Source organism: Azospirillum cavernae (assembly GCF_003590795.1).
GTDB lineage: Bacteria > Pseudomonadota > Alphaproteobacteria > Azospirillales > Azospirillaceae > Azospirillum > Azospirillum cavernae.
Window position 1 is genome coordinate 2,501 of record NZ_QYUL01000001.1, and the last position, 55,313, is coordinate 57,813.

The following is a 55,313-nucleotide window of genomic DNA, read 5'->3' on the forward strand; positions in this document are numbered from 1 at the left end:
ACCATCTGTTCAATGAGAATCGTCGCCAGATGGGCTGGAAGCTGCTGGTGCGGCGGGATTATCCGGCGGTGTATGGGCAAATCATGACGGCGGCGGATTCGCCGGTCACGGATCTGGCGCAACTCGCCAACAAAGAGGTCGTGTTCCCCGGGAACGAGGCCTTCATCGCCTACAAAGTGACCTACGCCCATCTGCTGGAGCAGAAAATCCCGGTCAAGGTGGTGTTTGGCGGCAATCATGACGGCGCCTTCGCCCAACTCTTCAGCGGCAAGGCGCAAGCGGTCGGCGTCAACTCGCAACTCGTCGATGGCTACGCCCGGCGTGAAAACAAGAAATTCCGGGTTCTGTGGCGTTCCGGCCCCTTCAACGATCTGGCTTTGATGGCGTCTCCGTCGGTTCCGGCGGCGGACGTCAAGGCCGTGACCGACGCCTTCCTGGGCATGGCGAGCGATCCGGCGGGCGCGGCGATCATCAAGAAAGTCTCGGAAACCGTGAAGCTTGAGCCGTTTCAAAACTTCATTCCGGCCCTGGAGGAGGATTACACCTCCTACCTTGACTTCCACCGGACGTCACCGGATTTTCTGAAATAACCTGATTTCCGTTGGTCCGAGGGAGAGTGTTCTTGCAAGTGTTCCCGCAGTCGCTCGGCTCTCGCTTGTTTCTTTTGTACGCGTCCGTTCTTTTGATGGCGCTGGGCATCGGGCTGTTTCTGTTTTACCGCTATCACCTCTATCAGCGGTTGGACGACGTCCAGGTGACGGCGGCCGTGCTGACCGAGGTGATGGCGCGCACCATTCAGGAAAGCGTCATCATCGGCGATTACGACACGGTCAAGCGCATGCTGGAAACCGTCGTCTCGCAGACGCCCTTTGATCGCGCCGCCTTCATCGATTTGTCGGGCGCCACCATCGCCGTCGGGGTGGAAGGCCAGACCCGGGGCTATGTGCCTAGCTGGTTGACCGCGCTTCTCGCCGAACGCCTGTACGACGTCAACCGGGTCATCGCCGCTGGCGGGCAGGATTACGGGGTGCTGCGCCTGTCCTTCGACGTCGCGGCGGCGGCGGAAGAGCTGTGGGCCTTGACCAAAGCGGCGCTGGAGTTGGCCCTCGCCAGTCTGGTCGTCGGGTTGACGGTGGTGCGCGTGCTGCTGATGCGGTGGCTGACCAACCTCAGCGGCCTGAAATCCCTGGAAGAGCGGATCCGGGTGGGCGAGTTGGACGCTCAGGCCCAGTTGACGCAAGACGCGCCGCTGGAAATCCGTCAGGCCATCGAAATGGTCAACCGCACGGCGGCCAGCCTGCGCAACCAGTTCGGCCAGCGCATCGACGCCCTGATGGACGCCCTGGTCCAGCACAAGAACGCTCTGGATCAGACCGCCATCGTCAGCGAAATCGACGCGCAAGGGCGGATCAGCGTCGTCAATGATCTCTATTGCGACACCGTCGGCATCGAACGCGAGCGGGCGGTGGGCCATGCGCTGCCCAATGGGGACGCGCTGTTCGTTCCGTCGGACGAGATATGGCGCGGCGACATCCGCACCGCGCGCGGCGACGGCAGTCCGCTGTGGTTGAGCCGGACGGTGGTGCCGATCTACGACAGCGCCCGGACCATCGAGAAATGGATCTGCATCGACGTCGACATCAGCGCCCAGAAGCTGGCCGAGGAGGAGTTGCGCGCCACCTACCGCGAGTCGCAGGAACTGGCGCGGCGGCATTTGAAGGCCATTCTCGACGCGGTGGGCGAGGGGGTGGTGATCGCCGACCAGAGCGGAATTATTTTGGACGTCAACCGGGCCACCGTGGAGATCTTCGCGGCGGACCGTGACGCGCTGATCGGCGCCCCGTTGAGCGATCTGGTGATCAGCCGGGCCGTTGGCGCGGATCAACGTCCTCTTCTGACGACCACGGAGTCCGGCGCGTCTGGCCGCAGCCAGGAGGAGATCGGGAGACGCGGCGATGGCGACGAGTTCCCCATCGAGCTGGCCTTGGGCGATTTGAGTGTGGTCGGCGTTCCGCAGGTGATCGGCATCATCCGCGACATCAGCGACCGCAAGAAGTTCGAAGAGTATCTCCGCAACGCCAAGGAGATGGCGGAGGCGGGCAGTCGGGCCAAATCGGAATTCCTGACCACCATCAGCCACGAGATCCGCACGCCGATGAACGGGGTGCTGGGGATGCTGACGCTGCTGGAGTATGAGGAGCTGGCGCTGGAGCAGCGCGACAAGGTGTCGGTCGCCCGCCAGTCGGCGGAGGCGCTGCTGCGCATTCTCGACGACGTGCTCGATTTCTCGAAGCTGGAAGCCGGGCGCATTGAGGTCGGGGCGGAAAACTGCGACCCGGAAGCCATTTGCGAATCCGTCACCCAGGTTCTGCGGACCAAGGCGACGGAAAAGGGGCTGGCTCTGACCTGCCGGATGCTGCCGTCGGTTCCATCCAGCATCGTCACCGATCCGGCGCGGCTGCGGCAAATCCTGTTCAACCTCGTCGGCAACGCCATCAAATTCACCACCAGCGGCCATGTCGCCGTGCGGGCGCGGCGGGCGGCTGATCTGCCGGATGGGCGTTTCCTGATGGAGTTTGAGGTCGAGGACACGGGCATCGGCATCACGCCGGAGGCCGGGCGCACCCTGTTCCAACGCTTCACCCAGGCCGACAACAGCATCACCCGCCGTTTCGGCGGAACCGGGCTGGGCTTGGCCATCAGCAAGGATTTGTGCGAGTTGCTGGGCGGAACGATTCGGGTGGAAAGCGCGCCCGGACAGGGCGCCGTTTTCACCTTCACCATCGCCTGCCGTCCCGGCGAGTCGGTCGAGAGAGCCGCGCCGGTGGTGGAGGAGGCGGGGCCGTTGCCGCCGCTGCGCGTTTTGGTGGTGGACGACAACGAGGTGAACCGCAACGTCGCCGCCGCCATGCTGACGCGCGACGGGCACAGCGTGGCTTTCGCCACCAACGGGATCGAGGCGATCAACGAGGTGATGAAGCACCCCTTTGATCTGGTGCTGATGGACGTGCAGATGCCGGAGATGGACGGGCTGACGGCGACGCGCCACATCCGCGAACTGCCGCCGCCGCAGGGCGTTTTGCCGGTGGTCGCCTTCACCGCCCACGCCTCCACCTCCACCTGGGAAACCTGCGCCGAGGCGGGGATGGACGCGCTCGCCACCAAGCCGGTTCGGCCCAAGCTGCTGTTCGCGGCCATGGCGGCGGCGCTGAAAAAGGCGCGGGATCGGTCGTGAGGCCAAAACGCTTTTCCCGAAGTGCTGTCACCCTGCTGCCATCGCCTCCTCGCGCCATCGACAGGCTCGCCGTGGGCCCATCGGGTGCGCTATAGAACGGCGCTTCGAGGATGGGGTCCGGGTTCGGGACGGTCAGGGAGCGTTGGGCATGAAGGTCGGCATCGACATGGGGCGGACGAACACGGGAACCGCCGCGACGCTCGATCTGGAGGAGTTGCTGGCCACCCGTCTGCTGGTCCAGGGCAATTCCGGCTCCGGCAAATCGCATCTGCTGCGCCGCCTGATCGAACAGAGCGCCCCGTGGGTCCAGCAGGCGATCATCGACCCGGAGGGCGATTTCGTCACGCTGGCGGAGCGTTTCGGCCATGTGGTGGTCGAGGCCGACGAACACACCGAATCGGCGCTTCAGGCGGTGGCCGCGCGGGTGCGTCAGCACCGCGTCTCGGTCGTCCTCAATCTGGAGGGGCTGGATTCGGAAATGCAGATGCGCGCCGCCGCCGCCTTCCTCGGCGGGCTGTTCGACGCCGACCGCGATTTCTGGTACCCGATGCTCGTGGTGGTGGACGAGGCGCAGCTCTTCGCGCCGTCCGCCGCCGGCGAGGTCTCGGACGAGGCGCGCAAGGTGTCGCTGGGCGCGATGACCAACCTGATGTGCCGGGGCCGCAAGCGCGGGCTGGCCGGGGTGATCGCCACCCAGCGCTTGGCCAAGCTTGCCAAGAACGTCGCGGCGGAAGCGTCGAATTTTCTGATGGGCCGCACCTTTCTCGACATCGACATGGCGCGCGCGTCGGACCTTTTGGGGATGGAGCGGCGGCAGGCCGAGATGTTCCGCGATCTGGAGCGCGGGCATTTCATCGCTCTTGGCCCCGCTTTGTCGCGCCGACCGCTGCCGTTGCGCATCGGCGCGGTGGAAACCCAGGGGCGCACCGGCAGCCCGACCCTGTTGCCGCCGCCGACCACCCCGACCGAGGACGCCCGCGATCTGATTTTCACGGCGACGGAGGCCGAACCGCCGCGCTTCCCGGTTCGCCGCCCCTCGACCTCGGCCAGCGCCGATCTGATGGCGCAACTGGCCCGTGGCCGCGCCGCCGCGCCGCCGCCGACCTTGGCGGACGAGGAGGAGGGCGCGCTGCCGCTGCCCATTCCCGAACCGGAAGAAACGGCGGAGCAGATCGCGGAGCGCGAGGCGCTGTATGAGGAGATCCTGCGCGCCGTTCTGGCCGACCCGGAGGCCGCCTACCGCTCCATCGCCGTGCTCTATCAGGATTTCCTCGTCCGCTGCCGGGGGCAGGGGGTGGAGGGCGACCGGCTGGCGCTGCCCGCCTTCCGCCGCAAGCTGGCCGCCGCGCGGGCGGGGGCTGGAACCGGCGACGATCCGGCGTGGGAGCGGGCGACCGGCGTCGCCGCGACTCTGGCGGAGGACATCCAGCCGGTGTTCCTGCTGTTGGCCCGCGCCGCGCTGGATCACGCGCCTTGCCCGTCGGACGCCGACGTGGCGCGGGCCTGCGGCAGCCGCTCCAAGGGGCGCGGTCGGCGGTTTCTGACCTACATGGAGCAGCGTGGCTTCATCGTCGCGCGCAGCGGTTTGGGCAACACCCGCGCGATTAGCCTGCCAGCGCTGGGCTGGGAAACCGCGCTGGGCGATCCCAACGCCGATGATTGGGCCGAGGCGCCCGCCGAAGGCGATTTGTTCGCGGCGGGCTGACGGCGGTTTCGCGGATCCGCGCTCAGGCCGTTCCGCTCGACGCCGCGCGCCGCACCCAGGATCCCGCGTCGTCGACCGGCAGTGGGCGGGCGAAGAGATAGCCTTGAGCGTAGTCGCAGCCCAGCCCGGTCAGGATGGCCTGTTCCTCCGCCGTCTCCACCCCTTCGCCAACCACGTCCAGGCCCAGATCATGGGCGAGGTTGACGATGCCGCGCACCAGCCGCGCCCGGCCTGAGTCCGGGGCCAAATCGGAGACGAAGCTCTTGTCGATCTTCAGCACGTCGAAGGGAAAGCGCCCAAGGTAGGAGAGGGAGGAATAGCCCGTGCCGAAATCATCCATGCACAAGGGGATCCCCAGATCATGGAAGCGCCCCAGAATGGCGAGCGCGCGGTCGGGGTCGCTCATCGTCATGCTTTCCGTCACCTCGATCTTCAGCCCCTCGACCCCCGTTTCGGCCAGCCACGTCAGCATGTCCTCGACATAGGGGGCGTCCCACATCTGGCGGGCCGACAGGTTGACGTTGACGGTGATCGGCAGGCCGGATTGGGCGCGCCAGCGCTTCAGGCTGCGCACCGCCTCTTCCAGAACGAAGCGGCCAAGCGGCAGGATTTGGCCGGTTTCCTCGGCGATGGGGATGAAACGGTCGGGGCCGATCAAGCCCAATTCCGGGTGACGCCAGCGCACCAGCGCCTCAAAACCGATGAGGCCGCCGTCCGTCAGCCTGACGATGGGTTGGTAGAGCAGAAAGACCTCCCGCGCCTCGATGGCGCGGGTCAGGTCGGTTTGCAGGCGGTGGCGGATCAGGATGGCGTCGCGCAGGGCGGTGGTGAAGACCTCCGTCCGCGACCGGCCATGCTCCTTGGCGCGGTACAGCGCGATGTCGGCGTCGCGCAGCAGGCTGACCGGATCGGCGGCCAGCCCGTCGTCGATGGCGACGCCGATGCTGGCCGAGGTGCGCAATTCCATGTCGCCGATGCGGAAGGGGGTGGTCAACGCCTGTTCCAACCGCTCCGCGCCAGCCAGGGCGGCCTCCTCGCCGGTGGTGACGACGACGAACTCGTCGCCGCCCAGCCGGACGGCGAATTCATTCGGGCCAAGATGATCGGCGATGCGCTGGCCCACCGCGATCAACAGCCGATCGCCGATGGCGTGCCCCAGCGAATCGTTGATGAGCTTGAAGCCGTCGAGATCCAGGAACAGCAGGGCGACGCCGCGCCGCGCCTCGTCTCCGGTCCCCATCGCCACGCGCAGCCAGTCGATCAGATAGGCGCGGTTGGGCAGGCCGGTCAGGTAATCATGGGTCGCCTGATGAATCAGCGCCTGCTCGGCGGCCTTGCGCCGGGTGATGTCGGTGGCGGAGCCGACGATGCGGACGGCGTGCCCGTGGCCGTCGCGCCCCACCACGCCATGCACCAGCATCCAACCTTCGGCGCCGGAATTCAGGCGGGTGCGGAACTCCATCTCGAAGCTGTTGTGCCCGTCATCCACAATGGCCTTGCGCCAGAGGTTGCGGACCCGCGCCGCGTCGTCGGGGTGGACGAACTCCATGAAGCGCTCGAAGGAGCCGCCCAGCGCGCCGTCGGCCAGCCCCAGCATCTGGTGCAGGCGGGCGGAGGCGTAAACCTCGCCGCTGACCAGATCCCAATCCCACAGCCCATCGTTGGTGGCGGCGGCGGCCATGGCGTAGCGCTGTTCGCTGTCGATCAGCCGTTGCGTCTTTTCCTCAATGGCGGAAAACAGGGAGGCGAGCGCCGAGCGGCTGTCCTCCAGCGTGCGGCCAAGCTGGCCCAGCTCGTCCCGCCGGGTCCAGACAAAGGGTTGATCCAACTGCCGCAGGGCCAGCCGCCGCGATTCCTCGACCAGCCGGTTTAGCGGCGTCAGCACGCGGCGGTGGGTCAACCCGACCAGCAGGATGGCCAGCACGGCGAGCAGCGCCGCCGCCACGCTGCCGCCAATGGCCAGAATGGTTTGTTGACGGTCGATGACGGCGCGGTTGGTGGCGCCCAGCGCGGCGCGGTCACGGCTGATTTGTCCGTCTAGGAGGCGCAGCGCCTCCACCGTCGGACTGAAATCGACGGCGGTGTCGCGCAACAGAATATGCGTGAGTTGGTGGGCGGCTTGTCCGGCTTCGACCTCGGGCAGGCGGGCGGTGACGGCGTCGAGCGTTTCGGCGATGGCGGTGATCGCCCGCTCTTCCTCCGCCGTGGCGGTGGCGGTGTAGCGGTAGGTTTCCAGATTGGCGCGGGCCAGGGACACCGCCCGTTCAACCTCGGCCCGCGCGCCGCGTGGCCCCATCACCTGGAACTCGTGGAACAGATCGACCACCCCGCCCGCGCCAAGATAGGAGCGCAGTTCCGACAGCGCGTCGGATTTGGTGGCCGCCCCCAAATCATAGGCGTTCCAACTGTCCTCGACGTCGCGGATGCCGTTCAGCAGCAGACCGCCGATGAGCGCCATCACCGCCAGCACGATCACCAGCCCGCCAACCATCAGGTTGGCCAGCGTGCGCAACGTCATCGTCCGCCGCCGGTTGCGCTGCGGTCGGGCCTGCGTCATCGCCATGCTTGTCATCGCGCCGAATCTTTCCGTGCCGCGCCATGCCGTGGCGCGCGGGGGAGGCGTGGCGGGCCAACCCCTCAGGCCAGCGCCTTTCCCTCTTGCACGTTCCTGCCCCAGGCGGTCGCGCGCGTCAACGCTCCTGTCATCAACTCCCGGTGAGGGAGTCGCTGACCGGCTGGCCCGGCAGGCTCCAGCTTTCAACGAAGGGGCGAACGCCCGGCACGGCCACCATGTTGGCGTCCTTCACATACAGGATCTGCTTCGGTCCCAGACTGTAGGAGGTCAGCGTCACGCCCTTGGTCTGGCAGGCTTTGCGTTCGGCTGGGCTGATTGGGCGGTCGGAGGCGACGATGTCGGGATGGTCCAACCCGACCCCGGCGCAGAAGGCGCGGAAACCGGCGGTGGTTCCCCCGGCGGTCAGGCGGGGCTTGGCGTCGGGGCCGCCGTCGAATTTGGCCGCCGCGCTCTGGACCGCGCCGCGCAAGGCCGGGCTGCCGACGAGCCAGACGCCGCGCGCCTCGGGCGGCGGGCGCGTGGTGGTGGGGGCGATGGGGGTGGTGGTTGTCTTCGGGCGCGGCGGGCTGTTGTCGAAAGCGGGGAATTGGCAGGCGGACACCAGCAGCGCCGTCGCCAGCAGGGAGGCCGACATCCATCGGTTGGTCATGGTCGCGACGTCCAGCGGAAGAGGATCGGGAACCGCCACGGTAGCATGGGCGGCGGCGTTGGGAAGGACTCGCCATCCATGCGACGCCGCGATAGGCTGGTGGTCATCAATTTGTTTCAGGAATGCTTGGGCATGGCGACTCCCGATCTGGACATCGACGCCCTGCGCGCCTTCGTGACGGTGGCCGAGGCGGGGGGCTTCACGGCGGCGGCGGATCGGTTGGGCCGCACCCAATCGGCGATCAGCGTCAAGATCAAGAAGCTGGAGGACACGCTGGGCCGCCGGGTGTTCGCGCGCACGAGCCGCTCGCTGGCGCTCACCCACGACGGCGAACTGCTGCTGGGCTACGCCCGCCGCCTGTTGGCGTTGAACGACGAAACCGTGCGCCGGTTCCACGAACCGGCGGCGGAGGGGGAGTTGCGGCTGGGCGTGGCCGAATATTTCCTGTCCGATCACCTGCCGCGCGTGTTGACGCAATTCGCCAAGATCTACCCACGCCTGCGCATCGACCTGCGGGTGGGCCTGTGCAACGATCTGGTGACGGGGCTGGAGTCGGGCGATCTGGATCTGGTGATTTCCCGCCGCGACGCCGGGGAAACGCGCGGGCGGGTGATTTGGCGCGAGCCGATGCGCTGGGTCGCCGCCCCGACGCTGGAGATCGACCCCGCCGCGCCGCTGCCGCTCTGCGCCTTGCCCGCGCCCTGCGTGTTCCGCAATCGTGGGGTGTCGGCGCTGGGCGAGATCGGGCGGCCCTGGCGGATCGTCTACACCAGCGGCAGCGTCCTGGGGGTCCAGGCCGCCGTGCGGGCCGGGTTGGGGGTGGCGGTGCTCAGCGAATCCTCGGTCCCCGACGGCGCGCGGCGGCTGGGCGTTGAGGATGGGTTGCCTGAATTGGGCGAGGTCGATATGGCCATCTTCGGGGAAACCCCGCGCAACCGCCGTCTGGCCGAACCGCTGGTCGGCTTCATCCTGGACAGTCTGGCGGCGATGCGCCGGACCAACCGCCCGGCGCTGTCGCCTGTTTCGCTGTCGTCGGTTCCGCTGTCGCAGGACGCGGCTTAAAAGCCCTCCAGCACGATTTTGCCGCGCGCCTTGCCGGTTTCGATCAGGGCGTGCGCCCGCCGCAGGGTTTCGGCGTCGATCCGGCCCAGCGTTTCGGTCAGCGTCGTGCGCAAGGTTCCGTCATCGACCAGCCGCGACACTTCGGCCAACAGCGCGTGTTGGGCCGCCATGTCGGCGGTCTGGAACAGGGAGCGGGCGAACATCATCTCCCAATGCAGCGACACGGATTTCCGCTTCAGCAGGCGGACGTCGATCAGGCCGGGATCGTCGATCAGGCCGATGCGGCCCTGCGGGGCGACGATCTCGGCCAGCGCGGTGAAATGCTGGTCCGTGCCGGTGGTGACGAACACAGAATCCACACCGCTCAAGCCCAGCGCGCGGATTTGGTCGGGGATCGAGCCGGAATGGTCGATCACGTCGTGCGCGCCCATCTCCCGCGCCCAATCAGCCGTTTCGGGGCGGGAGGCGGTGGCGATGACGCGGATCCCGGTCAGCCGCCGGGCCAATTGCACGGCGATGGAGCCGACGCCGCCCGCCCCGCCGACGATCAGCAGCGACCGTCCAGCCTCCGCCGTCGCGCCACGGCTCAGCCCCAGCCGGTCGAACAGCATTTCCCAGGCGGTGATCGCGGTCAGCGGCAGGGCGGCGGCTTCGGCGGCGGTCAGGCTTTTGGGCTTGGGGCCGACGATGCGCTCGTCCACCACATGATGTTCGCTGTTGGCGCCGGGACGGTCGATGGCCCCGGCGTAGAACACCGCGTCGCCGGGACGGAACAGGGTGACGTCCGGCCCGACCGCTTCGACGGTTCCGGCGGCGTCGAAGCCCAGCACCCGCAAGGCGCCGTCGGCGGGCGCGGCGTTGGCGCGCAGCTTGACGTCCACGGGGTTGACCGACACGGCGTCGATCCGCACCAGCAGGTCGCGCCCGGTGGGAACCGGGGTGTCGAGGGTGACGTCGATCAGGGAGTCGGGGTTGCCGATGGGCAGGGACGCGCGGTAGCCGATGGCCTTCATGATGGGATCGCCTTTGGATCATGGGGGGATGGGGATGCCGCGCAGCTTGCCCCCGATAGGGCGATTTCAGAAATTCATAGTTTTTCTTTCATCCATCCGAATTTGCGATGAATGGATCTTTGTTTTTTGAATCCGTCGGCGGGGGGAATAATCGCGGACCCGACGTGTTTGCAGGGATGAGCGCCGCATTTTCCCGGCCCATTCATCAGGTTCACCGCCATGCGTCCTGTCCCAGCCCGCGCCGTTCTTCGCTTCGCCGCCCTGTCCGCCTTGCTGGTCACGCTGGCGGGCTGCGTCCACCATCAGGGCGGCTATTATTCGGAATATCCGGCCTACCGTCCGCCGGTCGTCGTCGCCCGGCCTTATTACCGGGCGCCGCCCGCCGTGGTCTATGAGCGCCCGCGCTACGGCTATGATCGTCGGTGGGAGCATCATCACCGGCCCGGTTGGGGGCGATCGGACGATCGGCGCCGCTGGTGAGCGCCGCGTGACGACAAAAAGAGGCCGGGCGCGATCAACGCCCGGCCTTCAGGTTAACCTCTCCCCAGGAGATTGCGAGAGGCTGGAGGACAACACCACGACGAGACGTTCATGAGCCGTCAAACTCATGGATGCGGTCCAGACCGACGCCGTCAGCCGAAGCTTGGGCGTCGCCCTGAACCGCTGCGACGACCGGCCCACGTCTCGAAACAGGCCGGTCGATCCTCAAACAACCTTCCGCTTAGAAGGCCAGGTTGGTGGTGAACAGAACCACGTTGCCCTTGTCCTTGTTGGCGGCGACGTCGGAGTTCAGCTTGAAGTAATTGTATTCGCCGCCGACCGAGAAGCCCGGAGCGATGACGTATTTGGCGCCGACGACATATTGCTGGAACGAGTTCTTGCCCGCGACCGTCAGGCTGCCCGCGTCCTGCGCGCCGAGGTAGCTGGCGCCCAGCGTGACGGCGCCGGTGGTGTATTGCCCGCCGACGGTCCAGACATTCTGACCTTCGCGGCTGATCGCCGTCGGGGTGTTGGACCGCTTGGCGTAGCCGCTCTTGCCCGACCAGGCGTAGCTGCCGCCGACCTTGAACCCGCCATAGCCGACCGACAGGCCGGCCATGGTCGAGGACAGGTTTTCGAAGGTCGCGGTCGAGGTGGAGGAGCTTTTCGCCGTGCCGCCCGAATAATACAGGCTGGCGCCCAGCGTCACGTCGCCGAAGGCCCCGGCGTAATTGCCGCCGACTTCGAAGATGTCGTTGTAGGCGCCGGTTTGCAGACCGTTGGGGGCGGCGGTCTTGCGGCGGTTGACGTCGGTGTTCTGGCTGTCGGAGTTGGGCTGATAGGTGGCGCCGAACTGGAAGCCGGAGAATTTCGGGGTCAGGTAGGTCAGGCGGCTGGCGTTGTTGCCGGAAATCAGCGTGCGCAGATTGCCGGCGGTGCCGGGCAGGTTGCCGCCGGTGCCGCCCAGGAAGGCCTGCATGTCGCCGTCGACGCCGCCGGTGCCCCAATCGGACGGGGCGATGATGGCGTATTCGTCGGACAGGCCGTTCTGCTGACCGGCGCTGACCGTGCCGAAGCTGCCGTTGGCGAAGATGTAAGCGCGGTCGCTGACGAGATTCCGGTTGGCGTCGGTGACGGTGCGGATGCGCCCGCCATACTCCAGACCATTGTCGGCCTTGGCGATCGGGGTGATGACCAGACGCAGACGGTTGCGGAACTCGCTCGAACGCAGGCCGCTGTCGCGGTCCTGTCCGGTGACGCCCGCCTCAAAATACGCGTCGCCGCCGATGGTGACGTCGAACTTGGATTTGGACTGGGCAAGCGCCGGAGCGGCGCCGGCGGCGAAAGCGACGGCGGCGACGCCGCTCAAAAGAACCAGACGAGACATACAGTGTTCCTCCATGGGTGAAGCGCAGGGCGTTCCCTGCCACAGCCGTGACGGGCTGTTCCGTACCCGCGCCTTGGTCGCTGGACCGGCGCGATGGTGTTTTTTGGTTGGGGTGGGGCCGGATGGCGGGCGTCACCCGCCGGGCCGGTCGTGGTCGTCGATCCAGGTCCGGCCGTCGCGTTCGATCAAGGCGATGGCGGCGGACGGTCCCCAGGTTCCAGCGGTGTAGGGGTGCGGGCGGCGCGGGTCGCGCGCCCAGGCGTTCAGGATCGGCTCGGCCCAGGACCACGCCGCCTCCACCTCGTCGCGGCGCATGAACAGGGTCGGGTTGCCGCGCACGACGTCCATCAACAGCCGCTCGTAAGCGTCGGGGAAGCGGCTCTTGAAGGTCTCGGCGAAGCTGAGATTCAGCGCCGCCTCGCGCAGCCGCATGCCGCCCGGTCCCGGCTCCTTGGTCATCAGATGCAGGCGGATGTGCTCGTCGGGTTGCAGCCGCACGACCAGCCGGTTCGGCGCGACCGCCCCGCCGCCGACGGGGAAGATGCTGTGGGGAATCGGCTTGAAGGCGATGACGATTTCCGAAACCTTGGCCCCCAGCCGCTTGCCGCTGCGCAGGTAGAAGGGCACGCCCGCCCACCGCCAATCGCGGATCTCGGTCTTCAGGGCGACGAAGGTTTCGGTGGCGCTGTCGGCGGCGACCAACGGTTCGGACAGATAGCCCGGCACCGGCTGACCGTCGATGGCGCCCGCCCGGTACTGGCCGCGCACGGTCAGAGTCTCGACGTCGGCGTTCTCGATGGGGGCGAGCGCGCGCAGGATCTTCAGCTTCTCGTCGCGCACCGCGTCGCGGTCCAGCGTGGCGGGCGGGGCCATGGCGACCAGGCAGAGAAGTTGCAACAGATGGTTCTGCACCATGTCGCGCAACGCGCCGGAGCCGTCGTAATAGCCGCCGCGATTTTCCACCCCGACGGTTTCGGCCACGGTGATTTGCACATGGTCGATCCAGGCGCTGGACCACAGCGGTTCGAACAGGGCGTTGGCGAAGCGCAGGGCCAGGAGATTCTGGACCGTTTCCTTGCCCAGATAATGGTCGATGCGGAAAATCTGGGATTCGGTGAAGACCCGCCCGACCTCGTCGTTGATGCGGCGGGCCGAGGCCAGATCATGGCCCAGCGGCTTTTCCAGCACGACGCGCGAACGCGGGGTGATGGCGCCCAGATCGTGCAGGCGCTGGCTGATCGGGCCGAACAGATCGGGCGCGGTCGCCAGGTAGAACACCCGCACATGGTCGGGGCGCTGGTCCAGCGTCGCGCCCAGCGCCTCCCATCCCTCGCCGCTGCGGGCGTCCATTCGGGCGTCCACCTGGGCGTAGGACAGGCGCCGGGCGAAGGCGGTCCAGGCGTCGTCGGTCAGGCGGTCGCCGACATGCCGGCTCAACGCCTCCCACACCAGGGCGCGGTAGGCGTCGTCGCTCATCGCGCCGCGCGCGGCGGCGATGACGCGCCCTTCGGGCGGCAACTGGCCGTCCAGTTCGCGGTGAAACAGCGCGGGCAGCAGCTTGCGCATGGCCAGATCGCCGGTTCCGCCGAACACGACATAATCGAAGGCCGAGATGTGGGAGGACGGTGAGGACATGAGCGGGGTCCAGCGGCGCCGGTCGGACCGGCGTCGTCAAAAGGGTGAAGGCAAGGAGGGGGCGTTCCCCGCGCCAGCGACGGGCGGCCAGCGACGGGCGGGTTGGGTCAACAGGATGGAGCGCGGGAGGGAGCGCCGGGGTTGCGGGTCAGGTCCGCTGGGATGGGTTCCTTCAGGCGGCCTTCAAATCGCGCAGGAAGGCCGCGACTTGCGCCTTCATGCGGTTGGTTTCGTCCGACAGGGCTTGCGAGGAGGACAGAACCCGCCCCGCCGCCGCGCCGTTTTCGGCGGACGCCGCGCTGACGCTGGCGATGCTGGCCGCCGCCTCCTGCGTGCCGAGCGCTGTGGTTTGGATGGTGCGCGCGATGTCCGACGTGGCGGCGGATTGCTGTTCGACCGCCGCCGCGATGGCCCCGGTGACATGGTTGATCTCGTCGATGCGCTGGACGACGCGGGCGATGACGGCCACCGATCCTTCGGTCGCGCCTTGCAGGGCGGCGATCTGCTGGATGATGTCGTCGGTCGCCTTGGCGGTCTGCTGGGCCAGGGTCTTCACCTCGGTGGCGACGACGGCGAAGCCCTTGCCGGCGTTTCCGGCGCGCGCCGCCTCGATGGTGGCGTTCAAGGCCAGCCGGTTGATCTGCGAGGTGATGCTGGTGATGACGCCGACCACCTCGCCGATGCAGACCGACCGTTCGACCACGCTGGAAATCGCCGCGCTGGCCTGCGTCACCTCGTCGATGGCGACGCGGGTGCTGCGGGTCGATTGGCCGATCTGACGGCCGATTTCGCTGATCGAGGCGCTCAACTGCTCGGCGGACGCCGCCACGGTCTGGACGCAGCCCGACACTTGGGCGGTGGCCGAGGTGACGGTCGCGGCCTTTTCCGTGCCGACCGCCACGCTGTGGGCCAGCGCGTGGGCGACCTCGGCCATCTGGGCGGCGGCGTCGGCCATGCCGTGCAGCTTGTCGGACACCGCCGCGTCAAAGGATTGGGCGAGCTGTTCGATGGTCCGGGCGCGGGCCTCGCGGGCCAGCCGCTCGCCCTCCCGCTCGGCGGCCAGGCGCCGGGCGGTCAGCGCCGTCCCCTGCAACACCGCCGAGGCGCGGGCGATGTCGCCCAGTTCGTCCTTGCGGGCGGCGCCGAACAGCGTGATGTCCAGCGTCCCGTCGGCCAGCCGCATCAGGTCGCCGCCGATGGCCCGCACCGGGTTGGTCAAGCCCAGCTTGGCGACGATCAGGCCGAACAGCGTGCTCAACAGGATGCCGCCCACCGCCACCGCCGCCATCGTGATCGTCAACAGGTGGCGCTGCTCCGCCGCCGCGTCGTTGATCTTGATGCCGTCGGTGTCGAGCGCGTCGGTGAAGCTCTTGATCTTGCGGTCCAGCTCGCTCACCAACTCGGTCGATTTCTGGACGGTGGCGACCAGCGTCGCGCGGTCCTCCTCCCGGCGGGAGTCCTTGGCCTTGCGGGCCTGCTGCATGGTTTGCAGGGCTTGGCCCATATAGGCGCGGTGGGCGGCGGTGATCGCGGCCAGCGCGTCCTCCGCCGCGACCATGCCGTTCAGCAGGGCGACCCGCTGGGCGAATTGGCGGCTGGCGTCCTGCAAGGCTTGCGCGGCTTCGGTGGCTTCCGCCGGGTTCATGCCCATCCGGTGCTCCGCCCGGTTCATCGCGACCAGATTGGTGCTGAGCCGCGCGCCGGTCTTGATGACGTCGCCGGACAGCGCGATGCGCTCCGCCGCCGATCCGATCTCCGTCATCCCAACCACGCCGATACCGCCGACGACGCCGCACAGCAGCGCCATCGCGGCGACGATGATGATGACTTTTCCTCTCATGCGAAGATTGGCCAGCATGGCGGAACCCTTCGGGTCATGGCCGCCCGTCGCCGCCGGAGACCAGAGGTCCGGCGGGGGAACGGCGCGTCGGTTGTGGGGGGAGTTTGGGAGGTTAGGGGGCGTCGTTCTCGTCGGCGGCCCGCCAAGCGCCCTCGACCCAGGTTCCCAGAACCTGAATCTCGGGGGTCAGCAGAACCAGATCGGCCTGATAACCCGGCGCGATGCGCCCCAGACGGTCGCCCAGGCCAAGGAACTCCGCCGGATGGCGGGACGCCATCGCCAGCGCGCTTTCCAACGGCAGGCCGAGCAGGTCGCGGCAGGCGCGCACGGCCCCGGCCATGTCGATGTCCGCCCCGGCCAGCGTGCCGTCTTCGGTTTCCAGCCGCCCGTTGCGGCGCAGGATGCGGCGGCCCTGAAGGACGAATTCATCGACGTCCGTGCCGGTCGCCATCATCGCGTCCGTCACCAGCATCATCCGGTTCAACGGCTTGGCGGCGAGCGCGAGACGCAAGGTGGCGGGATGAACGTGAATCCCATCGACGATCAGCCCGCACCAACTGTTGGGGTCGAGCAGCGCCGCCGCGATCAGCCCCGGCGCCCGCGCCGTCAGCGGCGGCATGGCGTTGAACAGATGGGTGAAGCCGCGCACGCCATGGGCCAACGCGTCGACCGTTTGCCGCCAATCCGCCGCCGAATGGCCCGCCGACAGCAGGATCCCGGCGGCGGCCAGACGGTCCAGCACCGCGCCGTCCAGCGTTTCCGGGGCCAGCGTCAGCAGCACGCGGCCAATCGCCGGATTCGCCGTCAGATCGGTCAGAAAATCCAAATCCTGAGGAGTCGGTGGACGGATGAAGCGCGGATCATGCACGCCGGGCCGCTGCGGGCTGATGAACGGCCCTTCGAAATGGACGCCCAGAACGCCGCTGCCGGGGGTTTTCCGGGCGGCGATCACCGCGTCGGCGGCTTGGCGGAAGCGGTCGGCTGTGTCGGTGATGATCGTCGGCAACAGGCCGGTCGTTCCGTAGCGGCGGTGGGCGGCGGCGATGGTCCGCACGCCGGTTTGCGTCGGCTCGTCGTTGAACAGAACGCCGCCGCCGCCGTTCACCTGCACGTCGATGAAGCCCGGCGCCAGCAGGCTGCCCGGCGGCAGAATCGTCAGGGCGGCGCCCGTGGCGTCCAGCCCTGGCCCGACGGCGGCGATTCGGCCCTGGTCGATCAGCAGGTCGCAGCCCTCGACGATGGCGTCGTCGAGCAGCAGCCGCGCGCCCCGCAGCAGGTCGGCCATCAGATCGTCTCCGTGACTTTGCGCAGGTTGGCGGGGGCGTCGGGATCCAGGCCGCGTTCGCGGGCGACGCGCCCGATGGCCATGTAGAAGCTTTGCAGGGCGGCCAGCGGCGCCGTCGCCGGGCCGACGTCGGGGACGGTCGGCAGGGTGACGCTGCCCGCGACGTCCGGCAGGGTGGTGAGAACCGGCCCGCCCAGCCCGACGATGCGTTCGACGATGTGCCGCGTCGTGTCCGCCGAGGCGTCGGGCTGGGACAGGGCCAGGACCGGGAAGCCCGGGCCGACCAGAGCGAGGGGGCCATGCAGCACCTCGGCGGCGCTGACCGCCTCGGCGTGCAGGCGGGAGGTTTCCTTGCACTTCAGCGCCATCTCGTTGGCGACGCCGAAGCCGGCGCCGCGCCCGACGATGTAGAGATCGTTGACGCGGGTCAGAGCTTGCAAGGGTGTGTGCCAATCCAACGTCGCGGCTTGGCGCAGCGTGTCGGGCAGGGCGGCGACCTCGGCCAGCAGCGCCGGGTTTTGGCTCCACTGCGCGGCCAGCAGCAGGAAGGACGCCATGGCGGCGAGGCAGGATTTGGTCGCGGCGACGCTCAACTCCGGCCCCGCCGACAGGGGCACGCACAGATCGCACAGGCCCGGCAGCGGCGAGTCCAGGTCGTTGACGAAGCCCAGGACGATGGCCCCCGCCGCCCGCGCCGAGCGGGTCAGGCTGAGCAGATCCGGGCTGCGCCCCGACTGCGACACGACGATGAACAGCGCGCCCTTGACGCGAAGCTGACGGTCGTAGATCGAGGCGATGGACGGGCCGACCGAGGCCACCGGAACGTCCAGATGGGTTTCGATCAAATATTTGCCGTAAAGGCTGGCGTGGTCGGAGCTGCCGCGCGCGCAGGTGACGACGACGGGGGGCGGCGAGGCCCGCAGGCGCTCGCCCAATGCGGCTAGGGCGGGGGTGGCGTGGGCGACCAGGCGGGTGATGGTGTCGGCGGACTCGGCGGCCTCGAAGGCCATGCGCGGGTCGGATCCGGAAAGGATGAAGGACGTCATGAACCGGCCTCGCTGTCGTGTCGGCTGGGTATGGGAGGGGCGGAGAGTTGCAGCTCCACGACGAAGTCGTAGGCGTCTCCCCGGTAGGAGGACCGCACCAGCTCCACCATGCCGCCGGTGGGCAGGAAGGTGCGGCGTTCGATGTGCAGCGCCGGGCTGCCGGGCTGGGTGTCCAGCAGCCGGGCCTGGTCTTCGGTCAAAGAGGTGGCGCTCAACCGCTGGAGCGCCCGGTGCGGGATGTGGCCGCGCGCCCGCAACACGTCGTAGAGCGACCCGCTGACCGCGCCGGGGTCGGGCAGAAAGCGGCTGGGCACCACGGAATTTTCAATTGCCATGGGAACGCCGTTGGCCAAGCGGATGCGGCGCAACCGGCTGACCCGTTCGCCCAGCGACAGGCCAAGGATCAACGCCTCGTCCGACGACGCCGTTCCGGTGGTGCGGTCGAGCCAGACCGACCCGGCGGTCAGGCCGCGCGACTGCATGTCCTCGGTGAAGCTGGTCAGCACCGACAACGGCTGTTCGACGCGCGGCGGAGCGCTGACGAAGGTTCCGGCCCCCTGGCGTTGCTGCAACAGTCCTTCGTCGGTCAGCGATTGCAACGCCTTGCGCACGGTGACGCGCGACACGCTGAAGCGTTCGGCCAGATCCCGTTCGGCGGGCAGGGCGTCCCGGTCGTTGATCGCGCCGCCGATGATGAGCTGACGCAGATGCTGGGCCAACTGCATGTAAAGCGGCAGCGCCCGCGCCGACGAGACGGCCTGATTGTCGAACAGCGGTTCGACGATGGCGGCAGGGGCGGCGGCAGGGGCGGCGTTCCGGGCAGGGCTACGCATGGCGGCGACTCCATAAGACCAAACAGGCGACGGGCGCCAAGCCGACGAAACGGGCGCTCAGAGAACGGAGGCTCAAAGAACGGACTCTCATCGGCGGTGCGCCTCGGCCAGGGCCGGGCCGAGAACGCCGCCCGACCGCGCGAGCGCCGCCTTGGCCTGTTCCAGACTCATGCCGCTGACCAGCAGGACGGCGTGCTTGGCGTCCCCGGCTTCCGCCAGGGCGGCTTCCGCCTGCGTGTCCTTGCAATCGGTTATTTGCTGAATGATGGCAATGGCCCGCTGACGTTCCTTGTCGTTTTCCGGGCGCAGATTGACCATCATGTTGCCGTGGACGGCCCCGCAACGGACCATCAGCGCCGTCGAAAACAGGTTCAACACCACCTTTTGCGCGGTTCCGGCCCCCAGCCGGGTGGAACCGGCGATCACCTCCTCGCCGGTGTCGGTGAGGAGCGGATGCTCCACCGATTGGATCAGCGGGCTGTGGGCGACGCTGGACAGGCCGATGGTCAGCGCGCCGCGCGCCCGGCCTTCCTGCACCGCGCTGGTGGTGAAGACGCTGGCCCCGCTGGCCGACACGCCGATCACCACGTCCTTGTCGTCGCAGCCGTAATCGAGCATCCGCAGACGTCCGGCGTCGGCATCGTCCTCATGCCCGCCCGGCATGCCGCGCGAGAAATCCAGGCCGCTCGCCAGCAGGATGACGGTGCGGGCCGAGGGGAAGCCGAAGGTCGCCCGCAGCTCGATCCCGTCCACCGCCGCCATCGCGCCCGCCGATCCGGCCCCGACATAGAACAGCCGCCCGCCGCGCTTCAGCCGCGTCGCCGCCGCCTCCACCGCCGCGACCAGCGTCGGCAAAACGGGCAGGCAGGCGGCCACCGCGTGGGATTGGCTGGCCCACAGAGCCTGGACGACCTCCTGCGGTTTCCACTGATCGAGCGTGGAATAACGTGGGGAGATCGCCTCGGTGCGCATAGGAGTGTCCCCTGCTGGGTCATTGGTATCTGATTGGTCTTATGTTTAGGACCAATTTTTCAGACTGTCAACAGGCTTGATTGTTGGTTATTTCGCTTGTTTCCAAGGCCGCGCAATTTTCTCTATAATCATGATTCACATGATTTTTATCTGTGAATCAAACCTGCGTCGTGGGGTGAAAATCGCCAGAATGGGCGTTTTCCGCCGCAAAAATTATTGATGGGCAAAAAAATGGTTTCCTTTTGGTATTGTTTTGGTATCGTCCTAGTGCAGCCGACGTGGCCGGGACGGCGTGTCGGCGGGCAGGCCGATGGGTCCTGAACAACCGGCTCAATCGAACAATTCAGACGGGAGGGTACGAACGATGAAGCGCGCTTTGACAATGTCGGCTGCGGTGGTGGCGGTGTGCGCAAGCTGGGCGCCGATGGCCCAGGCGGCGAGCAGCCTGGTGATCGAAAGCTGGCGCGCCGATGATCTGGCCATCTGGCAGGACAAGATCATCCCCGCCTTTGAAAAGACCCACCCCGACATCAAGGTGACGTTCGCGCCGACCGCGCCGAAGGAATACAACGCCGCCCTGAACGCCAAGCTGGAATCCGGCACCGCCGGCGACATCGTCACCTGCCGCCCGTTCGACGCCTCGCTGGAGCAGTTCACCAAGGGCCGCCTGGCCCCGCTGAACGATCTGCCGGGCATGAACAACTTCAGCGCCGCCGCCAAGCTGGCCTGGAGCACCGACGACGGCAAGACCGCCTTCTGCGTGCCGATGGCCTCCGTGCTGCATGGCTTCCTCTACAACAAGGAGGCCTTCGACAAGCTGGGCCTGAAGGAGCCGAAGACGGAAGACGAGCTGTTCGCCGCGCTGGACAAAATCAAGAAGGACGGGACCTACGTCCCGATGGCCATGGGCACCGCCGACCAGTGGGAAGCGGCCACCACCGGCTATCAGAACATCGGCCCGAATTATTGGAAGGGTGAAGAGGGCCGCAACGCCGTCATCCAGGGCACGCAAAAACTGTCGGAAGGCGGCTGGCTGGAAACCCTGCGCACGCTGGCCAAATGGGCGCCCTATCTGGGCGACGGCTACAAGGCGCAATCCTACGCCGACAGCCAGAACATCTTCACGCTGGGCCGCGCGGCGATCTATCCCGGCGGGTCGTGGGAAATCTCGGGCTTCAACGCTCAGGCCACCTTCAAGATGGGGGCCTTCCCGCCGCCGGTGCGCAAGGTCGGCGACACCTGCTACATCTCCGACCATCCCGACATCGCGATGGGCGTGAACACCAAGAGCAAGAATCAGGACGCCGCCAAGAAGTTCCTGACCTGGGTCACGACCCCGGACTTCGCCAAGATTTACGCCAACGCGCTGCCGGGCTTCTTCAGCCTGCAAACCGCGCCGGTGGCGGTGGACGATCCGTTGGCGCAGACCTTCGTCGGCTGGCGCAACGGCTGCAAGTCCACCATCCGCTCGACCTATCAGATCCTGTCGCGCGGCGCGAAGCCGAACCTGGAAGACGCCACCTGGGGCGCGTCGGCCAACGTCATCAACGGCAGCGAAACCCCGGAAAAGGCGGCGGAGCGTCTCCAGGCCGCTTTGGCCAACTGGTACAAGCCGCAGCAGAAGTAAGCCGTTCCCATCATTGACCGTCATCCGGGCCGCGTTCGCGCGGCCCGGACTCCTCCGATCGAAAGGGTATGCCGTGGCGACGTCGGCACAGCGCAAACCAATCCGCTGGCACATTGGGGTGTTGCTGGCGCCCGCGATTCTCATCTACACGGTCATCATGCTGCTGCCGGTCTTCGACAGCCTGCGCCTCTCGCTCTACGGCAAGGGACCGGACGGCGAGGCGGTGTTCGTCGGTCTGGCCAATTACACCACCCTGCTGACCGACAGCTATTGGCAGGGGCCGTTCTGGAACGCGTTGTGGAACAACACGCTGTTCTTCATCATCCACATGCTGGTCCAGAACCCCATCGGCATATTGCTGGCGGCGCTGTTGTCGCTGGGCAAGCTGCCGGGGCGCGAGTTCTACCGCACGGCGCTGTTTTTGCCGACCATGCTGTCCTTCGTCATCGTCGGCTTCGTCTGGAAATTGATCCTCAGCCCGGCCTGGGGCGTGTCGAAGACGCTGCTGGGATCGGTCGGCCTGGGATCCTGGTTCGGGCCGTGGCTGGGCCAACCCGACACCGCGCTTGTCACGCTGGCGCTGATTTCGGTCTGGCAGTTCATCGGCCTGCCGATGATGCTGATCTACGCCGCGATGATCGCCATCCCCGACGAGCTGCTGGAGGCGGCCTCCTGCGACGGGGTGACGGGGATCACCCAGTTTTTCAAAATCAAGCTGCCGCTGATCTGGCCGTCCATCGGCGTGGTCTCGATCCTGACCTTCGTCGGCAATTTCAACGCCTTTGACCTGATTTACGTGAGCCAAGGGGCGCTGGCCGGGCCGAATTTCTCCACCGACATTCTGGGAACGCTGCTCTACCGCACCTTCTTCGGCAACCAGTTGCAATCCGGCGACCCCTTCATGGGGGCGACCATCGCCGGGGCCATGTTCCTCATCATCCTCGGCGGCGTCTGCGTCTATCTTTATGGCGTGCAGCGTCGGCTTGCCTATTATCAAATGTAAGGACTCCGGCCATGACGCAGACGATTGCGCGCCGTTTCCAGATCTCCACCCTGGCCGCCCATCTGGTTCTCATCGGCTTCACCCTGCTGGCGCTGGCGCCGACGCTGCTGGTGGTGATGAACTCCTTCAAGCCGCGCAAGGAGATCTTCGGCGCGCCGCTGGCGTTGCCCTCCTTCGAGACGATCACGCTGATCGGCTACGACACGGTTCTGAAGCGCGGCGACATCCTGCATTATTTCCAGAACAGCCTGATCGTCACCGTCTGCGCGCTGTTCTTCATCATCCTGTTCGGCGCGATGGCGGCCTTCGCCCTGTCGGAATACCGCTTTCCCGGCAACCGGCTGATCGGCCTGTTCCTGGTGATGGGCATCATGGTGCCGATCCGGCTGGGCACGGTCGGCATTCTCAAGATGATGGTCTCGCTGGGGCTGGCCAACACGCTGTTCGCGCTGATCCTGGTCTACACGGCCCAAGGCCTGCCGATGGCGGTCTTCGTGATGTCGGAGTTCATGCGGCAGGTGTCCGACGATCTGAAGAACGCGGCGCGCGTCGATGGCTTGTCGGAATACACCATCCTGTTCCGGCTGGTTCTGCCGGTGGTGCGCCCGGCCATCGCCACCATCGCGGTGTTCACCATGGTGCCGATCTGGAACGATCTGTGGTTCCCGCTGGTGCTGGCGCCGGGCGAAAGCACGCGGACGATGACCTTGGGCGCGCAATCCTTCATCGGTCAGTTCATCACGGATTGGAACGCCGTTCTGGCGGCGCTGACCCTGGCCATCGTGCCGATGCTGATCCTGTATCTGATGTTTTCCCGCCAGTTGATCCGGGGCATCACCGCTGGCGCGGTGAAGTGAACGAACGCTCGACGCGGCACGGGACTTGAGAGGAAACCATGGGCAAACTCGTTCTCGAAGGCATTTCCAAGCGCTTCGGCGCCGTCGAGGTTCTGAAGACCGTCGATCTCGACGTCGCCGACGGCGAATTCATCGTCATCGTCGGCCCGTCGGGCTGCGGCAAATCCACCCTGCTGCGCATCATCGCGGGCCTGAGCGACCAATCCACCGGCACGGTGCTGATCGGCGGGCAGGACGTCAGCAGCCTGCCGCCGTCCAAGCGCGGCATCGCCATGGTGTTCCAGAGCTACGCCCTGTACCCGCATTTGACGGTGGAAGGCAACCTGACGCTGGGGCTGAAGCAGGCCCGCACCGCCGCGTCGCTGATCGCCGAGCGGGTGGCCGAGGCGGTGCGCATCCTGGCGCTGGAACCCTTCCTGAAGCGCCGCCCCGGCGAATTGTCGGGCGGGCAGCGTCAGCGCGTCGCCATTGGCCGCGCCATCGTCCGCCATCCCGAGGTGTTCCTGTTCGACGAGCCTTTGTCCAACCTGGACGCCGCCCTGCGCAACCAGGTGCGGGCGGAAATCGCCGATCTGCACCGGCGGCTGGGCGCGACCATGGTCTATGTCACCCACGATCAGGTCGAGGCGATGACGCTGGCCGACCGCATCATCGTGATGAACGGCGGCATCGTGCAGCAGATCGGCACGCCGTCGGACCTCTACCGCCGCCCGGCCAACGCCTTCGTCGCCACCTTCATCGGCTCGCCTGGCATGAACATGGTTCCGGGGGTGGCCGCTGGCGGGGTGTTGACGCTGGCCGGGTCTGGCCGTCTGCCCTGCACCGCCGCCGCGAACGGGGCCGTCACCGCCGGGATCCGCCCGAACGGCTTCGAGGTGCTGCCCGCCGGAAACGACGGGTTGGCCGGAACGCTGATCGGGTCGGAGTATCTGGGGGCCGAGAGTTTCTTGCGCGTCCGTCTGACCGATGGCACGGTCGTCACCGTTCATGAACACCCCGACCATGGGTGGCTCATCGACCAGCCGGTGACGCTGCGGCTGCGTCCGTGCAATCTGCATCTGTTCGACGCGGAAAGCGGCTTGCGGATCGCCGAGGGGCCGGACGCCGCCCCGCAGCCCGTCGCCGCGCGGGTCGCCTGAGCGATCCTGCGGGCCTTCGCAAAGGACCAGCGCGCCATGACCACCCCTGTTCCGCTTGAGTCCCTGGGCGGCGAGGCCGTTCCGGTCCTCGTCATCGCCGCCCGCGACGGCGCGCGCTTGGCCTTTTCGCCGCAGGGCGGGACCATCTGCCAATGGTGGGGGGCGGATGGCGCGGAGCGGCTCTATCTCAGCCCGACCAACCCGTGGGCGGCGACGGACGCCATTCGCGGCGGCGTGCCGGTGATCTTCCCGCAATTCGCCGCCCGTGGCCCGCTGCCCAAACACGGTTTCGCCCGCGCCGCCCGGTGGAGCGTGGCCGGGCAGGGACTGGACGAGGCCGACGGCTGGGGTTGGGTGACGCTCACCTTTTCCGACTCGCCGGAGACGCTTGCGGTCTGGCCGCACCGCTTCCGTTTGGAGCTGACCGCGCGCTTCGACACCAACCATCTGTCGATCCGCCTGGACGTCACGAACGCGGGGGAGGAGGCCTTCGCCTTCACCACCGCTCTGCACAGCTATCTGAGCGCCGACGTGACCGACCGGGTGTCGGGCCTGGCCGGGTTGGAGTTGATCGACAGCGCCGACGGCGACCGCCGCTTGCGCGCGGGCGACGCGCCAATCCCGCTCGACGCCCCCATCGACCGGATTTTCCTGAACGCCGAACGCCCGATCACGCTGGAGCGGGCGGCGTCCGTCCTGCGGATCGAACAGAGCGGATTTTGCGACGCCGTGGTGTGGAAGCCCGCCGCCGCCGACCGGCTGCCCGCCCTGCCGCCTGACGGCCACAGCCGTTTCGTTTGCGTCGAGGCGGCGGTGATCGGCGCGCCGGCGTCCCTTGCCCCCAACCAACGCTGGAGCGGGACGCAAACATTGCGGGCGCTTCCGCTTTCATGACGCAGTCTGTGTGAGGAGACGTGGTTCCCATGACGTCCGCTGTCTATTTCTGTGTCGATGGCGGCGGTACGCGCAGCCGTGGCCGCCTGACCGACGCCGATGGCGTGACGCTGGCCAGCGCCGTCGATGGCCCGTGCAACCCCAACACCGATTGCGCGCGCGCGGTCGCCAGCGTGATGGCGCTGTGGCGGCGCTGCGCCAGCGACGCCGGGCATGACCCGGAGGATCGGGCGGGAATCACGCTGGCCATCGGGTCGGCGGGGTTGAACGTGATGCGCTCCCGCGCCGCCTTTGTCGCCGCCTGCCCACCCTTTGGCCGCATCCTGCCGATCAACGACGGCTACGCCGCGCTGATTGGCGCGGGCGCGGGCAAGCCCTGCGGCATGGTGGCGGTGGGAACCGGGGTGACGGCGCGCCGCCTGCTGCCCGACGGAACCAACTTCTTCCGCGATGGCTGGGGCTGGACGGTCGGGGATCGCGGCGGCGGGGCCTGGATCGGGCTGGAAGCCTTCCGCCACGCGCTGGCGGTCAAGGACACGGTCGCCCCGCCCTGGCCGCTCGCCGAATCGCTGATCGCCACCCTCTGCGGGTCGGAGTCGCTCGACGATCTTCTGGCCAACCCCAACCCGGAACGGATGGCCAGCCTGACGCCCTTCGTGCTGGCGGCGGCGGACGCGGGCGATTCCGTGGCGCTGGGCATCCGCGACCGCGCGGTCGATCATCTGGTCGCCCTGGCCCGCGCGCTGACGCTGACCGATGACGACACGCTCTATTTCTCCGGCGGTTTGGCCGTGCCCTTGTGGCCGTTCCTGGTCGAACGCCTGGGCCGCCCCATCGCCGAACCGCTGGCCGACGCCATGACCGGGGCTTATCTTGTGGCCTCGGGCCGCGCCCCGGCGGAGGTCGAGGTTGCGGCGTAGAAAGGCTGAAAAGCCTGCCCGTGAGTCACGAAACCGCAAAGATGGTCTGCTACAACCACATCTTGAGCCATCGGGTTTCGGCGCGCGACGGGCGCGCGCAACACAGCGGGCGGCGGTCTTTCAATGACCTTGCTATCAATGGACGAAACGACGGACGGGCGGCCCGCCCCGGTGGGCGGCGCTGGCGACTCCGCGTCCAAACCGCTGTTCGATTGGGCGCCGGTGGTGGCGGCCCTGACCTACGCCTTTCAACCCATCGTTCAACTGCGCAGCGGGCGTTGCCACGGGTATGAGGCGCTGCTGCGTGGCTTTGACCGCACGCCCTTCGCCGACGCCACGGCCCTGCTCGACGCCGCCGACGCGGCGGGGGTTGTGGTGCTGGGGGCGGTTGAATCGGCGCTGCACGCCAAGGCGGTGACGTCCTACCGCGCCTTGGCCGGTTGGACCGAGGCCAAGCTGTTCCTGAATCTCGACGCCCGTCTGGTCGGCAAGCCGGATTCGCCCTGGCTGCCGCGCGACGGCGGCGGACGGCGGCAGGGCGGAATCGTCCTGGAGATCTCCGAACGGCGCTCCACCCCGCCCGGCGTCGCCGTCGAAGGGGCCATCGAGCAGTATCGGCTGGGCGGGTTGGGCATCGCCATCGATGATTTCGGCGTCGGCTACGCGGGCTTGCGCCTGCTGTACGAGGCGCGGCCCGATTACGTGAAGCTCGACGAGTATTTCATCCGCAACATCGACAGCGACGCGCGTAAGCGGGCGCTGGTCGCGGCGGTGATCGGCCACGCCCACGCGCTGGGCATCCAGATCGTCGCCGAAGGGGTGGAGACGGCCAGCGAGTTTTACGTTTGTCGCGATCTTGGCTGCGATTTCGCCCAAGGCTTCCTGATTTCCCGCCCGCGTCTGGACATCGGCGCGCTGCCGACCAGCTACGCCATCATCGAGGATCTGAACGCCAAGGACCGCCGTCAACCGAGCGAGGCGCACCGTCGTCTGTCCGAGGTGATCGAACGCCTGCCGCCGCTGCGCGTCACCGCGCGCAAGACCGACTTGCTGGATTACTTCAAGGGCGACGGCAGCGCCTCCATCGCCCCCATCGTGGACGAGCATGACCGCCCGCTCGGCCTGATCCGTGAGCGCGATTTGAAGCGCTTCGTCTATTCCCGCTTCGGCGGCGAATTGCTGCGCAACCGGGGGTTGGGCGACCGGCTTGACGATCTGGTCATCAAGATGCCGGTCTGCGACATCTCCACCCCGCTGGATCGGGTGATCGAAGCCTTCTCCGCCGATTCCGCCGACGACGGCATCGTCATCGTCGAGGGCGGGGCTTACGCCGGGGTGCTGTCGAGCAGCGCGCTGTTGCGGCTGGTCCATGAACGCAACCTCGCCATGGCGACCGACCAGAACCCGTTGACCCGGCTGCCCGGCAACGCCGCCATCGTCCGCCACATTGAAGAGGCGTTGACCGACGGCGCGCGGTCCCACGCGCTGGCCTATCTGGATTTCGACAATTTCAAGCCGTTCAACGACAATTTCGGCTTCCGCCAGGGCGACCGCGCCATCCTGATGTTCAGCGAGCGGCTGAAGGCCTGGGCGGCGACGGCGCCCGGCGAATGCTTCGTCGGCCACATCGGCGGCGATGATTTCTTCCTCGGCGTCAGCGGCGGCGACGAGGCCGAGGTGTTGGCCCGGCTGGTCGAGCTGGTGGCGCAATTCCGTTCCGACGCCGAAAGCCTCTACGACGCGGCGACGCGCGAGGCGGGAAGCTTCATGGCCAAGGATCGTTACGGGGCGATGCGGTCCTATCCGCTGCTGTCGGTCAGCGGCGTGGTGGTCGCCATCGCCCCCGGCCCGCACAGCCTGACGCCCGACGCCATCAACGCCACCATCGCCGACAACAAAACCCACGCCAAGAGCGCGGCGGACAAGCTGTGCGTCATCCGCCTGTCGGGAATGCGGTGAGGCTCTGAGCCATCGCATTGATTGTTTTGAGTCGGAAATAAGATCTGTGGGGGACGTTTGGGGCAAGGCGTTGCCAGAGCGGCGCGACGCCGCGTAAGGTTGCGAAACTCAACCAATGGCCCCGGATCGTTGCGATGCTCCCAGTTCTGCACAGCGAACGGCTTGTCTTGCGGCCCCGCGTGTTGGGCGATCTGGCCCAGATTCTGGCGATGGACGCCGATCCGGCGGTGACGCGCCATGTCGGCGGCCCTCCGACGGATTGGGCGGCGTACGCCCGTCGTTTGGCGGAGCGGATCGAGGCCCGTCATCCGTCCGGGCTTGGCTATTGGTCCTTCGCGCCGCGCCGCGCGCCGGAGCAATTTCTCGGCTGGGCGTCGCTGGTCCCTTATGAGGGGGAGGTGGAGATCGGTTGGCGGCTTGCCCCGACCGTCTGGGGGCAGGGCTTCGCGACGGAGGCGGCGACGCGGTTGTTGCGCCACGCCTTTGCCGAACTGGGGCTTGCGCGGGTGATCGCCACCATCGCGCCGGGCAATGATCGCTCGCGCCGTGTGGCCGAACGGGCAGGCATGGGTTTCGTCGGCGCGGGCCTTTATGAGGGTGAACCGTGTATGGTCTATGAGGCGTTGGCAGCGACCAACACCACTTCCAGCGCCGGAGGCGGAGCGTGACCCGTCAGGCGAAGTCGCGGAAGCTTTCCGCCGTCGCGCGGTCATAGCCCTGGCTGGCCCGTAGCAGTTGTTGGGTGTAGGGCTGGCGGGCGTCGCCGTGGCGCAGGGCGTCCACCGTCAACTCCTCCACCAGCCGCCCCCGGTTCATCACCGCCAGCCGGTCGCACAGATTGGCGACGACCGCCAGATTGTGGCTGACCAGAACCATGGTCAGGCCATGGGCGGCGCGCAGGCGGCGCAGCAGGTTCAGGATTTCCGCCTGCACCGACACGTCGAGCGCCGAGGTCGGCTCGTCCAGCAGCAGGACGCGCGGCTCCAGAATCAAGGCGCGGGCGATGGCGACGCGCTGGCGCTGGCCGCCCGACAATTGATGCGGGTAGCGGAAGCGGAAGGACGGGCCAAGCCCGACCTCGCGCAGCGCCCGGTCGATCCGCCCGTCGGCATCGTCCAAGCCGTGGATGGCGACGGGTTCGGCGAGGATGCGGTCCACCGAATGGCGGGGGTGGAGCGAGCCGTAGGGATCCTGGAACACCATCTGGCAGGTCTTGAAAAAGCCCTTGGCCCGGCGCGGCGATTGATCGGCCCCGGCGACCGACACCCGCCCGGTCCAGTCGTGGTTCAGGCCGCTGACCGCGCGCAGCACGGTGGATTTGCCGGACCCGGATTCGCCGACCAGCCCAAAGCATTCGCCCTCGCGCACGGTCAGCGACACGCCGTCCACGGCGGTCACGCGGTTCGCGTCCTGGCCGAAGGCGACGCGGAGGTCTTCAACGCGGATCATGGAGCGTTCCTCATTGGGCTTTCCTCATCGGGCCTTTTCGGGCGGCGCGTCGTCGGTCAGCCAAGCCGGATCGCGGGTCAGCACCGGCAAATCGCGGCGCGGATCGTCCAGCCGGGGCAGGCTGTCGAGCAGCCCGCGCGTGTAAGGATGGCGGGCGTCGCGCAGTTCCGACGCCGGGCAGCTTTCCACCACCCGCCCGGCGTACATGATGAGGATGCGGTCGCAAAAGGACGCGACGAGGTTCAGATCATGGCTGACGAAAATCATGCCCATGCCGCGCTGGCCGCACAGATCATCCAAAATCGCCAGAATCTGCATCTGCACGGTGACGTCCAGCGCCGAGGTCGGTTCGTCGGCGATCAGCAGGTCGGGGTTGGGGATCAGCATCATGGCGATCATGATCCGCTGGCCCATGCCGCCTGACACCTCGTGCGGGTAGCGGTCATAGACCCGTTCGGGATCGCGGATGCGCACGGCCTCCAGCATCTCCAGGGCGCGGCGCTTGGCCTCGCGCGCGCTGGCCTTGCTGTGGACCCGATAGGCTTCGGCGATCTGGCGGCCCACCGTCATCACGGGGTTCAGCGAGAATTTCGGATCCTGCATCACCATGGCGATGCCGCTGCCCCGGATGGCGCGCAGCCGCTTTTCCGAGGCGTCGCGCAAATCCTCGCCGCGAAAGGCCAGACGGTCGGCGGTGACGATTCCCGGCGGCGGCACCAGACGCAGGATCGACCGCCCGGTCATCGACTTGCCGGAGCCGGATTCGCCGACGATGCCCAGCTTTTCCCGGCCCAGGGTGAAGGAGACTCCGCGCACCGCCTCGGTCACGCCCTGGCGGGTGGGGAAGGCGACGCGAAGGTTGGAGACCTCCAACAGGGGTTGGTCGCTCATCGCCTCAATCCCCCTTCGGATCCAGAACGTCGCGCAGGCCGTCGCCCAGCAGGTTGAATCCGAGGCTGACGATGAAGATGGCGAAGCCCGGCATGGCGGCGACCCACCATTGCTCCAACACATTCTGCCGTCCGGCGGCGATCATCGCCCCCCATTCCGGCAGCGGCGGCTGCGCGCCCAAACCCAGAAAACCCAGTCCGGCGGCGGTCAGGATCACCCCCGCCATGTCCAGCGTCACCCGCACGACCAGCGAGGCGACGCACAGCGGCATGATGTGGCCCAGAATGATGCGCAGGCTGGACGCCCCTTGCAGCCGGGCGGCGCTGATGAAATCGGCGTGGCGCACGGTCAGGGTTTCCGCCCGCGCGATGCGCGCGTAGGGCGGCCAGGAGGTGATGGCGATGGCGATCACCGCGTTTTCGATGCCGGGGCCAAGCGCGGCGACGAAGGCCAAGGCCAGAATAAGCTTGGGGAAGGCCAGGAAAATGTCGGTGACGCGCATCAGCGCCGCGTCGGTCCAGCCGCCCAGATACCCCGCCACCGTGCCGATCAACAGCCCGACCACCGGCGCGGTCACGGCGACCAGGGCGACGATCATCAAGGTCAGCCGCGCGCCGTAGAGCAGGCGCGACAGGATGTCGCGCCCGAAGCTGTCGGTCCCCAGCCAATGGCCCGGCCCCGGCGCCAGCAGCCGGTTGGCGAGATCCTGCTCATAGGGGTGATGCGGGGCCAGCAGCGGGGCGAGCGCCGCCACCACGACCAGGGCCAGAACGATCAACAGCCCGGCCATCGCCAGCCGGTTGCGGCGGAAGGTCCGCCAGCCGGTCCAGGCGCGGCCCAGGCGGGCTTGCAGGCGGGATTGCGGCGTGTCGGTGGTCAGCCACGCGCGCCATGGGGGGGAAGCGTCGCTCATCGTCACGGCGGCCTTATCTCGCACGGGGGTCCAGCAGGCGGTACAGCAGATCGGACAGCAGGTTCAGCCCGATGAAGACGGAGCCGACGACCAGGGTGCCGCCCAGAACCGCGTTCATGTCGGCGCTGAGCAGCGAATTGGTGATGTATTGCCCCAGGCCCGGCCAGGCGAACACCGTTTCGGTCAGCACGGATCCTTCCAGAAGATGGGCGTAGGACAGGGCGATGACGGTGATGAGCGGCACGGCGATGTTGCCCAGCGCGTGGCGCCAGACCACCCGCGCCTCCGACAGGCCTTTGACCCGCGCGGTGGTGATGTATTCCTGGCGCAACTGGTCGAGCATGAAGCTGCGCGTCATCCGCGCGATGTAGGCGACGCTGTAGAGGCCCAGAATCACCGACGGCAGGGCCAGATGGTGCAGGGCGTTCCAAAACACGTCGGTTTCCCCGGCCAGCAGGGCGTCCAGCGTCAGGATGCCGGTCCTCGCCTCGACCAGCCCCTCATAGACAATATCGACGCGGCCCGGTCCCGGAACCCAATCCAGCTTGGCGTAAAACAGCAGCAGCCCCATCAGCCCCAGCCAAAAGATCGGCACGGAATGGCCGACCAGCCCCAGCAGGCGAATCGCATGGTCGGCCAGACTGCCGCGATGGGTGGCGGCCAGCACACCGGCGGGAACCCCCAGCGCCGCGCCGATGACGACGGCGACCGTCGCCAGCTCCAGCGTCGCCGGGAACACCCGCAACACATCCTCCAGCACCGGGCGGGAGGTGAGGACGGATTGCCCCAGATCGCCCTGGGCCACGGCGGCGAGGTAGCGCAAGAACTGCCGCCACAGCGGCAGGTCGAGGCCAAGCTCCATCCGCAAGCGGCTGTAGGTGTCGGCGTTGGCGCGGTCGCCGACGATGGCCAGAACCGGGTCGATGGGAACGACGCGGCCAATCAGAAACGTGACCAGCAACAGGCCCAGCAGGGTCACGGCGACCGAGGCGATCAGGCCGAGACAGCGTTTCACCATGCGCGGGGGCGCTCCACATTATGGCGTCGTCAGCGACAAGGTTTCCAGGCAACCACACTCGGCCCGTTCTGCAAAGCCTTCCGTTGCTTGCGCAATGTTGCGTGGCGTCGACCGCGTCGCGCTCCCCCACATTGAACCCGCCGCCGACCCCGCCTATGGTGGGCCAATCAGCGGAGGCCGGAATCGGCGCCGGATTTCGGGGGAGGGCGGGGACATGCGGATCGACGGCGCGGCGTATCGGACCATTTGGCCGACGGAGGATGGCGGCGCGGTCGCCATCATCGACCAGACCCGCTTGCCGCACGATTTCGCCGTCGTTCACCTGACTAGCCTGGAGGACGCCGCCCACGCCATCCGCGCCATGCTGGTGCGCGGCGCGCCGTTGATCGGGGCGACGGCGGCTTATGGCGTGGCGCTGGCGATGCGCGAGGATCCCTCCGACGACGGGTTGGAGCGGGCCTGCGCCACGCTGCTGGCGACCCGCCCGACGGCGGTCAATCTGCGTTGGGCGCTGGACCGGCTGCGCGACCATCTGGCGGGCGTGCCGGAGGAGTCCCGCGCGGCGGCGGCGGCCATCGAGGCGGCGGCGGTCGCCGACGAGGACGTCGCCATCAACCACGCCATCGGCCAGCATGGCGCGGGGCTGATCCGCGCGGCGGCCCAGCGCAAGGGGGCGGGCGAGCCGGTGCAGGTGCTGACCCATTGCAACGCCGGTTGGCTGGCGACGGTCGATTGGGGAACCGCGCTGGCCCCGGTCTACGCGGCGTTCGAACAGGGGATCCCGTTGCATGTCTGGGTGGACGAAACCCGCCCGCGCAACCAGGGGGCCAGCTTGACGGCGTGGGAGCTGAACCGCCATGGCGTGCCGCACACGGTCATCGCCGACAATGTCGGCGGCCATCTGATGCAGCATGGCAAGGTTGATTTGTGCATCGTCGGCACCGACCGGACCACGGCGACCGGCGACGTCTGCAACAAGATCGGCACCTATCTGAAGGCGCTGGCCGCCTTTGACAACGGCGTGCCCTTTTACGTCGGCCTGCCGTCGCCGACCATCGATTGGGGGATGAGCGACGGCCTGCGCGAAATCCCCATCGAGGAGCGCGACGGGCGCGAGGTCACGCATCTGACCGGCCTGACCGCCGACGGGCGGACGGAAACCATCAAGGTGACGCCGGACGGCAGCCCGGTGGCGAATTACGGCTTTGACGTGACGCCGGCCCGGCTGGTCACGGGGCTTGTCACCGAACGCGGGGTGTGCGCGGCGAGTCGCGAGGGGCTGTTCAGCCTGTTTCCCGAACGGCGCTGACGCTCAACTCTGGCGCTGGCGGCGCAGCAGGCGCCGCCACAGCGGGCGGGCGCGGTTGTCGCCATCCTGACCGGCCAGCCATTGGTCGGCCAACTCGCGCACCTGCCAACCGCCCAAAAAACGCTCGCAGTCGATGGCGGCGTAAAGGCGCACGCGCTCCTTTCCCAACCGTTCGAAATACTCCAGCGTTCGTTGGCGGTCGATGTCTTCCATGGCCCGCGCGCGGCGGGTGGCCGGTCCGTCATCACCCCGGGGGATGGAAAACGGCGAATCCACCCTGTGTTGATCGTTCAAGCCGCGCATAGTGAGTGAGTTGCGATGATGGCGCAACTGTTTGATCGGCAAGGCGGATGTCACGGCGTGCGCCATAATGTCCGCGCAACCGGCGACGCATGCGACCGCATGGTTTGAGCGCGTTACGCCATCGCCCCGGTGTGGATCACGATGTCCGACAGCGGAACGCCGTGCGCCGTGGCGGCGGCGGTGACGGCGGCGGCGCTGTCCCAGTGATTGCGGCCATTGATGTCGATCAGAACGCCATGCCGCTTGATGACCCAAAGGCCGGTCGCCGCCATTTCAATGATCTGGCCCATCGGTTCGGTGGGGAGGGGTTCGCTGGCGCGTGGGGGCGGAACCGGGGCCGGGCGATGCGTGGCGCCAGGGGGATGGGCCTGCGCGTCACGCTCGAAGGTCGGAACGCCGTCCAGACCGGGCCGCGCGGCAAACGGGCTGCGCTCGCGGCGTTCGCTGGGGCTGCACGGGGCGGCCGACAACAGTGGCGTCGGGCGGGCGGCGAAAGGCATGGCGGGCATCCCCGAGTTTCTTGTCCGCCAGCGCGCCCGCGACGAAGCGGACGGGGGCGGTGTTTGATGGGCGGACGAATGGTTGGCGGGAACGTTATGGATTGCGAATATGAACAATGCGTTGTGAAAGCTATTCGTTTTTTGCATATCTGACTGGAGACGAGATTGTCTCGGTCGTCTCTTGGGACATAAAAAACGGTCCCGGAAAGGTCACAAGCGTTCGTCGCCGCCGCTTCCCAGATCTTTCACCAGGACGCGCGCCCTTTTTTCGATGGCGCGCGAAAACAGAAGGAGAGATCACATGACCATGATGACACAGGGCGCGGCGATGAGCCGCACGGCCACGGGCTTGGTGGTTCTGGTGATGGCGGCGGGCGCTCTGGCGGGCTGCGAGAATCTGAGCCGCCGGGAAAACAACGCGCTGGTTGGCGGCGGCGTCGGCGCGGCGGGCGGCGCGGTGATCGGCTCCGTGACCGGCGGCAGCGCGATCTATGGCGGCCTGTTGGGCGGCGCCGCAGGCGCGGCGGTCGGCGCGCTCAGCACCCCCAGCGGTCGCCATGAGCGTTGAGCCAAGACCAACCGGCCTTTAACTCTCCGACCTTTAGCCCTCGTCGTCCTCCTCATCCTCGAACTGGTTGAGGCTGAGGGAACGGACCTCCGGGGGCGGGGGCGCTTGGCGCGGAGTCTGCGGCAAGCTCTGTTGACGGCCCGCCGGGCGCGGAACGCCCGCGCCGGGGCCTTTCAGCGGGCTGTTCACCGCGCCCTTCGGGCCGATGCTGGGCGAGTCGCCGAAATCGGGCAGCGGCGGGATGCGCTCCATAACGACGCGGATCAGGCCGATGATGCGGTCGGCCTGGGCGCGCAGAGCGACCCCGCGCTCCCCATCATAAAGCGGATCGTCGAGGAATTTGCGGATCTCGATGACGCCGCGCAGCTCCACCCCGCACATTTCATGCGCGCCGATGGGCAGCGCCTTCACCCGCGCGTAGGCGGCGAAAAAGGCGACGGTGCCCTCGACGAAGACGACGACCATGCGCGTGTGCAAACGCTCCAGCGCGGTGGTCATCGCGTCGATCAAATCCTCCATCTCCTCCGGCGCCGCGTCGAGCCGCTCTTGGGCGACGGCGGCCAGCGCGAAGAAATCGCGGACCCGGCGGCTGAACCGGCGGTAGCGCGTCAGCCCGCCGATCGACACCCGTTCGCGCGCCGCCGTCGCCTGCTCGTTCGATTGTTTGAGCATGGCGTCGAGCCGCATCAGCAACGTGGCGATTTCACGCTGGCGCTGCGCGGGGGATTTGGCGACCGGGGGCGCGGCGGCGCGGCGTTGGTTGATCGGACGGGTCATGCCGCTACCGTAACACTCTTTACTTCGCGGTGCGCACGGTCAGCGATTTTTGCGCGCCGTTGCGGACCACGGTGACGTTCACCGGCGTGCCGACGCGCAGCAGGCCGATGCGGTTGCGGAAATCGGTGGCGCTGCGCACCGGGCGGCCATCGACGGCGATCACCACGTCGCCGCTGCGCAGGCCGCCGCCGTCGGCGGGCGATCCCGGCTCGATCTTGGCGATCAGCGCGCCTTCGTCGCCGACCAGATTCAGGCTGTCGGCCAGATCGGGCGTCAGATCCTGGATGGCGACTCCCAACCGTCCGCGCCGCACCTCGCCGAACTCGCTCAATTGATCGACCACCGAGCGGACGATGCTGACCGGAACGGCGAAGCCGATGCCGACCGACCCGCCCGCCGGGCCGATGATGGCGGTGTTGATGCCGATCAGCTCGCCGCTGAAATTGACCAGCGCCCCGCCGGAGTTGCCGGGGTTGATCGAGGCGTCGGTCTGGATGAAATCCTCATACCCCTCGATCTTCAGGCCGCTGCGCCCCAGCGCCGAAATGATGCCCGACGTCACCGTCTGACCCAGGCCAAAAGGGTTGCCGATGGCCACGGCGAAATCGCCAACCTTCAGCCGATCCGAATCGCCCATGGTCAGGGCGCTCAACCCCTTCGCCTCGATCTTCAGCAGGGCGATGTCGGTGGCGGCGTCGCGCCCGACCAGCTTGGCGCGCAGGCGGCGGCGGTCTTTCAGGGTGACGGCGATCTCCTGCGCGTTCTCCACCACATGGTTGTTGGTGATGACGTAGCCGCGCGCCGCGTCGACGATCACCCCCGACCCGGCGCTCATTTGCGGGCGGGCCTGGGGCTGGTCGGGGATGTTGAAGAAGCGGCGGAACAGCGGATCGCGCAGCAGCGGGTTTTCCGCCTGCGGCGCCCGCGACAGGACGGAGATGTTGACGACGGCGGGCGTCACCTGCTCCAGCATCGGCGCGATGGTGTGAACCCCGGTGGCCCCGACGGGCAGGGCCGCCGCCGCCGGAAGACTGAATCCGCCCAGCGCCGCCCCGGCGGCCAGCCACGCCGCGACTCCAAGCGCCGCCGCCGTTTTCGTCAGCGTCTTCGTCGCCATCTTCACCGCCACTGCCGCCATGGGGCCGCCCTCTCCATTGTGAACTGGGCTGATCTGGGAGAAAAAGAAAGCGTGTTCAAGCCCGTTTCCCCATCATAGCCGAGGCGGGCGGCGGACTGAAACGCCGATCACGCGCCCGACCGGGCGGGGGCGGTGGATCATCAGTCGGGCGCGTTCTCAGGCTGCGGGAAAAGGCTGATTTCGTCCGCACCAAGGCTGCATATTGCTATTCATGAGTGCCGATAGTCACCAAGTGAAGTGAAACGGCTCATGATTGCACATTTTTCCGCAGATTTTTATGAAGAAACAAAGCAATCTAAGGTTTATTTTTATGAGGAACTAACGGTGCAATTGGTGTTTTGTAAATATTCTGGGCAATGAGAGTTATTTTTTGTAATCGCATTGATATCATAATATTAAGTTTTACCGCAATTTTTAATAAAAAACCTAGCGGAACTAAATGAGATTGATAGAGCGTACACTGGGACCATGCTCAATAAAGCCATAATAGGGACCCCTGTATAAATTTTACCCATAAGATGCATGACTATGTATTCCTCTACGATTCCACATTTGTGACAGCCATCAACGGTGTATTTTATTTCTATGCCAAGAAATATAAAATACACGATGAATGCGATTAAAAATCCAAATATTTCTTTGATAACCTTCCAATTACCTTCTTTTTTCATTGGAATGGTTTTGTACCTAAAAATATACGAAAGACAAAACAGGGGTGACGTGATGGCTAAGTAATTGTAGCTATGAAACAGCCACAATTTATCTGAAAAAACATAATTACTTTTCCCAAAAGGCGATAAAAAGATAGAAGAAAACGCGTTCTGTACGTCTCCATACAAAACAAACTGTAAAATTTTATGGTTATCTTCAATAAAAAATCCATCATCAGCGAGAATTGTTACTTCTGATGATATGATTCCTAGAAATTGAATTAGTAAAGTGAATGCAAGGATCTCAATTATTTGGATCGTCATGTATGAAATTTTCTTCGAAGGAGAATTTTTATTCATCGCCAGATAGGCGGATGCTTTAGCGATTCCACCGAATAAAAAACCGCAAACAATAGCCCCCACAATGGAGAGCCAAAAATATCCAAAAGCGATGCCGACAAAAATAATCGGCGCCTGTCTTCCGCAACGCATTTTAATCTCCAAAACCGGCGATTCAGGTACGGTTTTATATTTATACGACGATCAAAAATACGATTTTACAGATTCTATTCTTTTTGCGGTATCCAAGCACCATTCCCGATGAGCGTTCGTTTGACAACGGCTTCAACCGAAGACTTTCCATAGCGAGCATGTATCATTCCGCCGGAGACGTCGATCCTGGTTTCATAGTCGCGAACCAGACGTCTCCAGCGTGTCATCCATCCGAAGGTTCGCTCAGCCACCCAGTGGCGCCGCCGTCTTCGTCGCCATCTTCACCGCCACTGCCGCCATGGGGCCGCCCTCTCCGTTGTGAACCGGGCTGATTTGGGAGAAAAAGAAAGCGTGTTCAAGCCCGTTCCCGCCATCATAGCCGAGGCGGGCGGCGGACTGAAACGCCGATCACGCGCCCGACCGGGCGGGCGCTGGATTGCGCGCGGTGGGGCGACATACGTGTTGGACCGCTTTGCCCTGGGGGCTTTCTCAGGGTAAAGTGGCGATTATGACCTTCGGGTGGGCTAAAGGCTGGGCGGATGGATGGGATGAGCGGCGGGCCACTCCTGGAACTGACCGAGCAAGATTATTTGCAGATGGAAGAAGCCCTGTCGCAGTCGGCGCGGGGCCGGGCCTTTCTGCGCATGCGCGACCGGCGCACCCGCGTCGTGGCGTCGGATGATTTCCAGCGGCTGGTCGGCCAGTTGGAACATCAGGTGAACCGCCTGAGCGGCGCGACGCCCTCGGTCCCGCTCGGGCTGGCCGGTCCGGCGGGTGGCGACCAGCGCTTCCAGCAGGAATTGACCGCCATCACCCAGGTGGTGCGCGAGGCGCGCAGCGACATCGCCGCGCTGAAGGCGACCGACACCGGATCGAATCGAATCGAGGCGGCGACCAGCGAATTGGACGAAATTGTCGCGGCGACGGAGCGCGCGACCACCGACATCCTGAACGCGACCGAGAAGATTCAGGAAATCACCATGTCGATCCCGCGCGACGATCCCGATCTGGCCGAACAGATCGACGCGATCGAGGCGTGGTGCATCGAGGTGATGACCGCCTGCTCGTTCCAGGACATCACCGGCCAACGCACCACCAAGGTTGTGAACACGCTGCGCTACATCGAAGAGCGCGTGAACACGATGATCGAGATTTGGGGCGTCGAGCGGTTGGCCGTCGGCGGGCAGGGCGTCGGCGACGACGTCACCTCGCACCGCAAGAGCGGCGACACCCGGCCCGACGCGCATCTGCTCAACGGTCCCCAGCTTGGCGGGCCGGAGGTCAGCCAAGACGCCATCGACGCCCTGTTCGACAGCTTTCCCAGCGCGATGGAGCGGGCTGAACCGGCCTTCGAGGTCTCGCCGCCGCCCCCACCGCCTCCTCCCCCGCCTCCTCCCCCGCCACCGCCGCCGCCACCCCCAGCCAAGAAAAAGGCCGCTCCTCCGCCGCCTCCTCCGCCGCCCCCGGAACCGACCGGCGGCGGGGCGGAGATTTCCCAGTCCGACATCGACGCCCTGTTCGCGTGACCGCTGATGGCGCAAGATGGCAAATCCCGCATCCGATTGTCCCAAGAGCAGCTCGACCGAGTCTGCGAACGGCACCTGCGTTTCCTGGAAGGGCGCCCGAACGGCGCGCGGGCCAATCTGCCCTTTTTTGACCTGTCGGGACTGAACCTGTCGGGGCGCAATTTGACCGGGGCGCACATGTCCGGCGTCATTCTGCGCGACGCCAAGCTGGTGGGAACGCTGCTGGACCACGCCGATCTCTACGGCGCCGATTTGCGCGGGGCCAACCTGACCGAGGCGCGGCTGATTCGCACCGACATGCGGGGGGCCAACGTGCGTGGCGCGCAGTTGGACGGCGCCACCATGGTGGAAGTCGATCTGCGCGACGGCAGCGTCTACAACCGCAACAGCGACGGGGAGATGAAGGTTGTCGGCTTCGATCCCGGTCCGGCGGACATGGCGTCGGCCCGGCTGACCAACGCCAACATGGCGCGGGCGCGCCTGTCGGGCAGCTTCGCCCAGGCCGCCGACTTCACCAACACCAAGCTGTCGGGCGCGCGGCTGGACCGCACCGACTTGCGCGGCTCCAACTTCACCGGGGCCGATCTGCGCGGGGCTGACCTGAGCGGGTCGGATCTGCGCGGGGCCATCTTGAGCGGCACGCAGATCGACGACGAGCGGATGCAACAGGCGATCCGCACCGACGAGGACGCCCGCCGCGCCGCTAAATTGAACGCGGGCGACGCCCCGGAGCCGGATGTCGAGGAAGAGGCGGCGGTCGCCGCCGAAATGCCGACGCTGCCCGCCGAACAGCTCGACACCATGCTCAAGCAGCACATGATCTGGCTGGGCACCAGCGGCAAGCAGGGCAGCCAGTTGGACCTGACCGGCCTCAATCTGGAAGGGGCCGATCTGTCGGGCAAGGTCATGACGCTGGCCAAAGGGACCGGGGCCAAGCTGCGCAACGCCCGTCTGCACGGCGCCCAGCTTCAGGCCGCCCAGTTCGACGGGGCCGACCTGCGTTCCGCCGATCTGCGCAGCGCCGATTTGCGCGGGGTTAAGCTGGACCGGGCGATCCTGATTGATTGTCAGCTCGACAACGCCAATTTGGGCATGCTGCTGGTCAGCGCCGGGGCCAAGGTGATGCGCGCCTCGCTGGTGCGGGCGCGGCTGGCCGGAGCGTCGCTGCTGCGGACCAACATGAAGGGCAGCGACCTGACCATGGCCGATCTGACCGGCTGCGACCGCAGTTCGGCGGTGCTCGACGACGCCATTCTGGAAGGAACCCGGCTGGGGGCGGCGTAACCGCCCACCGGGGGGGAAGGGCCGCGCCGTCAGGCGGCCCCCATCAAGACGCCCCCCTCAAGCGGCCCGGATGGTCGTGAGGAAGCGGTCCATTTCCTGTTTCAAACGACGCGCCTGATCGGTCAGGGCGCCAGCCGCGCCCAGAACTTGGGCGGCGACCGCGCCGCTGGTCATCGCCGCGTCCGTCACCTTGCCGACATCCTCGGCGACCTGTTGGGATCCCGTGGCGGCCTCTTCAACGCTGTGGGCGATGCCGCTGGTGGCCGCGCCCTGCTGATCGACGGCGGCGGCGATGACGGCGCCAAGCTCATGCACCTCGTCGATGGTGGTGGTGATGCCCTGGATGGCGCCGACCGCGTCGGTGGTGGCGCCCTGGATCGCGGTGATCTGGGCGGCGATGTCCTCCGTCGCCTTGGCGGTCTGGTTGGCGAGCTGCTTGACCTCGCTGGCGACGACGGCGAATCCCTTGCCCGCGTCCCCGGCGCGCGCGGCTTCGATGGTGGCGTTCAGCGCCAACAGGTTGGTCTGACCGGCGATGGACTGGATCAATCCGACGATCTCGCCGATGCGGCCAGCGGCCTGGGCGAGGCTGCCGACGGTCTGGTCGGTGCGGGCGGCCTGCCGGGCGGCGGTTTCGGTGATGCGGCTGGATTGGGCGATGTGCTCGGAAATCGCGACGACCGCCGTGTTCATCTCCTCCGCCGCTGACGCGACCATCCGCACATTGTCGGAGGTCTGCAACGACGCGGATGCGGCGCTGGCCGCCCGGTTCTGGGTGTTTTCGGTGGCCGCCGCCAGATTTTGCGCGCTGACGCGCAATTGTTCGGCGGATGACGCGACTGTGCCGACCACCCCGGCCATCGCCGATTCGAACTGGTCGGCCATGCGGATCATGCTGGCGCGGCGGTCCTGTTCGGCCCGTTCCTGGGTGGCGGCGGCTTCGGCCTGAAGGCGCAGCATCTCCGCGCCGTTGCGCTTGAACACTTCGGCGGCGCGGGCCAAGGCGCCGATTTCGTCCGCCCGGTTCAGGCCGGGGATGACCAGATTTTGCCGATTCTGCGCCAACTCTTCGACGGTGGTGGTGATGGCGTGGAGCGGGGCGGTGATCGACCGGCGGACGATCACCGTCGCCAGACCAAGAACCACCAGCACGCCGCCGCCCGCCAGCGCGCTGAACAGCCAGCGCATGGTCTGGTGGAAGTCCTCCAGATCGGCGACCACCCAGGCGATCCGTTGATTGTTGCGGCCGGCCAGGGTTTCGATGGCGCGGTTCAGGGCCTGCCGGTTGCTGCGGTTGGCCTCGTTGTCGCCAAAGGCGCGGGCGGCGGGGGAGCCGTCGCTGCGGCCAAGCTCAACCAGCTTTGTGCGGAAACCGATGAAGGCGCGGGCGGCGTCGCGCGTCTGCTCGAAGTCGCCGCGCAAATCGGGGGGAGTCGCCCGTTCCCACTGCCCCAGAAGATCGTCCAGCTTGCGCAGATTGACCAGCAGCGGCTTGCCGAAATTCTCCACCTCGGCGGGGGAGCCGGCGATGTAGACGCCGCGCGAATCCATCACGACGGCCAGAACCGTGGCGTTGATCGTCTCGCCGATGACGGCGCTTTGCGAGGCTTCCTGAATGCGGTCGACTTTCGTCTGATAGACGCTCAACGCGTACCAGGCCAAAGTCGCAATTCCTATGGCGACGGAGCCAAGAAGAACAATCAACGCATAGACACGGAACGCGATGCTCGTCGAGAAAATCGCACGCATGGTCTGCTCCGTTAAAGTTGTGTGACGGCAACTGTTGTTTTTATTTCCATCCATTTAACAGTCTATGACGAAAGTTTGGTATCTAAATCAAGTGTCCATTTGGAAATTTTTTGAATGAAAAGTGTAATTCCTGACTGCGGGGCGACATTACTTTAGCCGCGCGCGCCGCCGCGCCGCGCGGGCGGGCTGAAAGATGTTTCGTCAGAACGGCTTAGCTTGACGGGGTGGGGGCGTGGTGGCACGCTTTTTCCAAGCGGCGGGCATCCTTACAACGCGCCCCGCGCAGAAGGGGAAACGTCAACGGCCATGACCAAGTCGGAACTGATCCAACGGCTGGCGGAGCGCAATCCGCACCTGTACCAGCGCGACATCGAAAAGATCGTCGGCACCATCTTCGACGAAATCAGCGAGGCGCTGGCTCGGGGCGACCGGGTGGAGCTGCGCGGTTTCGGGGCGTTTTCGATCAAGCGGCGCGACGCGCGCACAGGTCGCAACCCACGCACCGGGGAATCGGTTGACGTTGGTGAGAAATGCATCCCTTTCTTCAAGACCGGCAAACAGCTTCGGGAGCGGTTGAACACGGATTGATCGTTCCCCGCCGGTCTTGAGGGTCCGTATTTCTGAGGAATCGTCGCTTTGCGTTATCTGTCCTGGATCGTCACCCTGCCCATCGCTCTGGTCGCGGTGCTGTTCGCGGTGTCCAACCGTGACGGCGTGACCCTGTCGCTGTGGCCTCTGCCCTTCACGCTGGACGCGCCGCTGTATCTGGCGGCGCTGCTGGCCCTGCTGGCCGGGTTTCTGGCGGGCGGCTTCGTTGTTTGGAACAGCCAGCGCCGCCACCGCCGCCGCGCCCGGCGCGAAAGCAACCGCGTCCTGTTTCTGGAGCGCGAGGTGAAGGAGGCGCAGGCCCGCGCCGCCGCCGCCGAAAAGCGCTTGGCCGAGCTGTCGCGCCCGGTGTCCGGGCCGCTTGGCGCGCCCGGCCTGCCGGTCGCCGCCGCGCCGTCCGTCCCGACGGTGCATTGACCGCAAACGCTTCCGCCCGCCGATGACCGCCTGCCGGATGGTCCGGCGGGCGTCGTGTTTTCGGGAGTCCCGCCGATGCGCACCATCCCCGGCGCCGAACTGAAATCCGTTCTGCATTACCCGATGCTGATTGAACGGATGCGGCAGACCTTCCGGGCCGGGGTGAGCGCGCCGGTGCGCCACCAGCACAGGGTGGAAACCTACGGCCAAAACGACGCCACGCTGCTGCTGACGCCCGCTTGGCAGGTCAACCAGTCCATCGGCGTCAAGATCGTCACCGTGTTCCCCGACAATGGCGCGCAGGATTCGCCCGCCGTGCAGGGCGTCTATCTGCTGATGGACGGCAAGACCGGGGTTCCGCAGGCGTTGATCGACGGCATGGCCTTGACCAAGCGGCGCACGGCGGCGGCCTCGGCGCTGGCGGCTTCCTATCTGGCGCAACCCGACGCCGCCCGGCTGCTGGTGGTCGGCACCGGGGCGCTGGCCCCGGAACTGGTCGAAGCTTACACAGCGGTGCGCCGGATCAAGCAGGTGTTGGTCTGGGGCCGCAATTTGGACAAGGCCAAGCGGGTCGTCTCGCGTTTCCATCGTCCGAAATTCAAGATTGAGGCGACCGACGATCTGGAGGGGGCCGTGCGCGGCGCCCACATCATCACCTGCGCGACCCTGGCGAACGAGCCGCTGATTAAGGGCGACTGGCTGCAACCGGGCCAGCATCTCGACCTGATCGGCGGCTTCACCCCGGACATGCGCGAGGCCGACGATGATTGCGTCCGCCGCGCCCGCGTCTTCGTGGACACCCGCGAGGGCGCGTGCCAGGAGGCGGGCGACATCGTCCAACCGCTGCGGGACGGCGTGCTGACCGAGGACGACATCGCGGGCGACCTTTTCGACCTGACGCGCGGCGAACGGGCCGGGCGGCGCTTTTACGACCAGATCACCCTGTTCAAATCAGTCGGAACCGCGCTGGAAGACCTCTGCGCCGCGCAGTTGGCGGTGGAGATGGTGCTGCACAACGATTCGATCCGGTGAGGGAGGGGTGAGAGTTTTTTGACACCGATGAACACAGATAAACACAGATGAAGGGTGATGAGTTCTTTCTTTTGGTGAATATTCGTGATAGATGCCTATATTCTATTCAAATTTTCTCATTTTATTGGATTCATTTTGATTTTATTAATGAGAAATGAAGCGCGTCAGGAGATGTCCGCTTTATAGATACACGCATCATATTTCATCTGTGTTTATCTGTGTTCATCGGTGTCAAAAAAAATCCCTCCCCCCGCACTCTCCGCCCGCTCTGGCGCTCTCGGGTCGCCCTTGCTAGGGTGCCAGCGTTTTTGATGTTTCGGGTTTTGGAGACCGCAGCCCCATGATGTCCGCCGCTTCGCGCATTTTCTGCTCCATCGACACCACCGAGATTGACGCCGCCCGCCGGTTGGCCGCGCAGGTGAACGGGGCGGTCGGCGGGATCAAGCTGGGGTTGGAGTTCTTTTCCGCCCAAGGCCCGGCGGGAATCCGCGCGGTGGTGGGGGAGGACGGCCCGCCGTTGTTCCTGGACCTGAAGCTGCACGACATTCCCAACACGGTTGGGGCCGGGGTGCGCGCGGCCTTGCCGTTGGCGCCCGCCTTCATGACCATCCACAGCTCCGGCGGCCCGGCGATGATGCGCGCGGCGGCGGAGGCGGCGGCCAGCGCCGGGGCGAAGCGTCCGAAGATCCTCGCCGTCACCGTGTTGACCAGCCTGGACGACGCCGATCTGGCCAAGGTCGGGCAAGCGGTTCCGGTGGCGGATCAAGTGACGCGGTTGGCCCTGCTGGCCAAGGAGTCGGGCGTGGACGGCGTCGTCTGCTCCCCCGCCGAGGTCGCGGCCCTGCGCGCGGCTTGCGGGCCGGATTTCATTCTGATGGTGCCGGGCATCCGTCCGGTCTGGGCGGCGGCCAACGATCAAAAGCGCTTCACCACCCCCGCCCAGGCGCTGGCCGCCGGGGCCGATCATCTGGTGATCGGTCGCCCGATCACCGCCAGCGACGACCCCGCCGCCGCCGCCCGCCGCATCGCGGCGGAGATCGCGGACGCTGAAATTGGCGGCGCTGGGATTGGGGGGGCGGCATGAGCGTCGCCGTCAAAATCTGCGGCTTGAGCGAGCCGGACACCCTGCGCGCCGCCGTCACCGGCGGGGCGCGCTATGTCGGCTTCGTCTTCTACCCGCCCAGCCCGCGCGCGGTCGCCCCGGCGATGGCGGGGGAGTTGGCGCGGCTGGTGCCGACGGGAGTCCGCTCGGTCGGGCTGTTCGTCGATCCCGACGACGCTTTTCTGGAGCATGTGATCGGTCAAGTGCCGCTCGACGTCATCCAGTTGCACGGCTCGGAAGACCCGCGCCGGATCGTCGAGATCAAGGCGCGCTACCGGATGCCGGTGATGAAGGCGGTCAAGATCGGCGGGCCGGACGATCTGGCCGCCGCCGCCGAACTCGCCGAGGTGGCCGACCGCCTGCTGTTTGACGCCAAGCCACCAAGCAAGACCGGCGCGCTGCCGGGCGGCAACGGCGTCGCCTTTGATTGGACCCTGCTGGCGGGCCGCCGCTGGTCGAAGCCCTGGATGCTGTCGGGCGGGCTGACGCCGGAGAATGTCGCCGAAGCCGTGCGCGTCACCGGGGCGACCGAGGTGGACGTGTCGTCGGGGGTGGAGGACCGTCCGGGCCACAAGGACGCGGCCCTGATCCGCGCCTTCCTGTCCAGCCTCGGCGGGCTGTGAGATGAGCGCGGCCCTTGCGCCGCCATGATCGCCGCATGGCGTTGCGCGTCGTCGTCGGGTAAGATGCGACGATGAGCGACGCGACTTCCTCCCAGTCGGCCACCGAACTGTTGGGCGTGGTGCTGGACGAGCATCTGCGCTGGGTTGGCCAATGGCACCGCGCGGCCTTTTTCCGCGACGGCGTGGGCGGCGAGCGGCCTTCGGCTCCCGCCGCCTTCGCCGCCTGGTGCGTGGCGGCCAACCGCGACGATCTGGTGCATCAACCCGCCGTGCTGAAGCTCGCCACCCTGCATGAGCAGATGCACCGTCAAGCCAAGCTGGCGCTGTTGAAGGCGTCGGGCGGCGACAGCCCCAGCGAGGCGGAGTATGAGGCGGTCATCGCCCGCTTCGAGGAGTTCGTCCTGCATCTGCGCCGGATGGAGCGCGCCTTTGGCGCCGCCGCGTCCGGCCTGGATCCGCTGACCGGCCTGCGCACCCGGCGCGGGATGATGGAGGCGCTGGAGCGCGAGCACAACCGCTTCCACCGCACCGGCAAGCCCTTTTGTCTGGCGCTGGCCGACATCGACAAGTTCAAAAACATCAACGACACCTATGGCCACGACATCGGCGACCGCGTGCTGGGGGCTACCGCCGCCGTCATCAGCCGGGGCGTCCGCAGCTTTGACGAAGCCTTCCGCATGGGGGGCGAGGAGTTTCTCGTCTGTCTGAAGGAAACCGAGATGGAGGAGGGCTACGCCGTCATCGACCGGCTGCGGCTGGATTTGATGGAGTCGCCGGTGCTGCTGACCGATGGCCGGGAGATCGCCGTCACCGCGTCCTTTGGGCTGGTGGAGGTTGATGACGGCGCCAGCGTCGATGATTTGCTGATCCGGGCCGACCGGGCGCTTTATCAGGCGAAGAACGCCGGGCGCAACCGGGTGATCCGCCATGGGGTGGACCGTCCCGCCGCTCCGCCCGCGCCGACGAAACCGGCCCGCCCGCGCGCCTGAGCATACGGCGCATCCGCATCTTGGCCGAACGGGGGCGGGCGGGGTAGGATCGCGGCCAATCCCAGCCAGCGGCGAACCCGACCCATGCGCATCGAACCCAATTTCCCCAACCTGTTCATCCTCGACCACCCGCTGATTCAGCACAAGCTGACGCTGATGCGCGACAAGCAGCGCTCGACCGGCGGCTTCCGCACCCTGCTGCGCGAAATCTCGCTGCTGATGGGCTATGAGTTGACCCGCGATTTGCCGCTGACCACGGAGCGGATCGAGACGCCGTTGCAGCCGATGGACGCCCCGGTGATCCTGGGCAAGAAGCTGGCGGTGGTGCCGGTGCTGCGCGCCGGGCTTGGCATGTCGGCGGGGCTGCTGGAACTGGTGCCGTCGGCGCGCGAGGGCCACATCGGCCTCTACCGCGACCATGAGACCAAGCAGCCGCACGAGTATCTGGTGAAGCTGCCGCCCGCCGAGGGGCGCCTGTTCATCGTCGTCGATCCGATGCTGGCGACCGGCAACTCCGCCGCCCACGCCTGCGACGTGCTGAACCGCCACGGGGTCGAGGATGGCGACATCCGTTTCATGGCCCTGGTCGCCGCGCCCGAGGGCGTGCGCCGCTTCCACGAGGCGCACCCGGACGTGAAGGTCTTCACCGCCGCGCTCGACAGCCATCTGAACGAGGACGCCTACATCGTCCCCGGTCTGGGCGACGCGGGCGACCGGATGTTCGGCACCAAGTAAGGATAGGTGGGCAAGTAAGGATAGCGTGCGCGGCCCCCCGCCGCGCATTGTCCCGCTCGCCGCAACACTCTTCCCCACGCGGCCCCCTTACCGAACGGGCCGCGAACGGCTACCTCTAGGCGGATGTTTGCTTTGAGGAGATCGTCATGACCGCCGCCGTCCCCGCCATCCGCCCTGTGATCGCCTCGGTCGAGGGGATGCCCACCTCCGACGGGGCCGGGGTGAACATGACGCGCATGCTGGGAACGCCCCGCCTGCGCACGCTCGACCCTTTTTTGATGCTCGATCTGTTTGGCTCCGACGAGCCGACCGACTATCTGGCCGGATTCCCCGACCATCCCCATCGCGGCTTCGAGACCGTCACCTACATGCTGGCCGGGCGGATGCGCCACGCCGACAGCCGGGGGCATGGGGGGGTGATCGAAACCGGCGGGGTGCAGTGGATGACCGCCGGACGCGGCCTGATCCATTCGGAAATGCCCGAACAGACCGAAGGTCTGATGAAGGGTTTCCAATTGTGGATCAACCTGCCGGCCCGGTTGAAGATGACCGAGCCGCGTTACCAGGAATTCCCCGCTCCGCAGATTCCGGTGGAGTCGCGTGACGGCGGCGTCACAATTGTGGTGATCGCCGGGGACACCGCGCGCGGCACGGCGGGTCCGGTGCGGGCCGAGGCGACCGACGCCCGCTATTTCGACGTGACCCTGCCCGCCGGACAGAGCTTTGACGAGCCGGTTCCCAGCGGCCACACCGCCTGTCTGGTCCTGTTCGAGGGGAGCTTGCGCGTTGGCGACGATGGCGGCGGCAATGGCGAGGAGTTGACCGGCCCGCGCGTGATCGTGCTGGGCGCGGGCGAGCGAATCGCGGCGACGGCAGGGGCGCAGGGCGCGCGCTTTCTGCTGCTGGCCGGGAATCCGCTGGGCGAACCCATCGCCTGGGGCGGGCCGTTCGTGATGAACACGCGCGAGGAGGTCATGCAGGCGTTCCGCGATTACGAGGAAGGCCGGATCGGCTAACCTTTGGCGTGCGGCAAGACACGCCTTGCGCCCCGGTGTTCCACGGTTATCATGCGGCCTCACGGAAACCGGAATGACGGCAAGGGGTCTAAGCGATGCGCTGGAGAGGTCTTCTGTGCGGTTTTGTGGCGGCGATGATGTCCGCGATCCTTCTCCAGCCCGCCGCCGCTGTGGATTTTTCCAAGGCGGGGGCCGAGCTTGGGCCGGAAGGAGCTTGGACGAATCAGTGCGATGTGGACCGGATGACCGACAGCAAGGTCTGTCGCCTGGTGGTCTACCGCCTGTTTGACGACGGCAAGGACGTCGGCTTCATCGCGCTCAGCGTCATCCCGACCGGCAATGATTTTCACCTGTTCTTGACGACAAGCCAGGGGTTGGTCGATTCCTGCGCGATCCGCGTGGATCGTCAACCGCGCATCGAAACCCACATCGCGACGCTGAACATGTGCATGTTCCCGAACTTCATGTCGGGCCGCGTCGTCGATCAGTTCCGCAACGGCTCGTCGATCCTGGTCCGCGTCAATTTCCTGCGGGCGGGAAAGCGCGACATTGATTTTCCGCTGAACGGCTTCTCGCGGAACTTTGAAGAGATGCAGCGCAACCTTCAGTAAATCAACCGCTGAGAGCGGGCGGTTTTCACCAGCCGCCCGCCCGGCGTATCCATCAAGACGCGGCGTTCCGCGACGTGAAAGCCGGAACTCTGTTGGCGGTTGCTGTGGCGTCGTCGTCGCTGCGCGCAGCCGTTTTCAATGCCGTGTGCGCGCCGGGGTGACGTAAACGCCATCCCAATCGACGCCCAACAGGGCCTCGTCGCCCGCCGCTTCGACCAGCTCGTCATACTCGCTGGCGTCAATCAGCCCGAAGATCGAGGCGGTGCCGGACGCGTCGAGATCGCATGTGACCACCCGCCCGCCGACCTCGACCGAGGTGAAATAGACTTCCGGCAGTTCCAGGCTGTCGAGATCGCAGGTCACGGCGTTTTCAATGTCGTGAATCGCCCGCGAGGACAGCGACGCGCGCAGAGCGGCGGCTTGCGACGCCCACAGGATGCGGGCCACCCGCGCCGCCGGTTGCGCGTCGGCTGACGCCGTCGCGCCGTCGGTCTGGTCGGTCAAGGCAACCGCCTGAGACTCCAAAACCGAGCTGTTGGGTCCGCGCATGAACAAACCTCCGCTGTCGAATGATTCCACACTCATGCCAAGGCAGTTAACGGATTGTTAAGGCGGCATGCGGGAGTCACCGGATTCTGCGGCGGACAGCGCGATGGCGACAGCGGCGGCCACCCGTGCGTTGTGACGAATCAGCGCCATGTTCGCGGTCAGGCTGCGCCCCTGGGTGATCCGTTCCAGCGCCGCCAGCAGATGCGGGGTGATGGTCTTGCCGGTGACGCCTTGCGATTCGGCGTCGGCCAGCGCCTGGGCGATGGCCTTTTCCATGGCGTCGGCGTCGAGTTCGTCGGCCTGGGGGATTGGGTTGGCGAGCAGGACGCCGCCCTCCAGCCCCAGATCCCATTTGGCGCGCAGGATGGCGGCGACCTGGGCGGGGGTGTCGCAGCGTTGATCGACGGGCAGACCGCTGCGGCGGCTGTAAAAGGCGGGGAATTCGTCGGTTTCATAACCCAGAACCGGGACGCCGCGCGTTTCCAGAACCTCCAGCGTCTTGGGCAGGTCCAGGATGGATTTAGCCCCGGCGCAGACCACGCAGACCGACGTGCGGGCCAATTCGTCGAGATCGGCGGAAATGTCAAAGCTGCGTTCGGCCCCGCGATGCACGCCGCCGATGCCGCCGGTGGCGAACACGGCGATTCCGGCCAGCCGCGCCGCGATCATGGTCGCCGCCACCGTGGTGGCCCCCAACGCGCCGGTGGCCAAGGCGATGGGCAGATCCCGACGGCTGAGCTTGCGCGCCGCCGATCCGCCCGACGCCAGACGTTCCAGCGCGTCATCGTCCAAACCGATGCGGATGCGCCCGTCCATCACCGCGATGGTGGCGGGAACTGCGCCCGAGTCGCGAACCTCGGCTTCCAGCGCGCGGGCGGTGGCGAGGTTTTTGGGATAGGGCATGCCGTGGGAGATCACGGTCGATTCCAGAGCCACCACCGGGCGGCGCTCGGCCAACGCGTCGGCGATGTCGGGGGTGATGGTCAGGCGGGCGTGCATGGCGGGAATCCCGGTGGTCAGCGACGCGTCATGATAGGCGGTTGATCGGCGCCGCTCCATCGCGAAGCGGTTGCGTGACAGGGTGTGGCTGGTTTCACAGTTCAGCGGCGCCGCCAGCGCGAATGGGGCTTGCGTGATTGCGCTGTGAATTTCCAGAGGGGATGCGACAAATCGGCTTGTGAATTACCGACGTTACGATGTAAAAAACGACAAACCAACAGACCGGATGGGGAGAGGCTGCGGCATACTCCCCGAACGCCGGGTTTCGAGTCCGGGCCTTTGGCGCCTGGATCCGCCCATTAGGATCTTTCAGGAGTGGTCGTGATGCTCCGCATCTCCAAAAAGCTGATGTTCGCCATCGAGGCGGTTCTCGACATCGCCTACAACGCGGGCACCGAGCCGGTGCAGTCCGGGGAAATCACACGTCGCCAGGGAATTCCAAAACGCTATTTGGAACAGGTGCTTCAGCAGCTTGTTCGCGACGGCGTTCTGGCCGGGGTGCGCGGGCCGCGCGGTGGGTATCGCTTGGCGCGCGAACGGCGGCGGATCACGCTGGGTGAAATCGTCAAGGTCGTCCGTTCCATGGAAACCGCCACCGACCCGATCGAAGAGCCGGCAGGCTCGATTCTGGGGCACAAGGTGGTCCGCCCGCTGTGGGGGGAGCTTCAGGAAGAGACGATGAAGCAGCTCGACACCATCACCATCGAGGATCTGTGCATGCGCGCGCGCGCCGCCGGGGTGGAGAGCGAAACGGAAGACCGCATCGACTTTACGATTTGATTCCCCCTTGCGGACTGGGTAAATTCCGCACAAGGGTGTTGAATCGGCGAATACGACAAATCACAGAGGTGAAATCATGGCTGCTCCCGAATTTCGCGGCAAGATTTACGACAGCGTTCTCGACACTGTCGGCGCGACGCCGCTGGTGCGGTTGCAACGTCTGGCCGCTGATGCGGGCGTCAAGGCGCAGATCGTCGGCAAGCTGGAGTTCTTCAACCCGCTGGCCAGCGTCAAGGACCGCATCGGCAAGGCCATGATCGAAGCGGCGGAAGCCGCTGGCACGATCCAGCCGGGCCGCACCACCCTGGTCGAACCGACCTCGGGCAACACCGGCATCGCGCTGGCCTTCGTCGCCGCCGCCAAGGGCTACAAGCTGATCCTGACCATGCCGGAAAGCATGTCGGTCGAACGGCGCAAGATGCTCAAGCTGTTGGGCGCCGAACTGGTGCTGACCCCGGCGTCGGAAGGCATGAAGGGCGCGATCCGCAAGGCGGAGGAAATCCTCGCCGCCGATCCGAACGCCTTCCTGCTCCAGCAGTTCAAGAACACCGCCAACCCGGCGGTTCACCGCGCCACCACGGCGGAAGAAATCTGGGTGGACACCGCTGGCGCCGCCGACATCCTGATTTCCGGCGTCGGCACCGGCGGCACCCTGACCGGCGTCGGCGAGGTCCTGAAAGAACGCAAGCCCGGCTTCCGAGTCGTCGCGGTGGAGCCGGAGGACAGCCCGGTCCTGTCGGGCGGCATGCCCGGCCCGCACAAGATCCAGGGGATCGGCGCCGGTTTCGTGCCGGACGTCCTGAAGAAGGATCTGATCGACGAGGTCGTCCGCATCTCCAACCAGCGCGCTTTCGAGACCGCCCGCAAGGTCGCCCGCCTGGAAGGCGTTCCGGTTGGCATTTCCTCGGGCGCCGCGCTGGCCGCCGCGCTGGAACTGGGCGCCCGCCCGGAGAATGAAGGCAAGCTGATCGTCGTGATCCTGCCGTCCTTCGCCGAACGTTACCTGTCCACCGCCCTGTTTGAAGGGCTGGAATAAGCCGCCCGCCGCCCCGCCCGCCGTAGCGCCCTTTGGGCGGTTGCGCAGCGGGCGGGGCGGCAACCTTTCGGCGGTGTTGTGCCGTCTGCGAAAATACCCTATGATTGCGCGTGTCCCGTTTCGGGGCCGCTTGGTTTGACAAATAGATCGCATTTTAGTAAATTGAATCACCGTTCGCCGCGTTGACCCTGTGGCGGGTTGAACGCAGCCGCTCGCTGATCGGGAGAAACCGCCATGAGCGTTTCCATACCGAACCTGTCCCAGACGGCCTTCTCGCAGTTGAAGGGGACGACCACGAAGCTGGCCCCGAACGGCAGCCCCGCTGATTTTCGGACCTTCACGGTCAGCAAGCCCGGCGAATTCAATTTCAAGATCAACAACAGCTTCACCAACGTCGACATCGTCGACACGAACACCAACAAGGTGGTCGCCAATCTGAAATCGCAGCAGGACGCCGCCGACGTCAGCGCGCGGTTGGGGCCGGGCACCTACAGGGCGATGATTTCTCAGGCGAATCGCAGCGCTGGCCCGCGCGAGTATTCGCTCGACGTCAGCGAAAAGCAGAATGTTCTGATGACGGCTGGCGGCGCGGTGATGAGCGGAACGGCGCAACCGCCGGGCAACGGCGACACCGGCATTCAAAAGCACACGATCAACGTGGTGCAGGGCGGCAGCTTCACCGCCAATTTCAGCCTGCCGAACTCGCGCTGGGCGATGATGGGCAAGGAAGGCAACGTTGTTGCCTCCAGCGACACCTCGAACCCCGACGCCCAAGCGGATTTCTTCAAAAAGCCGACCTACAAGATCGACCCCGGCGAGTATCAGCTTGTCATCATCCCGCCGTCGAGTTTGAAGTCGCCGACGCCGTTCCAGTTCAATTTCGTGCCGCGCGACACCACGGTGCAGGCGTCGGGAACCACGCAGGAAAGCGCCATTTCCAAGACCCTGCGGGAGCGCGAGGTCCGCCTGAAGCAGTGGGCGTCGGAAGCCTCGACCACCTCGACGTCGGCCTGATCGATTCCTGAACCGTCCCGTCTGCGGGTTGCACGGCGTGCCGCTTGCGCTATGCTGTCGGGCATGGACTTCACCGACACCCAGCTTCACCGCTATTCCCGCCACATCATTTTGCCGGAAGTCGGCGGGGTGGGGCAGGAGCGGCTTTTGCGTTCCAAGGTTCTGGTGGTCGGCGCCGGGGGGCTGGGCGCGCCCCTGCTGCTCTATCTCGCCGCCGCCGGGGTGGGAACCATCGGAATCATCGACGATGACGTCGTCGATCTGTCGAACCTGCAACGGCAGGTCATTCACGACGAAAGCGCGCTTGGCCGCTTGAAGGTGGACAGCGCGGCGGCGCGCATCCAGGCGCTCAACCCCGATGTGCGGGTGGAAGCCCATCCGGTGCGGCTGACCCGCGACAACGCGCTCGACCTGATCGGCGGCTATGATCTGGTGGCCGACGGCTCGGACAATTTCGCCACCCGCTTTCTGCTGAACGACGCCTGTTTTCTGGCGAAAAAGACGCTGGTGTCGGCGGCGATCCTGCGCTTTGACGGGCAATTGACCAGCTTCAAGGCCCATCTGGGCGCGCCGCACCCCTGTTACCGCTGCCTGTTCCCGGAACCGCCGCCGCGCGGGTTGGTGCCGTCCTGTTCGGAAGGCGGGGTGCTGGGGGCCTTGGCGGGGACCGTCGGATCGCTTCAGGCCACCGAAGTGTTGAAAGAGCTGCTGGGGTTGGGCGAAAGCCTGTCGGGCAGCCTGCTGATGATGGACACGCTTTATGCGTCCTATCAGCGCATCACCTTGAAACGGGATCCCGACTGCGCGCTTTGCGGCGATCATCCGACGATCCACGATCTTTCCGCCCATTGAGAGACGGACGACGTCCGACGCGAGGCGCCCCCCCATGTCCCAGCCCGAAAACACCGCCCAGCCCGAAAACACCATCCAACCCGCCGCGAACGGCCTGTCGATCATCCTGTTCGCCGGGGGCTTCGACCGCGTGCATTACGCCTTGGTGATGGCCAGCGCCGCCGCCGCCACCAACCGGCCCGTCACCCTGTTCTTCACGGGCCGCGCCCTGCGCGCCCTGGTGCAGGAGAATGAGCCGGGGGTGCTGGGCTGGCACGATCTGGACCCCG

53 protein-coding genes and 1 pseudogene (2 of these 54 running past the window's edge) are annotated in these 55,313 nt (G+C 66.6%); 31 read left to right on the forward strand and 23 right to left on the reverse strand.

Translation table 11 applies throughout. The features are described from left to right. The 3 genes from D3877_RS00020 to D3877_RS00030 all read left to right on the forward strand — a co-directional run. On the forward strand, positions 1-590 hold the 3' portion of the coding sequence (locus D3877_RS00020) for a phosphate/phosphite/phosphonate ABC transporter substrate-binding protein (protein WP_119828779.1). 268 nt of this gene lie to the left of the window's left edge; only the last 590 of its 858 coding nucleotides appear in the window; its start codon lies beyond the left edge, outside the window; its stop codon occupies positions 588-590. 95 nt (positions 591-685) lie between these two features. Further along, complete coding sequence (locus tag D3877_RS00025; RefSeq protein ID WP_147395062.1) at positions 686-3,235, forward strand: ATP-binding protein; 2,550 nt, start codon at positions 686-688, stop codon at positions 3,233-3,235. Positions 3,236-3,383: 148 nt separating this feature from the next. Continuing rightward, entirely contained in the window at positions 3,384-4,940 is a 1,557-nt protein-coding gene (locus D3877_RS00030) for a helicase HerA domain-containing protein (RefSeq protein WP_119828781.1), read from the forward strand. A 22-nt stretch (positions 4,941-4,962) separates the two neighbouring features. On the opposite strand, the gene D3877_RS00035 is transcribed toward D3877_RS00030, so the two are convergent. Then, positions 4,963-7,512, reverse strand: coding sequence for a GGDEF domain-containing phosphodiesterase (locus D3877_RS00035; RefSeq protein WP_119828782.1), 2,550 nt, complete (start codon positions 7,510-7,512; stop codon positions 4,963-4,965). Positions 7,513-7,645: 133 nt separating this feature from the next. Next, complete coding sequence (locus D3877_RS00040) at positions 7,646-8,164, reverse strand: substrate-binding domain-containing protein (RefSeq protein ID WP_119830681.1); 519 nt, start codon at positions 8,162-8,164, stop codon at positions 7,646-7,648. A 78-nt stretch (positions 8,165-8,242) separates the two neighbouring features. Here D3877_RS00040 and D3877_RS00045 point away from each other — a divergent pair, with 78 nt between their 5' ends. Next, the gene (locus D3877_RS00045; protein ID WP_238474647.1) at positions 8,243-9,226 is read left to right on the forward strand and encodes a LysR substrate-binding domain-containing protein; all 984 of its coding nucleotides are present in this window, start codon (positions 8,243-8,245) and stop codon (positions 9,224-9,226) included. Here the strand turns inward: D3877_RS00045 and D3877_RS00050 are convergent. Continuing rightward, positions 9,223-10,239, reverse strand: coding sequence for a zinc-binding alcohol dehydrogenase family protein (locus tag D3877_RS00050; protein ID WP_119828783.1), 1,017 nt, complete (start codon positions 10,237-10,239; stop codon positions 9,223-9,225). The two genes, D3877_RS00045 and D3877_RS00050, sit on opposite strands and share 4 nt — an antisense overlap. A gap of 219 nt (positions 10,240-10,458) precedes the next feature. On the opposite strand from D3877_RS00050, the gene D3877_RS00055 reads away from it, so the two are divergent. Continuing rightward, positions 10,459-10,719 (forward strand): hypothetical protein, encoded by a 261-nt coding sequence (locus D3877_RS00055; RefSeq protein ID WP_119828784.1) that lies wholly within the window; start codon positions 10,459-10,461, stop codon positions 10,717-10,719. Positions 10,720-10,960: 241 nt separating this feature from the next. Here D3877_RS00055 and D3877_RS00060 read toward each other — a convergent pair whose 3' ends face one another. The 7 genes from D3877_RS00060 to D3877_RS00090 form a co-directional block, all read right to left on the reverse strand. Then, the gene (locus D3877_RS00060) at positions 10,961-12,106 is read right to left on the reverse strand and encodes a porin (RefSeq protein WP_119828785.1); all 1,146 of its coding nucleotides are present in this window, start codon (positions 12,104-12,106) and stop codon (positions 10,961-10,963) included. A gap of 132 nt (positions 12,107-12,238) precedes the next feature. Further along, positions 12,239-13,741 (reverse strand): glucose-6-phosphate dehydrogenase, encoded by a 1,503-nt coding sequence (gene zwf / locus D3877_RS00065; protein WP_119828786.1) that lies wholly within the window; start codon positions 13,739-13,741, stop codon positions 12,239-12,241. A gap of 172 nt (positions 13,742-13,913) precedes the next feature. Next, positions 13,914-15,599 carry a methyl-accepting chemotaxis protein gene (locus D3877_RS00070; RefSeq protein WP_119828787.1) on the reverse strand — a complete coding sequence of 562 codons (1,686 nt, stop codon included), beginning with the start codon at positions 15,597-15,599 and terminating at the stop codon, positions 13,914-13,916. A 94-nt stretch (positions 15,600-15,693) separates the two neighbouring features. Further along, complete coding sequence (gene nagA, locus D3877_RS00075) at positions 15,694-16,866, reverse strand: N-acetylglucosamine-6-phosphate deacetylase (protein ID WP_119828788.1); 1,173 nt, start codon at positions 16,864-16,866, stop codon at positions 15,694-15,696. Next, complete coding sequence (locus D3877_RS00080) at positions 16,866-17,912, reverse strand: SIS domain-containing protein (RefSeq protein ID WP_119828789.1); 1,047 nt, start codon at positions 17,910-17,912, stop codon at positions 16,866-16,868. Before D3877_RS00080 ends, nagA begins: the two co-directional genes overlap by 1 nt. After that, positions 17,909-18,745 (reverse strand): GntR family transcriptional regulator, encoded by an 837-nt coding sequence (locus D3877_RS00085; protein WP_119828790.1) that lies wholly within the window; start codon positions 18,743-18,745, stop codon positions 17,909-17,911. Before D3877_RS00085 ends, D3877_RS00080 begins: the two co-directional genes overlap by 4 nt. Before the next feature lie 87 nt (positions 18,746-18,832). Further along, positions 18,833-19,717: an N-acetylmuramic acid 6-phosphate etherase gene (locus D3877_RS00090; protein WP_119828791.1), complete on the reverse strand. Its 885-nt coding sequence runs from the start codon at positions 19,715-19,717 to the stop codon at positions 18,833-18,835. Positions 19,718-20,081: 364 nt separating this feature from the next. On the opposite strand from D3877_RS00090, the gene D3877_RS00095 reads away from it, so the two are divergent. From D3877_RS00095 to D3877_RS00130, 8 genes are all read left to right on the forward strand, one after another. Continuing rightward, entirely contained in the window at positions 20,082-21,344 is a 1,263-nt protein-coding gene (locus D3877_RS00095; protein ID WP_199720661.1) for an ABC transporter substrate-binding protein, read from the forward strand. A gap of 73 nt (positions 21,345-21,417) precedes the next feature. Continuing rightward, entirely contained in the window at positions 21,418-22,347 is a 930-nt protein-coding gene (locus tag D3877_RS00100; RefSeq protein WP_238474648.1) for a carbohydrate ABC transporter permease, read from the forward strand. Positions 22,348-22,358: 11 nt separating this feature from the next. Beyond that, the gene (locus D3877_RS00105) at positions 22,359-23,204 is read left to right on the forward strand and encodes a carbohydrate ABC transporter permease (protein WP_119828792.1); all 846 of its coding nucleotides are present in this window, start codon (positions 22,359-22,361) and stop codon (positions 23,202-23,204) included. Positions 23,205-23,242: 38 nt separating this feature from the next. Further along, positions 23,243-24,343: an ABC transporter ATP-binding protein gene (locus tag D3877_RS00110; RefSeq protein ID WP_119828793.1), complete on the forward strand. Its 1,101-nt coding sequence runs from the start codon at positions 23,243-23,245 to the stop codon at positions 24,341-24,343. Positions 24,344-24,379: 36 nt separating this feature from the next. Further along, positions 24,380-25,237 (forward strand): D-hexose-6-phosphate mutarotase, encoded by an 858-nt coding sequence (locus tag D3877_RS00115; protein ID WP_119828794.1) that lies wholly within the window; start codon positions 24,380-24,382, stop codon positions 25,235-25,237. Positions 25,238-25,266: 29 nt separating this feature from the next. After that, the gene (locus D3877_RS00120; protein ID WP_119828795.1) at positions 25,267-26,157 is read left to right on the forward strand and encodes a glucosamine kinase nucleotide-binding domain-containing protein; all 891 of its coding nucleotides are present in this window, start codon (positions 25,267-25,269) and stop codon (positions 26,155-26,157) included. Positions 26,158-26,295: 138 nt separating this feature from the next. Next, a complete protein-coding gene (locus D3877_RS00125) occupies positions 26,296-28,116 on the forward strand; it encodes a bifunctional diguanylate cyclase/phosphodiesterase (RefSeq protein ID WP_199720662.1) in 1,821 nt (606 codons plus the stop codon). A gap of 134 nt (positions 28,117-28,250) precedes the next feature. Further along, positions 28,251-28,784: a GNAT family N-acetyltransferase gene (locus tag D3877_RS00130; RefSeq protein WP_119828797.1), complete on the forward strand. Its 534-nt coding sequence runs from the start codon at positions 28,251-28,253 to the stop codon at positions 28,782-28,784. A 4-nt stretch (positions 28,785-28,788) separates the two neighbouring features. Here D3877_RS00130 and D3877_RS00135 read toward each other — a convergent pair whose 3' ends face one another. Genes D3877_RS00135 through D3877_RS00150 form a run of 4 tightly spaced genes read right to left on the reverse strand, consistent with a single transcriptional unit; the run spans position 28,789 to position 32,387 of the window. Then, positions 28,789-29,565: an ABC transporter ATP-binding protein gene (locus D3877_RS00135; protein WP_119828798.1), complete on the reverse strand. Its 777-nt coding sequence runs from the start codon at positions 29,563-29,565 to the stop codon at positions 28,789-28,791. A gap of 24 nt (positions 29,566-29,589) precedes the next feature. Beyond that, positions 29,590-30,456 carry an ABC transporter ATP-binding protein gene (locus D3877_RS00140; RefSeq protein ID WP_119828799.1) on the reverse strand — a complete coding sequence of 289 codons (867 nt, stop codon included), beginning with the start codon at positions 30,454-30,456 and terminating at the stop codon, positions 29,590-29,592. Positions 30,457-30,460: 4 nt separating this feature from the next. Further along, positions 30,461-31,369, reverse strand: a complete 909-nt coding sequence (gene nikC, locus D3877_RS00145; RefSeq protein WP_119828800.1) for a nickel transporter permease — start codon at positions 31,367-31,369, stop codon at positions 30,461-30,463. Between the two features lie 13 nt (positions 31,370-31,382). Beyond that, positions 31,383-32,387, reverse strand: a complete 1,005-nt coding sequence (locus D3877_RS00150; RefSeq protein ID WP_119828801.1) for an ABC transporter permease — start codon at positions 32,385-32,387, stop codon at positions 31,383-31,385. A gap of 214 nt (positions 32,388-32,601) precedes the next feature. On the opposite strand from D3877_RS00150, the gene mtnA reads away from it, so the two are divergent. Next, a complete protein-coding gene (gene mtnA, locus D3877_RS00155) occupies positions 32,602-33,696 on the forward strand; it encodes an S-methyl-5-thioribose-1-phosphate isomerase (RefSeq protein WP_119830685.1) in 1,095 nt (364 codons plus the stop codon). 3 nt (positions 33,697-33,699) lie between these two features. On the opposite strand, the gene D3877_RS00160 is transcribed toward mtnA, so the two are convergent. Both D3877_RS00160 and D3877_RS00165 read right to left on the reverse strand, forming a co-directional pair. Continuing rightward, complete coding sequence (locus D3877_RS00160) at positions 33,700-33,909, reverse strand: hypothetical protein (RefSeq protein ID WP_147395063.1); 210 nt, start codon at positions 33,907-33,909, stop codon at positions 33,700-33,702. 203 nt (positions 33,910-34,112) lie between these two features. After that, a complete protein-coding gene (locus D3877_RS00165; RefSeq protein ID WP_119828803.1) occupies positions 34,113-34,508 on the reverse strand; it encodes a hypothetical protein in 396 nt (131 codons plus the stop codon). A gap of 292 nt (positions 34,509-34,800) precedes the next feature. Here D3877_RS00165 and D3877_RS00170 point away from each other — a divergent pair, with 292 nt between their 5' ends. Next, the gene (locus D3877_RS00170; RefSeq protein WP_238474649.1) at positions 34,801-35,067 is read left to right on the forward strand and encodes a hypothetical protein; all 267 of its coding nucleotides are present in this window, start codon (positions 34,801-34,803) and stop codon (positions 35,065-35,067) included. A gap of 33 nt (positions 35,068-35,100) precedes the next feature. Here D3877_RS00170 and D3877_RS00175 read toward each other — a convergent pair whose 3' ends face one another. The 4 genes and pseudogenes from D3877_RS00175 to D3877_RS30405 all read right to left on the reverse strand — a co-directional run. Beyond that, positions 35,101-35,844 carry a hypothetical protein gene (locus tag D3877_RS00175; RefSeq protein ID WP_119828804.1) on the reverse strand — a complete coding sequence of 248 codons (744 nt, stop codon included), beginning with the start codon at positions 35,842-35,844 and terminating at the stop codon, positions 35,101-35,103. Between the two features lie 19 nt (positions 35,845-35,863). Further along, positions 35,864-36,982: a Do family serine endopeptidase gene (locus tag D3877_RS00180; protein WP_238474650.1), complete on the reverse strand. Its 1,119-nt coding sequence runs from the start codon at positions 36,980-36,982 to the stop codon at positions 35,864-35,866. 395 nt (positions 36,983-37,377) lie between these two features. After that, positions 37,378-38,124, reverse strand: coding sequence for a hypothetical protein (locus tag D3877_RS29255; protein ID WP_147395064.1), 747 nt, complete (start codon positions 38,122-38,124; stop codon positions 37,378-37,380). A 74-nt stretch (positions 38,125-38,198) separates the two neighbouring features. After that, positions 38,199-38,384: pseudogene (locus D3877_RS30405) on the reverse strand (hypothetical protein); the annotation flags it as partial. 288 nt (positions 38,385-38,672) lie between these two features. Between D3877_RS30405 and D3877_RS00190 the strand changes: the two are divergent. Together D3877_RS00190 and D3877_RS00195 are read left to right on the forward strand one after the other, a co-directional pair. Next, positions 38,673-39,650 (forward strand): hypothetical protein, encoded by a 978-nt coding sequence (locus D3877_RS00190; RefSeq protein ID WP_158599750.1) that lies wholly within the window; start codon positions 38,673-38,675, stop codon positions 39,648-39,650. A gap of 6 nt (positions 39,651-39,656) precedes the next feature. After that, positions 39,657-40,934, forward strand: coding sequence for a pentapeptide repeat-containing protein (locus tag D3877_RS00195; RefSeq protein WP_119828806.1), 1,278 nt, complete (start codon positions 39,657-39,659; stop codon positions 40,932-40,934). Between the two features lie 57 nt (positions 40,935-40,991). Here the strand turns inward: D3877_RS00195 and D3877_RS00200 are convergent, their stop codons facing one another. Continuing rightward, positions 40,992-42,683: a methyl-accepting chemotaxis protein gene (locus D3877_RS00200; protein ID WP_158599751.1), complete on the reverse strand. Its 1,692-nt coding sequence runs from the start codon at positions 42,681-42,683 to the stop codon at positions 40,992-40,994. 306 nt (positions 42,684-42,989) lie between these two features. Here D3877_RS00200 and ihfB point away from each other — a divergent pair, with 306 nt between their 5' ends. The 9 genes from ihfB to D3877_RS00245 all read left to right on the forward strand — a co-directional run bounded on the left by ihfB (position 42,990) and on the right by D3877_RS00245 (position 49,814). Next, positions 42,990-43,271 (forward strand): integration host factor subunit beta, encoded by a 282-nt coding sequence (gene ihfB, locus D3877_RS00205; protein WP_119828808.1) that lies wholly within the window; start codon positions 42,990-42,992, stop codon positions 43,269-43,271. A gap of 48 nt (positions 43,272-43,319) precedes the next feature. Then, on the forward strand, positions 43,320-43,706 hold the full coding sequence (locus D3877_RS00210) for a lipopolysaccharide assembly protein LapA domain-containing protein (protein WP_119828809.1): 387 nt from the start codon (positions 43,320-43,322) through the stop codon (positions 43,704-43,706). A gap of 75 nt (positions 43,707-43,781) precedes the next feature. Then, positions 43,782-44,738 carry a bifunctional Delta(1)-pyrroline-2-carboxylate/Delta(1)-piperideine-2-carboxylate reductase gene (gene lhpI, locus D3877_RS00215; RefSeq protein ID WP_119828810.1) on the forward strand — a complete coding sequence of 319 codons (957 nt, stop codon included), beginning with the start codon at positions 43,782-43,784 and terminating at the stop codon, positions 44,736-44,738. A gap of 340 nt (positions 44,739-45,078) precedes the next feature. Further along, the gene (pyrF, locus tag D3877_RS00220; protein WP_119828811.1) at positions 45,079-45,822 is read left to right on the forward strand and encodes an orotidine-5'-phosphate decarboxylase; all 744 of its coding nucleotides are present in this window, start codon (positions 45,079-45,081) and stop codon (positions 45,820-45,822) included. Continuing rightward, positions 45,819-46,463, forward strand: a complete 645-nt coding sequence (locus D3877_RS00225) for a phosphoribosylanthranilate isomerase (RefSeq protein WP_119828812.1) — start codon at positions 45,819-45,821, stop codon at positions 46,461-46,463. Before pyrF ends, D3877_RS00225 begins: the two co-directional genes overlap by 4 nt. Positions 46,464-46,534: 71 nt before the next feature. Next, a complete protein-coding gene (locus tag D3877_RS00230; protein WP_119828813.1) occupies positions 46,535-47,452 on the forward strand; it encodes a diguanylate cyclase in 918 nt (305 codons plus the stop codon). An 84-nt stretch (positions 47,453-47,536) separates the two neighbouring features. Beyond that, positions 47,537-48,187 carry a uracil phosphoribosyltransferase gene (upp, locus tag D3877_RS00235; protein ID WP_119828814.1) on the forward strand — a complete coding sequence of 217 codons (651 nt, stop codon included), beginning with the start codon at positions 47,537-47,539 and terminating at the stop codon, positions 48,185-48,187. Between the two features lie 146 nt (positions 48,188-48,333). Beyond that, positions 48,334-49,203, forward strand: coding sequence for a pirin family protein (locus D3877_RS00240; RefSeq protein WP_119828815.1), 870 nt, complete (start codon positions 48,334-48,336; stop codon positions 49,201-49,203). Positions 49,204-49,337: 134 nt separating this feature from the next. Beyond that, complete coding sequence (locus D3877_RS00245; protein WP_238474651.1) at positions 49,338-49,814, forward strand: invasion associated locus B family protein; 477 nt, start codon at positions 49,338-49,340, stop codon at positions 49,812-49,814. Between the two features lie 135 nt (positions 49,815-49,949). On the opposite strand, the gene D3877_RS00250 is transcribed toward D3877_RS00245, so the two are convergent. After that, entirely contained in the window at positions 49,950-50,363 is a 414-nt protein-coding gene (locus tag D3877_RS00250) for a hypothetical protein (RefSeq protein WP_119830688.1), read from the reverse strand. A 57-nt stretch (positions 50,364-50,420) separates the two neighbouring features. Further along, a complete protein-coding gene (locus D3877_RS00255) occupies positions 50,421-51,362 on the reverse strand; it encodes a pseudouridine-5'-phosphate glycosidase (protein WP_119830689.1) in 942 nt (313 codons plus the stop codon). A gap of 324 nt (positions 51,363-51,686) precedes the next feature. Between D3877_RS00255 and D3877_RS00260 the strand changes: the two genes are divergently transcribed. The 5 genes from D3877_RS00260 to D3877_RS00280 all read left to right on the forward strand — a co-directional run. Beyond that, positions 51,687-52,142, forward strand: a complete 456-nt coding sequence (locus tag D3877_RS00260) for an RrF2 family transcriptional regulator (protein ID WP_085557233.1) — start codon at positions 51,687-51,689, stop codon at positions 52,140-52,142. A gap of 76 nt (positions 52,143-52,218) precedes the next feature. Next, positions 52,219-53,178: a cysteine synthase A gene (cysK, locus tag D3877_RS00265; RefSeq protein ID WP_119828817.1), complete on the forward strand. Its 960-nt coding sequence runs from the start codon at positions 52,219-52,221 to the stop codon at positions 53,176-53,178. A 234-nt stretch (positions 53,179-53,412) separates the two neighbouring features. Then, a complete protein-coding gene (locus tag D3877_RS00270) occupies positions 53,413-54,192 on the forward strand; it encodes a hypothetical protein (RefSeq protein WP_119828818.1) in 780 nt (259 codons plus the stop codon). A 51-nt stretch (positions 54,193-54,243) separates the two neighbouring features. After that, positions 54,244-55,044: a HesA/MoeB/ThiF family protein gene (locus D3877_RS00275; protein WP_119828819.1), complete on the forward strand. Its 801-nt coding sequence runs from the start codon at positions 54,244-54,246 to the stop codon at positions 55,042-55,044. Positions 55,045-55,078: 34 nt separating this feature from the next. Next, a protein-coding gene (locus tag D3877_RS00280; RefSeq protein ID WP_119828820.1) for a DsrE family protein crosses the window boundary here: on the forward strand, positions 55,079-55,313 show its 5' end (the start). The gene runs 245 nt beyond the window's last position; only the first 235 of its 480 coding nucleotides appear in the window; the start codon lies at positions 55,079-55,081; the stop codon falls past the right edge of the window.

Excerpts from the sequence above, each read along its gene's own strand:
- D3877_RS00025 (WP_147395062.1), top strand. The coding sequence starts at position 686 with ATGGCGCTGGGCATCGGGCTGTTTCTGTTTTACCGCTATCACCTCTAT.
- D3877_RS00030 (WP_119828781.1), top strand. The coding sequence starts at position 3,384 with ATGAAGGTCGGCATCGACATGGGGCGGACGAACACGGGAACCGCCGCG.
- D3877_RS00035 (WP_119828782.1), bottom strand. The coding sequence starts at position 7,512 with ATGACAAGCATGGCGATGACGCAGGCCCGACCGCAGCGCAACCGGCGG.
- D3877_RS00040 (WP_119830681.1), bottom strand. The coding sequence starts at position 8,164 with ATGACCAACCGATGGATGTCGGCCTCCCTGCTGGCGACGGCGCTGCTG.
- D3877_RS00045 (WP_238474647.1), top strand. The coding sequence starts at position 8,243 with ATGCGACGCCGCGATAGGCTGGTGGTCATCAATTTGTTTCAGGAATGC.
- D3877_RS00050 (WP_119828783.1), bottom strand. The coding sequence starts at position 10,239 with ATGAAGGCCATCGGCTACCGCGCGTCCCTGCCCATCGGCAACCCCGAC.
- D3877_RS00055 (WP_119828784.1), top strand. The coding sequence starts at position 10,459 with ATGCGTCCTGTCCCAGCCCGCGCCGTTCTTCGCTTCGCCGCCCTGTCC.
- D3877_RS00060 (WP_119828785.1), bottom strand. The coding sequence starts at position 12,106 with ATGTCTCGTCTGGTTCTTTTGAGCGGCGTCGCCGCCGTCGCTTTCGCC.
- zwf (WP_119828786.1), bottom strand. The coding sequence starts at position 13,741 with ATGTCCTCACCGTCCTCCCACATCTCGGCCTTCGATTATGTCGTGTTC.
- D3877_RS00070 (WP_119828787.1), bottom strand. The coding sequence starts at position 15,599 with ATGCTGGCCAATCTTCGCATGAGAGGAAAAGTCATCATCATCGTCGCC.
- nagA (WP_119828788.1), bottom strand. The coding sequence starts at position 16,866 with ATGGCCGACCTGCTGCGGGGCGCGCGGCTGCTGCTCGACGACGCCATC.
- D3877_RS00080 (WP_119828789.1), bottom strand. The coding sequence starts at position 17,912 with ATGACGTCCTTCATCCTTTCCGGATCCGACCCGCGCATGGCCTTCGAG.
- D3877_RS00085 (WP_119828790.1), bottom strand. The coding sequence starts at position 18,745 with ATGCGTAGCCCTGCCCGGAACGCCGCCCCTGCCGCCGCCCCTGCCGCC.
- D3877_RS00090 (WP_119828791.1), bottom strand. The coding sequence starts at position 19,717 with ATGCGCACCGAGGCGATCTCCCCACGTTATTCCACGCTCGATCAGTGG.
- D3877_RS00095 (WP_199720661.1), top strand. The coding sequence starts at position 20,082 with ATGAAGCGCGCTTTGACAATGTCGGCTGCGGTGGTGGCGGTGTGCGCA.
- D3877_RS00105 (WP_119828792.1), top strand. The coding sequence starts at position 22,359 with ATGACGCAGACGATTGCGCGCCGTTTCCAGATCTCCACCCTGGCCGCC.
- D3877_RS00110 (WP_119828793.1), top strand. The coding sequence starts at position 23,243 with ATGGGCAAACTCGTTCTCGAAGGCATTTCCAAGCGCTTCGGCGCCGTC.
- D3877_RS00115 (WP_119828794.1), top strand. The coding sequence starts at position 24,380 with ATGACCACCCCTGTTCCGCTTGAGTCCCTGGGCGGCGAGGCCGTTCCG.
- D3877_RS00120 (WP_119828795.1), top strand. The coding sequence starts at position 25,267 with ATGACGTCCGCTGTCTATTTCTGTGTCGATGGCGGCGGTACGCGCAGC.
- D3877_RS00125 (WP_199720662.1), top strand. The coding sequence starts at position 26,296 with ATGGACGAAACGACGGACGGGCGGCCCGCCCCGGTGGGCGGCGCTGGC.
- D3877_RS00130 (WP_119828797.1), top strand. The coding sequence starts at position 28,251 with ATGCTCCCAGTTCTGCACAGCGAACGGCTTGTCTTGCGGCCCCGCGTG.
- D3877_RS00135 (WP_119828798.1), bottom strand. The coding sequence starts at position 29,565 with ATGATCCGCGTTGAAGACCTCCGCGTCGCCTTCGGCCAGGACGCGAAC.
- D3877_RS00140 (WP_119828799.1), bottom strand. The coding sequence starts at position 30,456 with ATGAGCGACCAACCCCTGTTGGAGGTCTCCAACCTTCGCGTCGCCTTC.
- nikC (WP_119828800.1), bottom strand. The coding sequence starts at position 31,369 with ATGAGCGACGCTTCCCCCCCATGGCGCGCGTGGCTGACCACCGACACG.
- D3877_RS00150 (WP_119828801.1), bottom strand. The coding sequence starts at position 32,387 with ATGGTGAAACGCTGTCTCGGCCTGATCGCCTCGGTCGCCGTGACCCTG.
- mtnA (WP_119830685.1), top strand. The coding sequence starts at position 32,602 with ATGCGGATCGACGGCGCGGCGTATCGGACCATTTGGCCGACGGAGGAT.
- D3877_RS00160 (WP_147395063.1), bottom strand. The coding sequence starts at position 33,909 with ATGGAAGACATCGACCGCCAACGAACGCTGGAGTATTTCGAACGGTTG.
- D3877_RS00165 (WP_119828803.1), bottom strand. The coding sequence starts at position 34,508 with ATGCCCGCCATGCCTTTCGCCGCCCGCCCGACGCCACTGTTGTCGGCC.
- D3877_RS00170 (WP_238474649.1), top strand. The coding sequence starts at position 34,801 with ATGACCATGATGACACAGGGCGCGGCGATGAGCCGCACGGCCACGGGC.
- D3877_RS00175 (WP_119828804.1), bottom strand. The coding sequence starts at position 35,844 with ATGACCCGTCCGATCAACCAACGCCGCGCCGCCGCGCCCCCGGTCGCC.
- D3877_RS00180 (WP_238474650.1), bottom strand. The coding sequence starts at position 36,982 with ATGGCGGCAGTGGCGGTGAAGATGGCGACGAAGACGCTGACGAAAACG.
- D3877_RS29255 (WP_147395064.1), bottom strand. The coding sequence starts at position 38,124 with ATGCGTTGCGGAAGACAGGCGCCGATTATTTTTGTCGGCATCGCTTTT.
- D3877_RS00190 (WP_158599750.1), top strand. The coding sequence starts at position 38,673 with ATGAGCGGCGGGCCACTCCTGGAACTGACCGAGCAAGATTATTTGCAG.
- D3877_RS00195 (WP_119828806.1), top strand. The coding sequence starts at position 39,657 with ATGGCGCAAGATGGCAAATCCCGCATCCGATTGTCCCAAGAGCAGCTC.
- D3877_RS00200 (WP_158599751.1), bottom strand. The coding sequence starts at position 42,683 with ATGCGTGCGATTTTCTCGACGAGCATCGCGTTCCGTGTCTATGCGTTG.
- ihfB (WP_119828808.1), top strand. The coding sequence starts at position 42,990 with ATGACCAAGTCGGAACTGATCCAACGGCTGGCGGAGCGCAATCCGCAC.
- lhpI (WP_119828810.1), top strand. The coding sequence starts at position 43,782 with ATGCGCACCATCCCCGGCGCCGAACTGAAATCCGTTCTGCATTACCCG.
- pyrF (WP_119828811.1), top strand. The coding sequence starts at position 45,079 with ATGATGTCCGCCGCTTCGCGCATTTTCTGCTCCATCGACACCACCGAG.
- D3877_RS00225 (WP_119828812.1), top strand. The coding sequence starts at position 45,819 with ATGAGCGTCGCCGTCAAAATCTGCGGCTTGAGCGAGCCGGACACCCTG.
- D3877_RS00230 (WP_119828813.1), top strand. The coding sequence starts at position 46,535 with ATGAGCGACGCGACTTCCTCCCAGTCGGCCACCGAACTGTTGGGCGTG.
- upp (WP_119828814.1), top strand. The coding sequence starts at position 47,537 with ATGCGCATCGAACCCAATTTCCCCAACCTGTTCATCCTCGACCACCCG.
- D3877_RS00240 (WP_119828815.1), top strand. The coding sequence starts at position 48,334 with ATGACCGCCGCCGTCCCCGCCATCCGCCCTGTGATCGCCTCGGTCGAG.
- D3877_RS00245 (WP_238474651.1), top strand. The coding sequence starts at position 49,338 with ATGATGTCCGCGATCCTTCTCCAGCCCGCCGCCGCTGTGGATTTTTCC.
- D3877_RS00250 (WP_119830688.1), bottom strand. The coding sequence starts at position 50,363 with ATGCGCGGACCCAACAGCTCGGTTTTGGAGTCTCAGGCGGTTGCCTTG.
- D3877_RS00255 (WP_119830689.1), bottom strand. The coding sequence starts at position 51,362 with ATGCACGCCCGCCTGACCATCACCCCCGACATCGCCGACGCGTTGGCC.
- D3877_RS00260 (WP_085557233.1), top strand. The coding sequence starts at position 51,687 with ATGCTCCGCATCTCCAAAAAGCTGATGTTCGCCATCGAGGCGGTTCTC.
- cysK (WP_119828817.1), top strand. The coding sequence starts at position 52,219 with ATGGCTGCTCCCGAATTTCGCGGCAAGATTTACGACAGCGTTCTCGAC.
- D3877_RS00270 (WP_119828818.1), top strand. The coding sequence starts at position 53,413 with ATGAGCGTTTCCATACCGAACCTGTCCCAGACGGCCTTCTCGCAGTTG.
- D3877_RS00275 (WP_119828819.1), top strand. The coding sequence starts at position 54,244 with ATGCTGTCGGGCATGGACTTCACCGACACCCAGCTTCACCGCTATTCC.